This is a genomic window from Enterococcus sp. 12F9_DIV0723 (assembly GCF_002174375.1).
Classification (GTDB): Bacteria; Bacillota; Bacilli; order Lactobacillales; family Enterococcaceae; genus Enterococcus_A; species Enterococcus_A gilvus.
The window spans coordinates 746,374-803,592 of the sequence record NZ_NIBK01000002.1 but is presented as its reverse complement, the minus strand read 5'-3'; the positions used below and the strand labels follow the sequence as shown (position 1 = coordinate 803,592).

Here is a 57,219-nt window from a genome sequence, read left to right as displayed (position 1 = left end):
CATCACTGAAGTAGCCAACAAGATCAAACGAGTGGTTCGTGATGAAGTCGGCAAAATGACACATTTAGATGTTATTGAAGTGAATATTCACGTTGTTGATATCAAAACAAAAGAAGAGTTTGAACAAGATAGTGAAACCGTACAGGACAAAGTAACAAGTGCTGCTAAAACAACAGGCGAATTCGCCTCAGAACAAACAGAAAAAGCAAAAGACGCAGCAGGACGCGGAACAGATAAAGCAAAAGAAAAAATCGATGAAAACCGCGAACCGCGTGTCGAGTAATAAATAAAAAATAGTCACTAAAAATAGGAGGAATTAATCATGGGTTTATTATGGTCATTAATTATTGGAGCAGTTATCGGAGCGATCGCCGGAGCAATTACAGGTAGAGGAAACAGCATGGGCTGGATCGCCAACATTATCGCAGGTTTGGTAGGTTCTGCTTTAGGACAAGCATTATTAGGTTCTTGGGGCCCTTCATTAGCCGGCATGGCTCTAGTCCCATCGATCATTGGTGCGGTCATTTTAGTACTGATCGTGTCATTCTTCTTAGGCAGATCAAAATAACGAATCGTCATAATCAATAGAAAAACTTTTAAGTATTTCGACTCCAGTCTCGTAATGAGAGTGGAGTTTTTTCTTTGTTTAAAAAAAATACTCAAATCATTTATTTATTTTCATAAAATAGTTTTTTTTCGTTGGAATACCGCTAGTCAACGGACTAAGTATCTTTTATACTATGAATGAAAGCGGTTGAGTCGAGCGGCTTGCAAAACGTAGTGTTAGGGGGGAACTGATGACAATCAATTATGAAAAAATACAACAGAGCTATGGGAATTACCGAACAGCACGCGTGATTTGGATCACGACATTAAAGGAAGAACACCTTCTCAAATGTGATGTTCTCGATAAAGATGGAACGTTACTCTATCGCGTCATTGAACCGCCAGAAAGTGACAATTATGAACTTGCGGACGAAGGAAAATTAACAAAGGATCAAGTGTTGGAGATCGGAAGGCTCATGGAGACAAATAATCCTCTCTATGAATGGGATCAAGAGGATATGGAGGACACGATCCTGATGCTGGGGAGCTTTGGAAAAGAAATGTCGATACAACAATGGATGGCAAAGACCAGCTTTAAAAATCAAGAAACGATGCTGACCTATGTTGTTTATTCTGGTGAATCCCTTGAGGAAAGTCAGCCCTACATTGAGCATTTAGATAAGAAGTTAACCGAAGACGAGATTATCGAGCAACACCTGCTTCAAAAAATACAGCAGGATGAAGAAATCGGCAGCATGGAGGTGACCATTGCCAGATCAGGGATGGTCAGCAGTTACTTTCTTACATTTGAGACGGAACGTGGATAACAAAAGAGCCCGCTTATGCGCGCTCTTTTTTTGTCGAGTAGGGGGAGTTAGGCCGGTTCATTTACCTAGCTATTGCGAATCAGAAACAATTGCTAGCAACTCGCATGTCACGGCTTCAATAGATTCTGGGATCGATCGCGGTTGGACTAACTAAAAAATCTGATTTCGTGAGGGATAGCTCATCAATGATCAGCGCCTCCAACGCCTCGGCAGAAAGAGTAGTGTTCACTCTGTAGATTTTAGTGCCGTAATTCGTCCACTCTGCCTCGTAAACCAAGCCGCCGACACCGCGAATATCGGGCTTGCCGTTATAAAAAAGAACCATGAAATCAAAAATATAGTGCCCTTCACGTGTAATCCTAAAATTCTTCTCGCTTCGATCTATTTTTCGTCCGACCTGTTCATATAAGGCGAGGGGTTCTCGCCCCCACACATCAGATTCCTTTTCATCGATGTTATTACTGAGAGCTTTTTTCTTGAAAAACATAACGATTACTCCATTCTGAGCCGACCCCCAAAAGTTAGACCAAAATCTAACTCTTGGAGGTCGGTATTTTTATGGCTAAATATAGTTTTGAATTCAAATTGAAAGTAGTTCAAGAATACTTAGATGGGAAAGGTGGTTATAGCTATTTAGCAAAGATACATTCGGTTAAGGATAGGAGACAAATACTAGATTGGGTGAACTCCTACCGGGAATTTGGCGAAGAAGGTCTTCTCAGAAAACGTAAAAATGCGAATTATTCTGTTCAATTTAAGTTGGATGCGATAGAGTTATATCAAACTAGTGAGCTGTCTTATCGTGAAATTGCCAATGTACTTAAAATGAATAATCCGTCTCTCATTGCCAATTGGATGAGAAAATTTCGGGATGATGGTATCGATGGACTCACAAAAACGAAAGGATGTCCATCCGCCTTGGCTGAGAAAAAAGAACAGAAAAAGAAACGTTCAATTGAGTCAACACCGGAAGAACAAGACCGTATTAAAGAATTAGAAAAACAAGTGCGTTCCCTTCAGATTGAAAATGCCTTTTTAAAAGAGCTGAGGAAGCTGCGAAAACAGGAAGCCCAACAAAGACGAACGAATCAATCGCACGAATCATCAACAGCCTCCGAGGATCATTCAAATTAGTTGAGCTTCTTGAGACGTTGAACTTTCCTAAAGCGACGTTTATGTACTGGCAAAAACGATTTGACAGAGAAAATCCCAATCAAAGAATCGAAGCCGAAATGCTTCGTATTCGTAAAGAACACAAAGATTATGGCTGTTTACGAATGACCAACGAACTAAAAGATCGAGGCTTTCATGTCAATAAAAAGAAAGTTCAACGTTTGATTCGAAAACTAGGGATCGAAGTCCGTTCCTACACACGGAAATCACGTCGCTACAGCTCTTACCGAGGAAAGGTCGGCAAAGTGGCGAAACACCGAATTCGTCGTCATTTTTACACGAGCATTTGTCATCAAAAAATTACGACCGATACAACAGAATTCAAGTATTTTGAAATAGATACCAAAGGCGTGATCCGACAAAGAAAGTTATACTTAGACCCGTTCATGGACATATATAATAGCGAGATTCTTTCGTACCGCATTTCAGAAAAGCCGAATGCCTTGGCAATTATGGAAGGTTTAGAAGAAGCCATCGCGATCACGGCTGATTGCCCCTATCGCCGCACCTTCCATTCGGATCAAGGTTGGGCTTATCAAATGAAGGACTATCGTCAAGAACTAAAGAAACAGAAAATCTTTCAAAGTATGTCTCGCAAAGGAAATTGTTTAGATAATTCAATCATGGAGAACTTCTTCAGTCTTCTGAAACAAGAAATCTTTCATGGAGAAACCTATCACAGTTTTGATGAACTAAAAAAGGCGATCGATGACTATATCTATTACTACAACAATCACCGGATGAAACAGAAATTGAACTGGAAAAGCCCTGTTCAATTTCGAAAAGCTGCACAGAAAGCGGCATAATTGCCAGCTTAACAAACAAAAAACGGAGTAGAGAAATCTACTCCGAAATAAGTCTAACTTTTTGGGGTCACTTCATTCTTAGAATAACTAATTGATGATGCTTTTTTTTTAAATACTGTGTTTGGATATTATCAATTATACTGAAAAAAAGCCTTCAGATAGTGAAATTCGTCTTTTTGAAACAAGTGACGGTTAAAAGAACAAGTGTGCTTTCTGATAACTAAGGAGAATAATTAATCGTACAAAAAATAGATTTTCCTCTTGCCTTGAAGTGAACTCCAAGGTGTATGCTTGATTCATCAGGAGGGATTTAGAATGAGAGAAAGCAAAGTAATCGTAATTACAGGAGCTTCCAGCGGCATCGGAGAAGCGAGTGCTAAGCTGCTTGCAGCACATGGGAATCGCGTCGTTCTGGGTGCTCGCCGGGAATCTAAACTAAGGGAAATCGTTGAGGATATCCGAAATAATGCTGGAAAGGCTATTTATCAGGAAACAGATGTCACGGATAATCGGCAGGTCGAGGCCCTTGTTCAGTTGGCGGTGGATACCTTTGGAAGGGTCGATGTATTGATCAACAGCGCAGGGATCATGCCCCATTCCCCATTAAAGGATAAGCGGATCAAGGATTGGGATCAGATGATCGATAGTAATATTAAAGGAACACTTTATGGGATCGGAGCGGTGCTGCCTTTTATGAATGCACAAAAAAGCGGTCAGATTATCAACATTTCTTCGGTGGCTGGTCATTATGCTCATGCTGGCGGTGCTGTGTATTCTGCGACAAAATGGGCCGTTCGTGCCATCAGTGAGTCTTTGCGGGAGGAAGTGGCGCAGGACGGATCGAATATTCGGGTCACGATCGTTTCGCCAGGCGCGATCAATACCGATTTATTATCTTCGGTCACTGATCCGACTTTGAAGAAAAACTACGAAACATTTTATGATCATTTTGGCATCTCTGCGGATCGTGTAGCGGCAACGATCCAACAAGCCATCGACTTGCCTGACGACGCGGCGTGGAACGAAATTATTATTCGTCCGACAAAACAGGTACAATAGAGGAGGAGCAGCAATGGACAACGTTACATTAAACAACGGCGTGAAGATGCCGATTTTAGGATTTGGTGTTTATCAGATCTCGGACCTTGAAGAATGTGAAGAGATCGTCTATCAGGCGATCACTCAAGGGTATCGCTTGATCGATACCGCGGCAGCTTATGGAAACGAAGAAGCCGTCGGAAAAGCGATCAAACGCAGTGGGATTCCTCGTGAAGAATTGTTTCTAACGACGAAATTATGGATCAGTGATGCGACGTATGAGGGAACGAAAAAAGCGTTTCAACGATCGTTGGAACGATTAGACTTGGAGTATGTGGACCTTTATTTGATTCACCAACCATTGAATGATGTCTATGGTGCCTGGCGTGCGATGGAGGAGCTATATAAAGAAGGCAAAATCAAAGCGATTGGTGTAGCGAACTTTTATCCAGATCGTTTGATTGATTTAGCAGCCTTCAACGAGCTCACTCCGGCGGTCAATCAAATCGAAGTCAATCCTTTCTTCCAAAGAACAGCCGATCAAAAGGCAATGGTCGAAAAGGGTGTGCAGGTAGAGGGTTGGGCACCTTTTGTGGAAGGTAAAAATAACTTGTTTCAAAATGAGCTGCTGCAACAAATCGGGGATCAATATGGCAAATCTGTTGCACAAGTCATCTTGCGCTGGCATATTCAACGAGGCATCGTGTCAATTCCAAAATCTGCGAATGTCGCTCGGATGCAGCAAAACTTTGACGTGTTTGATTTTGAATTATCAGCAGAGGACATGGATAAAATAACGACATTGGATCAGCAGAAATCCAGTTTCTTTGATCATCGTGAGCCGGAAGCTGTGGAGAATTTGATAAGTTTAGTGAGAACCACTGAGTGAGAAAGGAGAGAAGACATGAATATCAAAGAAGTCAGTGAAAAGTATGAGCTTTCGGCAGATACCTTGCGTTATTACGAACGGATCGGGGTGATCCCGCCGATTACTCGCGATAAAAATGGGTATCGGGATTTTTCTGAGAAGGATTTGAACTGGGTGTATTTCGCCAAAGTTTTACGCAATGCGGGGGTGTCGATCGAAGGGTTGATCGATTATGCCAGTCTTTCTCGCGAAGGCGGCGAAACCTTGGGTGCAAGAAAGGCGATTTTGCAGGAGCATCTGGATGAGTCGGAAGCGAAAATCAGTGCATTAGAAGAAGCGCGGGATTATTTGAAATACAAACTAGATAATTTTGATACTCATATGGTCACTTATGAAAAGGAAAAACTCCAAATCAATAACGAGTTGAAGGAAGAGTGAGGATGCAGCCAACCTGGGAAGGTGGAAAATAAATGAAAAAACGATTCGGGATTTTAGCAGCGATAGTTGCGATTGCCGCGTTGTCAGCTTGCGGCAATACGGAGAATCAGTCTCAAGATTCAAGTTCTACTGGAAATCAGTCAGAAGATTCGGCTCCTGTTGCTCCAGCGCCAGAGAAATTTAGGAAGTCATTGGTGGTTTATTTTTCAGTGCCGGAAACAGATGATCCTAAAAATATGACCCAAGAAGAGGAAAACAGCGCGGTCGTGATCGATGGGGAAGTTCTAGGCAATACACAATATGTGGCGCAAACGATCCAAGAACGAGTTGGAGGGGACCTTTTCCGAATTGAACCTGACAAAGCGTATCCGACAGATCATGAGGAGCTGGTGGATCTGGCTAGTAAGGAACAAGAGGAGGGGGCACGACCAGCATTAAAAGAAAAAATCGAAACGATGGATCAGTACGAAACGATTTTTCTCGACTATCCAAACTGGTGGGGAGACATGCCCATGATCCTTTACAGTTTCTTGGACGAAACAGATCTCGCTGGGAAGACCATCATCCCTTTTAATACTCATGGCGGCAGTGGTTTTTCTGATACGATCGATTCGATCAAGAAAGAAGAGCCCGGCGCCAAAGTAATCGAAGACGGCTATTCCGTCAATCGTGATGAGGCCGCCGACAGTAAAGAAGCGGTGATTAAATGGTTGAATGACTTAAACATCTAAAGAGGCTAGAGCGCTGCGAATAACACTTGCAGCGGTCAGCTATTAAGGAAATGGAGTGAAAAAATGAAAACGATCTATTTGATGCGTCACGGGGAGACGTTATTTAATCAACAGAAAAAAATACAAGGGTGGTGTGACTCGCCCTTAACAGAGCTTGGCAAGAAGCAGGCGCTGATCGCGCGGGATTATTTTGTCAGAAACAAGATTGAGCTAGATAGTGCCTATGCCTCTACCTCGGAAAGAGCCTGTGATACGTTGGAGCTGGTAACAGATATGCCTTATAAACGAGTTAAAGGATTGAAGGAATGGCATTTCGGTGATATGGAAGCCGAACACGAATATTTGAATCCACCCTTGCCCTACGGTGATTTTTTCACTAAATTTGGCGGGGAAGGGGAAAAGGACTTTCGAGCACGAGTGGCACAGACGGTTCTTGAACTGGCTCGGAAAGATCAGGGGAAAACGATTTTGATGGTTTCCCACGGAGCATCTTGTCGGCAATTTATGCGGGAATGGGAACACAAAACCAAGATAGATCTACAAGGGAGAATCGCAAATTGCTGTATTCTGAAATTTGCCTTTGAAGAGGATCAGTTTGAGTTGCTGGAAATAATCAATCACGATTTTTCACTCATTGTGTAAAGAAAAAGACGAATTTACTTTACGTTTGTTAAGTAAATTCGTCTTTTTCTTTTGATTTGGAAAGTTCTGAGAGTGTTCCCGTTTCGATCCAGGCATTTTTCTTTTTGAATTCTGTCAGATTTTGTTGGAAGTTTTTGGCATATAAAAGGGAAAAAAGGGTATCTAAGAGATACTCAAACGCCACCTGTGACGAAAAGGTGCTGACTTTTATAAAATCCATCTCTTCTTGGGTAAATACCAGTGTCCGAGTCGCAAGTGGAATCAGATGTGAACGGTTGTTCCCCGTCAGCAGCAGTGAAGGAATGTTTTCATTCAAGAAATGTTTCATCATCCGTTCGTACTGCGGCACATTTGCCCGGTAGGTAATAAAAATGGCGCAATCCTTGCTCGTAAGACTGGCAGCGTGCCATTCTTCATCGGCATATTCATCTGCGAGAATCAAAAATTTATTGATTTTGATCAACTTGTTTTGAAAGCTGCGTGCGCGAATTTGAGAATCCCCCTGTGCAAATAGAAAAATTCGATCGGCGTTCGCTAATAGATTTGCTGCATCATCCAAAGCCCGTTCATCTAGCTGAGCGTAGGTCCGTTGCACAGTGTTGATCGTCAAATCTGCCAGCTTTTTAGCGATTTCTTTTGTAGAATCTTGTGCTGTAAAAGGGAAATTAGCATCTACTGGATCGGCCCGATAAAGGTCACTGTGGGCTACCTCAGAGATTGCCACGCGGAAATCCCGAAATCCTTCATACCCCATTTTTTTCGCCAGACGAATCACTGAAGAATGGGAGGTGTACGTGTCTTTGGCCAAATCAGCGACATTGATGGCCGGGATCGTTGGCAAATGCTGCAAAATATAATCCGCAATCCGTTTTTCCGTAGTGGTCAAGTCATTTTGCAGCCGCAACTTATCGATTAATAACATGGGTGTCACCTTCTCCTTTGTCACTCCGTTTATTTTGGAGGGTACTCTTAACAGGTATCATAACGTATTTTGTCGGTTTCCAGAAGAATTCTCTCTAGTTTGTAGAAATTTCTGGTAGAAATGTTCAGAAATCGAAGCAGTTTTCACGAATGCGTGAATAAAATGACCTGTTTTGCTGAAAAGGCTTCTCAATAAACGGGTTTCTTCTATAATAAAGGTAACAACAAAAAATTTGGAGGGATCTACACATGCTGACGATTGCCTATATTGGAAACGGAAAAAGTACAAATCGGTACCACTTGCCATTTTCTACGAAACTACCAGAAAAAATCACCGTCAAAACAATCTACTCGCCAAGTGGGCGAATCACTTGGGAGAAAAATCCCGGCACGACGTATACATCGGACATCAATGACATCTACAATGACCCAGAGATTCAATTGGTCGTGGTGACAACGCCCAGTCCGCTGCATTTTAAATTAGGCAAAGACGCGTTGGAGCACGGAAAAAATGTCCTGATTGAAAAACCTTTTACAGAAACCTCTGACGAAGCCAAGGAATTGTACAGATTGGCGGAGGAAAAAGGATTATTTGTCCAATGTTATCAAAATCGCCGGTACGATTCTGACTTTTTAACCGTTCAAAAAGTGATCGAAAGCGGTGTGCTAGGGGATCTTTTAGAAGTCGAGATGCACTATGATTACTTCCGTCCAGAAGTACCAGAGAGTGTTGAAACCTTCTCTATTGGAACGAGCTATCTCTATGGACATGCGTGCCACACGCTGGATCAAGTGATCTCGTATTTTGGTCGCCCGGATGACGTCCACTATGAGGTTCGCCAGCTTTTAGGTGACGATCGAATGAATGATTACTTTGATCTGGATTTGTTTTATGGTCGTATGAAGCTTTCAGTGAAGTCGAGCTATTTCAGGCTAAAAGAACGTCCTAGTTTTGTTGTCTATGGTAAGAAAGGTGTCTTTGTGAAGGAGACCAAAGACCGCCAAGAAGAGCACTTGAAAATGTTCTATATGCCAGAAAACAAAGATTTTGGGATTGATTTACCGGAGCATTACGGGACATTGACGTACATGGACGATGAAGGAACCTACCATGAAGAAAAGGTCGTTTCTGAAATTGGCGACTATAGCCGCGTCTACGAGGATATTTATGACACGCTGATCAACGGGAAACCTAAAGTTGTCAAGGATGAGGAGACACTGCTGCAAATCGAGATGCTGGAAAAGGGTATCCAACCACTCACACGATAAAGAAAGCGAGGAAAAAACATGAAATTAGCCATTTTTGGTTCTGGGAAAATCGTGCAAGAATTTTTATCGATCACGAAAGATTTATCGGAGATTCAGTTAAAGGCGATTTTAGGAACAAAAAGAAGCCAAGAAAAAACGGAAAAATTAGCTGAGGCATACGGAATCGATGCCGCCTACACGGACATTGAAGAATGCTTGAAAAGCGACGCCTTCGACACGGTGTATGTAGCGGTGCCAAACCACCTTCATTACAGTTTTGCAAAAAAGGCCTTGGAGGCAGGGAAGCACGTGATCTGCGAGAAGCCCTTTACTTTGAAGTATGGGGAATTAGTGGAGTTGGAAACCCTCGCATCAGAAAAAGAGGTAGTATTGGTAGAGGCGATCACCAACCAATATTTGAAAAACTACCAAGGAATCAAAGAAGCGAGCCAGAAAATCGGCGCATTGAAAATCATTGAATGCAACTACTCGCAATATTCCTCGCGCTATGATGCCTTCAAAGAAGGAACCATTTTGCCAGCCTTCGATCCGAAAAAGGGCGGCGGCGCCTTGATGGATATCAATATCTACAACATTCATTTAGTGGTGGGACTGCTTGGCAAACCAAAAGACGTTCGCTACTTAGCCAACATCGAACGAGACATTGATACGTCTGGCATGCTGCTGCTGGATTTTGGCGATGTGAAAGTTGTTTGTATTGGTGCGAAGGATTCGCAAGCGACCATTCGCTCAACCATTCAAGGGACAGAGGGATCGGTCGTGGTGAATGGACCGACGAACACGTTAGACAGCTATACGACAGAAAAACTTTCAGGAGAAAAAGAGACCTTTGATCACAAAGATCATCCACACCGCATGTTTGATGAGTTTAAACTCTTTAGCCAAGTGATCGATAAAAATGATCAAGCATTTGTAAAAAAACAATTAGAGCATAGCAAAATCGTAATGGCCATCGTTGAAGCCGCGATCAACGATGCTGGAATCGTCTTGGGAGAATAACAAATAAACCGCACAGGATTTTACTCTGTGCGGTTTTATTTATTATTGTCCCCAATAAAATAACCCATAATAGAATAAATAGCCCCATCCAAACATCCCGTGGAAGAAGGCCCAAAAAAGACTGTGCCATTTTCTATAAGAGACGATAAATGCAAGGATATTTCCTAATCCGATCGCTGAATTCATTGGTCACCTCAAATCTTTCTTATTTAAATAACATATAATAAATAGAAAATGGTACTATATGAAGAATAGTGTCGTATAGTACATGTGTCGTTTGGATAACAAAAAAAGAAGAATCTGGCGCTTAGATTTCACCGTGAAAAGAGCGTTTTAGGAAAAGCAATTTTTTCAAGAATGTTCTCTATACTAAAAAGGATAAAGACAAATTGAAAAAAAGGCAATCTTTTTAATAAAACGCTTGCCTTAAAGTGGACTTCAACGTGTATGGTATAGAAAAGAAAGGTGTGGAGACGAATGGATTATGTGAAGTTGGGAAATACAGGATTGGATATTTCAAGAATTTGTTTAGGTTCTATGAGTTTTGGCGATCCGAAGAATTGGATTCATGAGTGGGTATTGGAAGAAGAAGAGAGTCGTCCCTTGATCAAGAGAGCGCTGGAGTTAGGGATCAACTTTTTTGACACTGCCAATGTCTATTCATTAGGAAGAAGCGAAGAGATTCTCGGGAAAGCATTGAAGGATTTTGCGACGCGTGAGGAAATCGTTCTGGCGACAAAGGTTCATCAAAAAATGTTTGATGGGCCAAATGGGCAAGGGCTGTCACGAAAACACATCATGGCGCAAATTGATCAAAGTTTGCAACGACTTCAGACGGACTATGTTGATCTTTATATCATTCATCGTTGGGACGAAAATACGCCGATCGAAGAAACGATGGAGGCGCTGCATGATGTCGTGAAATCGGGCAAGGCTCGGTATATTGGCGCATCCGCGATGTTTGCGTATCAATTTCAACAGGCGAATCATGTGGCTGAAAAAAATGGCTGGACAAAGTTCGTATCGATGCAGAATCATCTGAATTTGATCTATCGGGAAGAAGAGCGGGAGATGATCCCTTATTGCCGTTCAGAAAAAATCGCTTTGACGCCCTATAGTCCGATGGCCTCTGGACGGTTGCTCCGTGACCGCTCTCAAGTGACGAAGCGCAGTACAACAGATACCGCACAAAAAGCAAAATATGACGAAACAGCGGAAAAGGATCAGGTGATCATTGATCGTGTCGCTGAATTAGCAGAAAAATATGAAACGAACCGGGTCAATATCGCACTTGGCTGGGTGCTGCAAAAAAATCCCGTCGCAGCACCAATAATCGGAGCGACTAAAATGAAGCATATCGAGACGGCTGTTGGTGCAGTGGATTTCAAGCTCTCAGAAGAAGATGTCCGTTATTTGGAAGAACCGTATGTTCCTCATCGAGTCGTAGGACATAGCTAAAATCGAAGAAAAGCACTAATCGTTTTACAAATAATCAATAAAAAAGGGCGTATATCAGAAATGCGGATGCTATTACGCAAAGCTCCCTTTATTCTGAGCCGTAAGACTGATAGAATTGAACGAATAGGATGGTTATTATAGAGTGAAACGGCAAAACTTAAAAAAGGAGCGGTGACTATGAATATTTCAGAAGTGGCTGCGAAGTTTCATATGACGCCAGCGACGATCCGTTACTATGAGAAGCAAGGGCTGCTTCCGCCGATCACCCGAAACGAGTTGGGTATTCGAGACTTTCAGGAAGAGGATATTAAGTGGGTCGAATTTATTAAGTACATGCGCGATTCTGGCCTATCCATCGAGTCATTGGCGAGGTATTCAACCCTCTATCAACAGGGCGATGCGACGTTATTGGAACGGAAGGAAATCTTGATTCAGGAGCACGAAAAATTGGTTGAGAAGCAGAAGCTGATCCATGCGACGATTGCTCGCTTAGAACAGAAATTGGATAATTACGATCACATGATTCAAGTCTGTGAACCGCAGTTTTCACGAAATCATAAGATTTTTGGGATAGACCGTGTAACCAGATAGAATCTGAAATTGTACAAAACGTTATTTTAAAATGATGGGGGATAAAATGGGAAAAGTAGTGTTTTTGGATATTGATGGTACCTTGTGCAATGAAAGCGGACGTGTTCCAGAAAGTGCAAAAGAGGCGATCCAGCAAGCCTATGAACAGGGGCATCAGTTTTATTTATGTACGGGAAGGTCAAAAGCTGAGATTCCTGACGATGTGCTTGCACTGCCGATCAGCGGCATTATCGGTGCTGGCGGAGGCTATTGCGAAGTGGAAGAAGAAGTTATTTTACACCGTGTATTTGATGCGGCTGAGCTGAACAAACTGATCCAGTTCTTAGAGGCGCATCAGGTAGAATATTACCTTGAATCGAATCAAGGATTATTTGCGAGTGCCAGCTTGAGAAAGCTGCTCATTCAGCTTACGTTGGGAGAAACGGCGGAGGATTCACCAGAAGGACAAGCAAAAATCCAATCGGTCAAATGGTTTTTAGATTTGCTGATTGAAGATCCCAGCAAAATCGACTATGAAGACGTGAACAAAGTGTCTTTTGTAAATCAATCGATTCCTTATGAAGTCATTCATGAGGAATACGACGGTGATTTCCAAATGCTGAGAAGTACCGTTTCGGCCTTTGGTCCTGACAGCGGGGAGATCGGGCTGAAGAACATCAACAAACGAACAGCTATCGAAACGCTCCTGCAGCATATTCAACGAGAAAAGGCTGAATGTATCGCCTTTGGAGATGGCGTGAATGACATCGACATGTTTGAAGCCGTGGCACTGGGAATCGCTATGGGCAATGCAAAAGAGGAACTAAAAGCTGTCGCGGATGAGGTCACGCTGTCTCATGATGAGGGCGGTATCGCCTATATGCTTGAGAAGCTGGACCTTATCAACGCGTAAGCTTTTTAATCCTCAGGGCTAATCTGCTATAGTGAAAGAAAAGTAAAAAGGCGGAAGTTATGGAAATCAGACTTTTACGATATTTTTGGGCTGTTGCACAGGAAGGAAACATCTCTCGTGCTGCTCGGATCTTAAATATCACCCAACCTACATTAAGTCGTCAAATCAAGGAGATGGAAGAAACGGTCGGTGCACCGCTTTTTCATCGTGAAAAGAATCGGTTGAGTTTGACAAAAGATGGGTATTTTTTGAAGGAACGAGCCGAGGAAATCTTGGCGTTGGATGAGAAGTTGGAACAAGCCTTTTCTGCTCAACGAAAGGAGCAACTAAGCGGAACGATCGCCATTGGTTGTGTAGAAGCGGACAATTCAGACACCGTGGCTATGCTTTTGGAGGAGCTGGTCAGCGACTATCCTCAGATTCAGTTCAATCTAGTGACTGGAACGAGTGATGATATTTCTGATCGCCTAGAAAAAGGAATTTTAGATCTGGCAGTTTTGCTGGAGCCGATTGATTTGAGGGAAGTGGAGACCCTTCTGCTCCCTCGGGAAGAGCGATGGGGAATCCTCGTTTCTAGAGAATTATTTATCGCGAAAAAGGACGTACTGACTCCTGAAGATATCAAAGGGCTGCCGCTGCTATGCTCAAGTCGTCCAGAGGTCCAAAGGCTACTTGCAAAATGGTCGGGAAGTCCGTTTGAGCAACTGAATGTTGTTGGAAATTTCAATTTGATATTCAATGTTTTGCCTTTGGTGGATCATAAAGTCGGGGCAGCGCTAACCGTTGAGGGGGCGATTTCTGATCGGAAATTAGAAGAATCCGTCTTTATCCCGTTGTATCCCACAGTCAAAACAAACTGTGTATTGGTTTGGAAAAAGCGTCTGCAAACGCCGGCTGTACAAGAATTGATCAACCGCTTCAAGTATGCTTTTCAGCTATAGTAGTATGCTGATATAAGCATTAGATAGTAGGAACAATGAGCTGTATTCTGAATGTATTCAGAATATCGCTCATTTTTTTTATGAAGGAGGCTGCCCGATGACTTCAATAATAATTTTTTTTTCTCGAGCAGGAGAAAACTATATTGATGGTAAGAAAAAAATGATTTCGGTCGGAAACACCGAACGATTGGCCAGAATAATCAGTGAGCAGACACAACTAGCCACGTATTCGATCCGTCCTATTGTTCCCTATCCAGTTAAATATGAGGAAGCCGTGGAGCAGGCAAGACTAGAAAAGTTACAAGCTCAACGAGTGGACTATCAGAAGGAACCAATCGCTTTAGAAAAAATTAAGACCGTTTTTCTTGGTTTTCCTAATTGGTGGGGAACCTATCCGCGGATCATTCAGACTTTTTTAGCAGATCATGAGTGGAGAGACAAGGTGATCTATCCCTTTTGTACGCATGAAGGCAGTGCTTTTGGTTCAAGTCTGGAGGAGCTGTCTCTTGTCTGCAGCGGCGCGGAGATCAAAACCGGGTTAGCGATTCGCGGATCAAAGAGTGAACGTGCAGATACTGCGATAAAAAATTGGTTGCTTTCTTATTCGAAACAACAATCATGAAACAGGAGGAAAAAAGAATGGTAAAACATAAAGAAGTTGAAAATGGCGTGATTTTTCCCGTTGGCGAAAAGAACGAAGCGTATGCGGAATTTTTCGTCGGTCAAAGCTATCTCCATCCACTGATCGCTGATCCGACGATTGACGTAGGTGTTGCAAACGTGACCTTTGAACCAGGTTGCCGCAATAACTGGCACATTCATCACGAGGGCTATCAATTATTGTTAGTTACTGGGGGAGAAGGGTGGTACCAAGAGGAAGGCAAAGAAGCACGTCGTCTAAGTGCAGGAGATGTGGTCATCACCCATGATGGGGTCAAGCATTGGCATGGCGCCGCAAAAGACAGTTGGTTTGAGCATATCGCTGTCACCGCGGGCACACCCGAATGGTTAGAGCCTGTATCGGATGACTGGTATGACCAACTAAAATAAGGACTTGAATAAATAAAGTAAACCTAAATTAAAAAAGTTTACCTTAAAGATAGGAGCATAGCAAATGGAAAAACAAACAGCAGGAAGAGAAAGATTAGGTGAATTTGCCCCGCAGTTTGCAGCGTTGAATGACGATGTATTATTTGGAGAAGTATGGGCTAAGGAAGACGAGCTTTCCGCCCATGACCGCAGTATGATCACCTGTGCAGCCTTGTTGGCGATGGGTGCGCCTCAATTAGAAGCACATCTAAAAATAGCAAAGAAAAATGGCGTGACAAAAAAAGAAATCGTCGCATTGATCACACATCTCGCATTTTATGCGGGGTGGCCAAAGGCGTGGAGTGCGTTCGTGTTAGCAGAAGATATTTTTGAACAGAATTGAGGGATAAAATGAATAAAACTATAGAAGGAAAAGTCGTGGTGATCACAGGGGCCTCCTCTGGAATTGGGGAAGCTACTGCAAGAATGCTGGTTAATGAAGGGGCGAAGGTGGTATTGGGCGCCCGGCGAGAAGAAAAGTTGCAGCAATTGGTAGAAGAATTCGGAGAAACGAGTGTTTACGCCACTACAGATGTGCGGAAATCTGAAGAAGTCGAAGCTCTAGTTGACTTAGCGGTAAAAACGTTTGGAAAAGTGGATGTATTATTTGCGAATGCTGGAATCATGCCGGCTAGCAATATGAGCGAGCTAAAAACAGAAGAATGGAATGACATGATCGATTGCAATATCAAAGGAGTTTTAAATGGTTTAGCCGCGGTGCTTCCTCATTTTACCAAGCAAAAATCTGGGCATGTATTAGCCACAAGCTCAATTGCAGGGTTAAAAGTCTTTCCAGGAAACACTGTTTATACCGGGACAAAATTTGCGGTACGAGCGATCATGGAAGGCTTCCGAATGGAGTCTGCGTTGGAAAAAACGAATATTCGTACTACAACGCTTTATCCAGGAGCCATCTCAACGGAATTATTGTCTACGATTTCTACACAAGAAGTCAAACAAGGGATGGAAGAGTTTTATCAAATCGCCATCACTCCTGAAGCGGTAGCGAAAACCGTTCTGTTTGCTATTCAGCAGCCAGACGAGGTGGCTATCACAGAAATGACCATTTTGCCAAGTGTGCAGGCGTAGAAAAAAGAAAATGCAGTACCTGAATGTTTAAGCCATTCGGGTACTGTATTTTTTTGTGGGCTCCTCATTTATTGACTTGATACAATCTGTTATTTTATGATTAACGTTCGATTATTTATTGTTGAGATAGCAGAAGAAAAGGCAACGGAAACGGCTCTTTTTTCATGAGCAATCAGGTATCTTAAAGTAGAAAAGAGTCGTTGAATAAAAAAATAAACGCTTCTGAATGACGCATAAAATAACGGATTTAAGTAAGACTCTTTATAAGAAGAAAAACATCTTTTTTAGGTTGCGCTTACATTGTTGCCAAAAAACATTGCAAAAATCTCTACTTATCAAGAAAAATAAAGGGTTATATACTCACCTTAGACGAGAGGAAGATATAAATGAAGGATCGAACAGTTAATATATTACGTATTTTTATAACTTCTGATTATCCTGTCACTTTGGCAAAGCTGGAGGAAGAATTTCATACAAGCACCCGAACCATCCGAAATGAGTTGCGAGAAATCAATCATTTTTTGGTGGAAAAACACTTTACAGAAATCAAAAATCTGCGAAAAAGAGGGTATCGACTGGTTTTATCTTCAGAGGAAAAGAAGTCCCTATTGTCTCACTTAGGTGCGACAGAGGAGACGCAATATTTGGATCGCGAAAATCGGATGTTTGATTTGATTCTTTCTTTTTCATTGAGCAGGAAGCCCGTCTTCTTGTATCAAAAAGAAGAGGATTATCAAATTTCGAAAAGTACGCTGGATGAAGACATGCGTCGGGTCAGGAACATGCTTGCGGAATATGGGATCGAGGTACTAAGTGTCGCGAAGCAAGGCATCGTATTGAAGGGGGCAGAGCGGTCGATTCGAACGATGATCTATGAGGTCATTAATCGTTCTGTAGGTGTTATTTCTCCGCAGTCTGAGCAAGAATTTTCGGTTAATCGAAGGATTTTGTCCAGTTATCTTTCGGAAGAATTGTTTGAAAAGCTGGATCACTTGTATGCGTCGTTTGTGAATTTGGAAGAAGACGCGATTTATCGGAATCAGATGCTGGTCTTTACCGCCGTTTGGCTGAATCGTTATTTACGAGAAGACCTTATCGCAAGTTCTGCGTGGGAGGCACCGGATACTCCTCAAAGTGAGATTCGGGATTTTGTAACAGCGATCTGCGAGACTTTTCAGCTCTCCCCTCCAGAAGTGGAGATCAAATACATTGTTTTTATGCTGAATACCTTCAATTCGCGGGACATGAACAATTCGATCGAATGGGTTCAAGCGCAATTGTTGTCGATCCAGTTGATGCAGTTTGTTGAGGAAAAAACCAAAATTCCTTTTTCCAGAAAAGAAGAATCCTTACAGGAAGGCCTCTACAAGCATTTAGTCGGCATGATCAATCGAGTGAAGAGCAATATCCAGATCGTCAATCCGCTGAAAGAAACGGTCAAAAAAAATTACGGCAATATATATGCAGCGATCCAACAATTTACTCCGGCTATCGAACAAGTAACGAAGAAAACGTTGAGTGAGGACGAGCTTGCCTTTCTCACCATTCATTTTTCGACTTCGGTCAGTTCGATCAACCAAGACCTCCACTACATCTATAAAGCAGTAGTGATCTGCAACCACGGGGTAGCGACTGGCAAGCTGTTGTCTGAAAATCTGAAAGAGTTATTTAATATCGAAGTGCTGGCCGTATTGAGCTCTAGAGAATTAGCGTTGATTGAAAAATTGGATGTGGATTTGATCTTTAGTACGGTGGCGATTCGTTATTCAGAAAAGCCGGTTTTAGAGTTAGAACCCATTATTAAAGAAGAAAGCAAACGCCGAATTACGGCATTTTTAACAGAAAATCAAAAACTTAAACGTTTGGTCAATCATCAAGATTCGACACATCTATTTTCAGCACTGATCGAGACCGTTGAGAAGAGCGGGGGAAAAGTGACTGAAGGTATTTACAAAGAATTGGAAACGCTTTTTGATCAAAACCATTTAACGATAAACAAGAAGGAGATTCAGCCGATGTTAGAAGATGTTTTAATAGACAGCAACATTTTATTGAATGAGCAGGTGAAGACTTGGGAGGAATCTATCCAGCGAGTGTCGGAACCGTTGATTAATGAGCGGGTGATCGAGCCAAGGTATGTCACGGCGATGATCGACTCAGTAAAGGAGTATGGTCCGTATATTGTAATCGGGAAATACATCGCTTTGGCCCACGCGCGACCGGAAGACGGGGTCAACCGCTTAGGCGTGAGCGTTGCTACGATCAATGAACCGATCGCATTCGGAAATGAAGAGAACGATCCCGTGAAAATCATCTTTTGTCTGGCTGCGGTGGACTCCTACTCTCACTTAAATATCATGAAGAGTCTGATCGCTCTGATCAATGATGAAGAGAAGATAGATCGTTTAAGCAAAGAAACGGATGTCGATCGTTTCAAGGAAATTTTATTTAGTTAACGGAATTATGCATAGTTCAATAGATAAAAAAAGAATGGAGAGAAAGAAAATGGGAAAACAAGTGTCAATTTTATTCGTATGCGGAGCAGGATTAGGAAGCAGCTTTGCGGCTCAAATGGCGGCTGAGGATGTGTTGAATGCACATGGGGTCGATGCAAAACTGGATCACGTGGATATTTCCACAGCAGCTTCTTCACGTTCGGACATCATCATCACTGCACAAAATTTCAAGTCACAATTTGAAAAATTCTCGATCAACGAAGAGCAAACAGCCATTGTCTATTTAAAAAATATTGTGTCCAAACCAGAAATCGAAGAGAAATTACTACCGATCTTAGAAGCAAAAGGCGCGTTATAAAGCCATTCGAAAAGACAATACAATAAAACGAATAAGGATGCCAGTTCCACTGATCAAAGGTTTAAACGGCCAATTATCATTTGAAGACTAGTGGAAGGATATACGGCATGAGAATCAAACTCATTTTTCGATTTTAAGAAAAATGAATACTATAAAACGAATAAGGAGCGAAACAAATGGGAGTTGTTAATTTTATTATTGAAAATATTTTGACACAAGCATCCATCACCATTGCACTGATTGCGATGCTAGGGCTGGTTTTGCAGAAAAAATCTGCGGGGCAAGTCCTATCGGGAACCTTAAAGACACTGCTTGGCTTCCAAGTACTAAGTGCGGGTTCGAGTATTATCGTTGGAAGCCTTACGTATTTTGGTGAAATCTTTACGGCTGGATTTCATATGCAAGGGATCATCCCTTCAATCGAGGCAATCAACGGGCAAGCGATGAACGAATTGGGATTAGGGCGCGACATAGCATTGACTTTTCTAGGTATTTTTATTGTGAATATTCTGATCGCGCGCTTTACCAAATGGAAATACATCTTCTTAACGGGTCAAGCGATTCTATGGATGGCAACGATGACGACTGTTTTTGGCTACTTTTCTGGGTTGAGAGGATTGGTTCTGATCGTTGTTGGAAGTATCGTCGGTGCGATTTTTGCAGTCGCGATGCCAGCGATTGCGCAACCGATCATTCGTAAGATCACAGGATCAAATGATATCGCATTAGGACACTTTTGTACGATTGGTTATATGTTTGAGGCTGGGGTCGCTTATATTTTCGGTGAACGAGGCGAGAACAAAAAATCCATCGAAGACATCAATCTACCAAAATCTTTCGAGTTCTTACAGGATACGTATTTGTCTGTCATGGTCGTGATGGTGCCACTATATATCGTCACTGCCGCTTTCGCCGGACCAGGAGTTGGCGACCACGGTGCGCAGCATTACTTGATGTTTGCCTTCTTGCAAGCGATCCAATTTGTAGTTGGTGTTTATGTCTTGCTATCAGGAGTCCGTTTATTATTGGGTGAGATCGTACCGGCTTTCCGAGGAATTGCGATGAAGCTAGTACCCAACGCGATTCCAGCATTGGACTGCCCAGTATTTTTTCCTTACTCACCAAATGCGGTGATCTTAGGATTTATTACGACGACGATTGGTACGATCATCGCCATGTTTATCTTGCCGACCTTTGGTTTAGCAATGATTCTACCGGGAATGCTGACGAACTTCTTCGCAGGAGGAACAGCGGGGATCTTCGGAAATGCAGTCGGGGGTCGTCGAGGCGCGATCATCGGGGGGATTGCTCACGGCTTTTTCATCACCCTTTTACCAGCACTTTTAGTAACGATCTTTAATCAAATGGGCTTCGTCAATGCCACTGCGACGGATGTAGATACCGTTGCGGCCGCACTGCTGTATGCATGGATTCTTAGCCCGATCTTAAAAATGTTTTAATTAGGAGGTTTCGCGATGTTTGGCTTTTTTAAGAAAAAAGAAAAACCAGCAAAAATAGAAGAAAAGAAGGAACTTTCAGTAGAAGAAAGAGCGCGGCTAGAAACAGAAGCGCAGCAATTCATCGAAAAAATTTCCATATTGGAGCAAGATGCAGCTGTAGAAAAAACGGAAATAGCTGGAGCCTATGAGAAACTCGGCTTGACTTATGCCGCGTTGGACCAAATCGATGCAGCGATCGAAACGTTAGAAAAAAGTTTGGATCATAAGCTGACGATCGGCGATGGGTACAAGAAATTAATGAGTCTTTACAACGGAAAACGGGCGGAAGCTGCACGTAACGGAGACGATGCAGGCATTGATAAATACATGGGAAAAATGGATGAGATGCGACAAATCGCCAAAAAAGTAACGATCAGTGGCTGATCGATCAAATGAAAAGAAGGTATCGGATAAATGTACAAAACACTAAAAGAAGTAACGCAAACAGCAGAAGAATTAAACATGACGATTGGGGCGTTCAACACGCATAATTTGGAGATGCTGCCGGAAATGATCCGCGCAGCAAAAGAGATGGGTTCGCCGATCATTATCCAAACCAGTATCGATACGGCAAAATATATTGGCTATGATGTGATGGTGGCCGTGGCGAAAGAGATCGCCAATACTGAATTGGTGGACGTTGCTTTGCACTTGGACCATGCAAGAGACTTCAATGAGATCAAAGCGGCGATCGATGCCGGCTATTCTAGCGTGATGTATGACGGGTCTCATTTGCCCTTTAAAGAAAATATCGCTAAAACGAAAGCAGTCGTTGAGTATGCACATGCAAAAGGGGTCTCGGTGGAAGGCGAGCTAGGTACGATCGGCGGAACAGAAGAAGGGATCTCTGTGGCGGAGAACGACAAGGTTTACACGAAGCCAGAAGATGCCGTTGCCTTCGTCGCGCAAACGAACATCGATGCGTTGGCAATCGCCATTGGCACGAACCATGGGCAATTTAAATCAAAAACAGAGGTCAATATTCCATTGTTGAAGGAGATTCATCAAGTCGTTGACGTGCCTTTAGTGATTCACGGAGGAACAGGTGTGAAGGAAGAGGATTATCCAGAACTGATCAATAACGGGATTCGCAAATTCAATGTTGGGACAGAGCTGTTAGTCAACTGGACGAAGGTGGCGAAGGAATCCTTTGGGGAAACGGAAGTGAACAAATCCCTTCGTCATAACGTGATCCCAGCGAACTTAGCGGTGAAAGAAATCGTCAAACATAAGATCGGTTTGTTCATGAATGTGAATAGTCCATTGGCGATGCAAAAATAAATGGAAAAGTATCTGATCTTGATCGCTGGCAGTCCAGCAACTGGGAAATCCTATTTGATCAACGAAATGCGCCGGGTACTAGGAGATTTTTTCCTAGTCACACCAGATGAAGGCAAGGAAATCTTCGCTGATACTATCGGTTTTGAAAATTTGGTTGAGAAAAAAGAACTGGAAAAAAAGGTGTGGGCATTCTATTATAGTGCCTTGGATCTGTATATGAAAGCAGGAAAACGCCTTGTAGTCTCTGAATATCCCTTCAGTGATAAGCAAAAAGGGAATTTAGAGGATTTAGCGCAGTGTTACGGCTATGAGGTGGTGACGATTCGCTTAGTCGCAGACTTTGATGAACTTTGGTCCCGAAGAAAAATTCGGGATATTGAGCCAAGCCGCCACTTGAGCCACATCATGACACACTATCATTTTGGCGATGTGTTAGCAGATCGGACACAAGCGGATGACTTGATTACGCGAGAAGCCTTTCAAGAAATCATTGAAGCACGAGGATACAACCATTTCCAATTGGGCACGCTGGTTGAATTTGATGTGACTGATTTTTCAACGGTTGATTATGAGCCGTTTTTACAACAATTCGCGGAGAAACTTGCCCAAAATCGTGAACAGGAAAATTAAAAACACCAAAAAAAGAGTGCACTCTGAAAGCAACAATTTTCAGAGTGCACTTCTTTTTATAGCGCTTATTTTTTTCTTTTCTTCGAGACAAAGACCCCCGATGCGCCAAAAGCAACACCTAGTCCTAGTCCCAAAGCTAAATTATCGAATAAAAGTCCATACAGCAACCCCAAAGATAAACCGATCGCCAACGAACTACCTTCTTCCTTTTTCAAAGTTACAACCCACTTTCTGCAGCTTTTTTTGGAACGCCATTTCAGTTGCTTCTATTATAAAGGAAAGTAAATGGTTTAGATACATTTTAGGAGTGAAGGAAAAAAAGATAGGGAGATTTTTTTCGAGTTTCTAGTTGACAAACGGTTTCAAACATCGTATGATAACTGTGAAATCGATACCACAAGGCGGTGAAACATTGGCAACCATCAAAGATGTAGCGAAGAAAGCAGGCTTATCTGTTTCAACTGTTTCAAGATATTTAAACAATCATCCGTATATTTCTGAAGACAAACGGAAACGCATTCAATCCGCGATGGCGGAGCTGGATTATACACCGAGTTCTGTAGCGACGCAATTGCGCTCAAAGAAGGGGACGATGATCGGGATTTTAGTTTCTCGTATCGTTAATCCTTTTTTTTCCCACTTGGTCGATTCGATTGAAAAGAGCGCCCGTTCCCATGGCTACAATGTGCTGGTGATGCAGACGTATGACGATAAAAAAGCGGAGACGAACATGCTTGAGATGCTGAAGCAGCAGGTGATCGCTGGCCTGATCATGTGTTCCATCGAAGGCGATCCCAAAATCATTGAAGCGTATCGTGAATATGGTCCCATCGTTCTCTGCAATGAACAAATCCCGGGATCGGATCTTCCGCAGGTTTACACCGATCAGGAGGCTGCGAGTTTTGAAGCAACGGATTATTTAATAAAAAAAGGGTATCAAAAAATCGCCTACTGTACAGGCGGGACGTTGACGCGAGGCGGACACGGAAATTCGCGGACCGAAGGATTTGAACGGGCGTTAAGTACCCATCAGCTTTCAATGAAAATCGACTGGATCTTTAAGCAAGTCCATACGATCGAGGACGGAAAGCAAGTGGCGGACAAGCTATTGTCCCTACCAGAAGACCACCGCCCCGACGCCGTATTTACCAGTAGTGATGAGGTGGCGAGCGGTATTTTGGAACGTTATCTCGAAAAGGGCAAACGAGTGCCGGAAGATTTAGCAATCATGGGCTTTGATAATCAACCCTTCACAGGAATGTTGGCCGTACCGTTGACAACGATCGCGCAGCCTGTAGAAGCATTGGGGAAAGAATCCACGAATTGGCTGATCGCCAAAGTGGAAGAAAAAGACTATCAGCTTGATGAAACAGAATTAGCATTAAAATTGATTATACGAAAATCTGCCTAAGCAGATTTTTTTGAAAGAAATGTGGTATCGATACCACAGAAGGAGAGAAATTCATGGAAATGATATTGAAGGACACACCGTTGAAGAAGGAAGCTCAGAATTTCTGGAAAGAAGAAGTCGTTTATCAAATTTATCCGAAAAGTTTTTATGATAGTGATGGAGATGGGATCGGTGACATCAAAGGGATCACACAAAAACTGGACTATTTAGACGCGCTTGGTGTGACCATGTTGTGGATTTGTCCGATTTTTACTTCGCCAATGGTTGATAATGGCTACGATATAGCTGATTATAAAGGTATCCAAAAAGAATTTGGCACGATGGCGGACTTAACGGAACTGATCGAAGCAGCAAAAGCGAGAGAGATCAAGTTGATTCTGGATCTTGTGGTGAACCATTCCTCGGATGAGCATGAATGGTTCCAGCAGGCGTTGGCAGATGCGGAGAGTCCATACCGTGACTACTATATTTTTAAAAAGGGGAAAGACGGCAACCCGCCGAATAATTGGCGGTCGATTTTCGGCGGCAGTGTTTGGGAGCCTGTTCCAAATGAAGAAAATACCTATTACTTCCATACCTTTGATAAAAGACAGCCGGATTTAAATTGGGAAAATCCTGTGTTGAGGCAGGAAATTTATGACATGATCAATTGGTGGCTGTCTAAAGGCATCGCAGGGTTTCGGATCGATTCCATTACTTTTGTAAAAAAAGATCAAGATTACGGCGATGTCCCGGTTGATGGCAGCGATGGGTTAGGCAGCGTGAAGAATAAAACGAGAAATCGTCCGGGAATCGAGAAATTTTTAGCGAAGCTCAATCGTGAAACCTTTCAAAATTATGAATGCGTGAGTGTTGGTGAGGCACCAGGTGTTCCCTATGAGCAGTACGATCAGTACATTGGCGAAGACGGCTATTTCAATATGATTTTTGACTTCCATTATGCCGATATCGATGTAGAAAACGGCAGTGAATGGTTCCGCCGAACGAATTGGCAGCCGCAAGATCTAAAAGAGCTGCTATTCAAAAGTCAGTCGGCGATCCAATCAAGCGGATGGGGCGCAAACTTTTTAGAAAATCATGATCAGCCGCGGTCCTTATCGAAATACATTACGGATGAAACGTATCAAAACGAGATCGGCGCTAAAGCTTTAGGGACACTGTTCTTCTTTTTACGAGGCACACCCTTTATCTATCAAGGACAGGAAATCGGCATGAAAAACTTTCAGCGAACAACGATCGATGATTTCAATGATGTCTCAAGCATCGATAATTACCATCGCTCGTTATTAGAAGGGTTCTCTGAAAAAGAGGCCTTGACCTTTGTCAATCAGCGTTCAAGAGACAACAACCGGACGCCGTTCCAATGGGATGCTTCGACAAATGCCGGCTTCAATAAATCAGGCAATGCTTGGTTGAAATTGACGGGGGATCAGACGACGGTCAATGCGGCGGATCAAATGAATCATTCAGACTCGATTTTTTCCTATTATCAACAGATGATTCAGCTGAGAAATCACTCAGCTTATCGTAAAACACTGATCTATGGAGCCTTCTCACCAGTGGAAACGGCGGATGCGGTCATAGGCTATGAACGCATCGGCGAAGAAACGATTCAAGTGTTTGTCAATCTCAGCAATCAGGAGCAGACAATCGTCGCTTCAGGTGATGTGTTGTTGAACAATTACCCCGAGCTAAGGAAGTCGGAGGGCGCATATATGCTGCAACCGTATCAGGCGGTTGTCATCAGAAAGGGTGGAAACCATGACTAATACAAACTATCAAGAGATCGCTAAAAAACTTGTCGCAGTCGTAGGAGAAGACAACATTGTCTCTGCTACGCACTGCGCGACCCGTCTGCGTTTGCAGGTGAAGGACCGCAAAGCTATTGATGACAGCCAAGTTGAGCAAGTCGAAGAAGTCAAAGGGGTCTTTTATAATGCTGGGCAATACCAGATCATTTTAGGAACAGGGATCGTCAATAAAGTGTATGATGCGTTGCAATCGATCTACGCATTTGATGAAGTATCCAAAGATCAAATGGCAAAAGACGATTCGTCTCCGTTGCAACGGGCCGTGAGAAATATTGCGGATATCTTTGTTCCAATCATCCCGATTCTTGGCGCGACGGGCCTTTTTCTTGGATTAAAGGGTGTTCTATTTAATGAAACCGTTCTTCATGCGATGGGGCTGACGCCAAACAGTATCCCAGAGTGGTTGAGTGCGTCAGTGACTGTTTTGACAGATACGGCTTTTGGGTTCTTGACGGCGTTTATTTGTTGGTCGGCATTTAAGAAGTTTGGCGGGTTGCCGATCATTGGTTTCTTGATTGGATTGATGCTGGTGTCTCCAGCTCTGCCGAATGCTTATGCGGTCGCAGGCGGAACAGCAGAACCGATCATGGCTTTCGGGGTGATCCCATTAGTCGGGTATCAAGGGTCGATCTTGACCGCCTTGATCACCGGGATGATCGGTGCAACGCTTGAGAAAAAACTACGTAAGGTCATGCCGAATGCGATGGATCTGATCTTTACGCCGTTTGTCGTGATTTTGGTTTCTGTATTTGTTGCGTTATTCGTCTTAGGTCTGATCGTTCACGCCTTTGAAGGGCAGGCGGTCAAGGTCATTGAACTCTTCTTGCATTTGCCATTTGGCATCGGCGGTTTGATCATCGGTTTCTTGTACCCGATCGCCGTAATGACAGGGATGCATCATATGTTCATCATGATCGAAACGTCTCTGATCGCGACGACAGGCTTCAATCCATTGATCACAGTTTGCGCGATGTATGGTTTTGCGAATGCGGCGGTGTGTTTGGCGATCGCTTTACGAACGAAAAATGCTTCTGTTAAAACAGCAGGGGTCTCAGCGACGATCACGCAAATGCTTGGGGTCAGTGAACCGGCCTTGTTTGGTGTCGTGATGCGCACGGGAATGAAAGCGATCTTAGTGATGTTGGGAAGTTCAGCGATCGGCGGAATGGTTCTTTCCTTATTAGGGATTCAAGCCAATAGTTATGGCTTAGCCGTATTATTGTCACCCTTGATGTATATCTACGATCCGTATCAGGTGATCACGTATGTCGTCGTCGGGATCGCGACCTTTGTATTAGCGTTTATCTTGACGAATGTGATTGTGATCAAAAAGAGTGAACCGACTGAAAAAGTTGCAAAAACACAAGGAAACATGAAAAATGTCAAAGTCTATTCTCCCATTGAGGGAGAGATCATCCCTATTACAGAGGTGAACGATCAAGTATTCGCCAGCAAAATGATGGGGGAAGGCTTCGCAGTTTTACCAAGCAAAGAAACAATCAAGGCGCCTATTTCTGGAACCGTAAAAATGATTGCGCCTACGAAGCACGCCATCGGCTTCGTGACAGAAGACGGCATGGAATTACTGCTTCATTTAGGAATCGATACCGTTGAATTGAACGGAGCTCCCTTTACACTTACGATCAAAGAAGGTGAACGGGTGAAACAAGGGCAAGCGATCGGGTCTATCAATTTGAAGATGATCGCTGAACATGGCAAAGATGCAACCGTCATGGTGATCATCACCGATTCAAAAGAAAAAATCTCCGGATTGGAATACAACCAAGATTATGTATTGCCAATTTTAGGATCGTAGGAGCAGCCAGATGGAATGGACACAAGAAATGCGTTACCGCCCGTACCGAGAGTGGGACGACGATTATATAAAAAAAGTAGAAACCTGCGTCAAGCAATCCACTTGGCGCCTGAATTACCATGTTCAACCGGAAACAGGTCTTTTAAATGATCCAAACGGATTCAGCTTTTTCAATGGGAAATGGCACTTGTTTTATCAGTCCTTTCCCTTTGGCCCTGTGCATGGCTTGAAGTCTTGGCATCATGTCGCTTCGAAGGATCTGATCCATTGGGAATCGGAAGAAGGCACCATTGAGCCGTCGAGCTCGTATGATTCTCATGGGGCCTATTCTGGCAGCGGGATACCCGTGGGGGAAGAATTATTTTTGGCCTATACAGGAAATGTTCGCGATGAGGCATGGGAGCGCCAGAGCTACCAATTAGGGGCCTGGATGGCTGCCGATGGGAATATCGAGAAAGAATCGAGCCCCTTGATCGATCAGCCGCCTGCAGGAATCACCGCTCATTTTCGAGATCCCCAGATCATCCGTTACAAAGAAGGCTATCTCATGATTATCGGTGGTCAGACGACCGCTGAAAAAGGGGAAGTGCTGGTATTCAGCAGTAAGGAGTTAACGGAGTGGCAGTATCAAGGACCAATGAAAATTGACGAAGATCTAGGCTTTATGGTGGAATGTCCTAATCTGCTATTCCTAGAGGGGAAAACGCTCTTGTTGCTGTGTCCGCAGGGACTGGATAAAAAGGCCTTGAATTATCAAAATATTTATCCAAACACGTATATTTTGGCGGAAGATTACTTAGAATCCACCAATGAACTAAAAAATCCGCAAACGCAGCGGGTGTTAGATGAGGGATTTGACCTCTACGCGACACAAGCGTTTACTGCTCCAGACGGCCGTTGTTTGAGTGTCGGCTGGATCGGGTTGCCGGAAATGCACTACCCGACCTTTGAAGAAGGCTGGGCACATAGCTTGAGTCTGGTAAAAGAGCTGACGATCCGAGAAGGAAAACTCTATCAATATCCGGTGATCGAAACCACCTATTTGCGGCAATCAGAAGAGGTACTTGATTTGGCGGCAATGGTAAAAAATGTCACAGAAACCACCAATACCTATGAGCTGCAAGTAGCTATTCAGGCAGACTGTCAAGGAAGCATTCGCATCTTTTCGGATTCGACTGGTGAGCAGGCGCTCGTTTTGAGCTACGATACGGCAAAAGGAACGCTCCAACTCGACCGCAGCAAAACACAGTATCCCCTCAATCCAGAATTTGGAGAGACACGAAAAAGCAGAATCCCTGTGAATGAATCGTTGAAATTGGCTCTTTTCGTTGACCGCTCCACCTGCGAAATCTTTGTGAATGACGGAAAAACGGTGCTCACCGCCAATTATTACCCAACAGAAAAACAAACAAATCTTGTTTTACAGAGTACAAAACAAAACAACGCAACGTATTATGTATTAGAAAAATAAACGAAACGAGGGCTGAGATCACTTTAAGTGACGATTCAACCCTCGCTTTTTTATTGGTTCAAATAGTTTTTTAAATGTTTGGCGGTATAGGAACGATCGCAATTCAACAGGTCAGAAGGGTATCCTTGAAAAAGAACCTGCCCGCCATTCGTCCCGCCGCGAGGACCGAGATCAACGATCCAATCGGCCTGACTGATGATGGAGAGCGTATGTTCTAAAACGATCACGGTATTTCCATTGTGTTTTAATTTGTTTAGAAGCGTTAGTAAATGAGTGATGTCCTCTTCATGAAGCCCTGTGCTGGGTTCATCAAAAATAAAAATCGAGGAATCCGCGGCTTTCTGCTTCAACAACATCACCGCGATCTTTAAACGTTGGCGTTCCCCGCCTGACAACGTATCCAAGCTTTGACCTAAAGTCATATACCCCAAATTTGCTTCACTCAGAACCCTCAAGCAAGAGGAAAGCTCGGGGATCGAGAGGCGTTGTTCTGCTTCTGAAACAGTCAATTGAAATAGCTCATCGATCGTGTACCCTTGCCAACGGTAGGACAGCGCTTCTTGGTTGTATCTTTTTCCATGGCATTTCTCACATTCTTGTCGAACATCTCCCATGTATGCCAGATCGTAAGTGATATAGCCTTTTCCCTTACATTCAGGGCACGCACCAGCGCCGTTGAAGGTAAAAAGGGAAGCAGACCGTCCAGAGATTTTTGCATAAGACTGTCGGATCGTGTCGAATACCCCAAGATAGGTCAATACATTCGACCGGTTGCTTCCTCTAATAGGCGTTTGATCGAAACTGACAGCTTCAGGATATCTCCTTTTGAAAAGCGTTCGGATTAATGTACTTTTCCCAGAACCTGCCAATCCCGTAACAGCGGTCAACGCTCCTTTCGGCAATTTAGCCGATTGGTGATTTATATTATGGGCACTCACATCCTCTAAAGTAAAAAAGTCAGAATACGTTTGTTTTTTTATATTCAAGGCATGAGTCTTTTTAAAAACTTTTGCTGTGACCGTGTCGGAATGTAAAAACGTTAAAAAGTCTCCTTGAAACGTGATATTTCCGCCATTTTTTCCGGCTCCAGGACCGAGCTCAACGATAAAATCCGCCAGTTTGATCGTGTCGGGATCGTGGTCTACTATAACGACCGTGTTGCCTTTTTTCTTCAAGGATAAAAAAATGTTGTTGATACCGAGAATATCTTCAGGGTGAAGACCGACACTGGGCTCGTCAAAAATATAAAGAACATCAGAAAGAGAACTATTCAAATGCTTCGTCATTTTCAAACGCTGCGATTCACCGCCAGATAACGTTCCAGTCGTTCTCCCTAACGTTAAATAATCCAATCCCACCGAAAGCATAGTCCCCAAACGATTTATTAAATCCTTCAAAATCGACGCCACTTGATCATTTTCAATCGTATTCAAAAAATTCAATAAATCCTGAATAGGCATCTTCACGCAATCCGCAATCGAAACCCCATTTATCTTGGCTGAGCGCACGCGTTCATTGACGCGAGAGCCCTGACATTCTGGACACTCGGTGGTTGTGGTTACCCGATCAATGTCTTTCTGGTATTGTTTGGCCCCTTTTTCAATAATGGTCTTTTGAATGCGGTCGATCACGCCAGTATAGAGCCCCGTCTTAGGAAATTTTTCTGACGCATGCTCAGGCTTACTGCCTGGATCGTAAAGTAATTTTTCCATCTCAGCAGGGGAAAATTCACTTAATTTTTTCTGATTATCAAAATAGCCTGACTCTGTATAGCGCGTCAACCGCCAGCCACCCGGTTGAAATGTCGGAAATTGAATCGCGCCTTCATTTAACGAGCGATCCAGATCAAGAAGCTGCGTGTGATCAAAGACAAGCTGCTCGCCGGTTCCCTGACAGACAGGGCACATCCCTGATGGATTGTTAAAAGAGTAGATCATGGAGTAGCCAACAAATGGGCGGGCGATTCGAGAATATAGCAGTCGCAGCGACGTGTAGATGTCCGTAGCCGTCCCCACCGTTGAACGAATAGTTCCGCCGATTTTCTTTTGATCAATCACGATGGACACGGGCAGATTCTCTAAGCGATCGACGATGGGCCGTTCATAGTGGGGGAGAAGCTGCTGGATGTAACTAGAGTAAGTTTCATTCAATAAACGCTGCGACTCCGCGGCCAAAGTATCAAAGACAAGAGAAGATTTCCCTGAACCGGAAAGTCCTGTAACGACGGTGATTTTTCCTTTTGGAATGGAGACAGAGACATTCTTTAAATTGTTGCTTCTGGCACCATGAATCGTGATTGCTTTTGTCATTCCTTTCGCGTCCTTTCCTGTTCGAGAGCAAAGCTTAGTTTATTCGCTAACTGAGTGAAACATTGCTGTTCTTCAGGAGAAAAATGTTCGACCGCTGTTTCATAGAGCGCGGAATGTCCTGCATCGACCGAGTCAAGAAAAGCCAAGCCAGTGTTGGAAATCTGTGTCCGTAATCCACGGCCATCCTCTTCGCTGATGGTTTGCGTGACATAGTGTTTTTCCTTTAACTCTTTGACCGCTTTGGAAAATTTGGAGGGACGTATCTGCAATTTTTCAGATAATTGGGAAGGAGAGGCTGGTCCTTTTTGCTGCAATAAATGCAAGATATCGTATTGCAGCCAAGAAAGGCCGTTAGGATTGACACGATTCCGCTCCGCGACAAATTCACATTGCAGTTGGATCAATGCTGTTTTTAGATTCGACATGTAAAACACTCCTTAAATAGTTTCTATATAGAAATTATATCCTTTTGATAATTATCTATCAAGGTAAAAAGAATCAAGAACTCCTTTCCTTCCATTAATTTAGGTGTTGACAGCGCTTTATTGGGATGCTACGATAAATATGTAAATATTGAGAGTTACTCTTTAGGAGGCTTCACCAGTATTACAATAGTTTCTGTCGTGGAATTTATTGTGGGTGATACACTAAGGAGTTTTTTTGTATCCTCATTTAGATTCTTTGATAAGAAGGATGAGGTGAAGAGTATGTTGAGCATGTTCAAGAAAAAGAAAGTAGCATTGCATTCTCCAGTCAATGGGCGAATGATCCCGATCGAAGAAGCGCCAGATGAAGTGTTTCGCTCAAAGATGATGGGTGATGGCGCGGCCTTTATTTTTGAGGACGGAAAGATATGTGCGCCGTGTGATGGAAAAATAGCCTTTATTCCATCTACATTGCACGCATTCGGGATGACAACAGCGAATCAGGCAGAGATACTGGTCCATATTGGTTTAGATACTGTTGATCTGAATGGCGAAGGCTTCGAGCAGCTCGTGAAGCAGGGAGCCACTGTTAAGCAGGGAATGCCGATCTTGAAAGTAGACATTCCTTTCATGAAGGAGCAAGGCATTGATTTGACGACGCCGATGGTCCTAACCAACAGCAACGATTTTTCGCTAGTTTTTCAAGAGAAATTTGGAACGGTCACAACGGGTCAAACAGTTATTGAATGTACAAAAAAATAGGAAAGAGGGGAGGAACATTCATGCAGGTGATCAAGAAAATCAATAACAACGCGGCGATCTGTTTAGATGGTGCGAACAATGAATTGATAGCGATCGGAACGGGCATTGGATTTCCTCAAGTTCCTTATGAGCTAACAGATTTGGCAGTTATCCAAAGCACGTACTATGGTGTCGATCCTATGTATCTCGAGTTATTGAATGACATTCCGACTGCTGTTTTCGCTGTTTCTGAAAAGATCGTGGAGGAATTTCGCAACAAGGTCAATTCATCAATCAGCGCCAATCTAGTCTTCACCTTGGCGGATCATATCAATTTTGCGATCGAACGGCAAAATCGTCATATCTATTTTGAAAATGCTCTTCAATATGAGATCCAACATATGTATGAAGAGATTTATGCGATTGGCCTCGCGGCACTGACGATGATTCAGCAGGAGTTAGACATTCGCTTTCCTAAAATTGAGGCCAGCAACATCGCGCTTCATTTGATCAATGCGGAATCTGTCGCACCGGAATCTAGCAAAAGAATCCGTTTAGAAGATTCGTTGGAAGAAGTTGTCGAGATCATCGCAAAGTATTTTCATATTTACGTTGACAAGAGCAGTGTGAATTATTCCCGTTTTGTTTCTCATTACCAGTATTTATTGAAGCGACAGCAAAAGGGAAAACTGATGGACAGTGCGAATCAAAAGCTCTATGACTCTGTTGTAAAGGAATACCAAGAAACCTATGAATGTGTCCAGCTAATCAAAGCATATTTAAAAAAGGAATTGAATTTTGAACTGAATGACGAAGAATCCTTGTATTTGATTCTTCATATCAATCGACTTTGTGTTCGTGAGGATTGTTACCGCAAGGGCATCACCCCATCACAAGAAGTTTAGCAGAGGACTGCTGGATTTTTGTGGTGGGGATTTTTATTGCCGCTAGTACGACTTCACGCAAAATCAAGTTAAGGAAAAAAGGAGGAATATACATGGCAACGAATAAAAAATACGACGAGCTGGCCGATGCAATTATCCCTTTAGTAGGAGGGAAGGGTAACATTAAGTTTTTAGCCCATTGCGTCACCCGTTTGAGATTTAATGTAAAAGACAAGAGCTTGATCCAAGTGGAAGCCATCGAAGGTCTAAAAGGGGTTGTAGGCAGCCGATGGTCGGGGGATCAGTTTCAAATTATCATCGGACAACACGTAGGGGATGTTTATAAGGTCGTTTGCGAAAAAATCGACTATACTCCTGCGAACACGATTTCATCTGAAATAAATGTGAAACAAGAAATGAAAAAAGGCTTTACGATTACTAAAGTGTTTGATGCCATCTCTGGCTGTATGACTCCTTTGATTCCTTTACTGATCGGCGGAGGAATGCTAAAAGCGATTCTGCTGATCCTTCAGCAAATGAGTCTGATCACTCCAGAAAATCCGACGTACATTGTCTTATCTTTTGTGGGGGATTCTGCCTTTTATTTTCTTCCTGTATTTGTCGGAGCGATGGGGGCAAGAAAATTTGGCGCTAATATGGTGTACGGCATGTTGATTGGGGCTTCCTTAGTCCATCCACAATTCATGGAGCTTGTTTCGAATGAAACGCCTTTGTCTGTGTTCAATCTGCCAATTCCACCGATTCCCTATAGTAATTCCATCATTCCGATGATTTTGTCCACTTTTATTTTGTCGTATGTAGAAAAGTACGTGACAAAATATACACCCAAGGTCTTGCAGTCAATGCTAGTACCTGTATTGACTTTATTGATCATGATTCCTTTGACCTTTTGTTTATTGGCACCGATTGGCGCGATTGCTGGGACGTATTTGGCTTCGGTCATCTCATGGTTGTACGAGACAACTGGTTTCTTGGCTGTTGGATTGACCTGTGCGATTTATGTTCTCTTGTGTTTGACAGGCATGCACACGGCGCTTCTTCCAGTTGGGATCACGATGTTGACGACTGTTGGGTATGAACCTTTACTGACGACTGCAGCCGTGATTTATACAATCAATCAAGGCATCGTTTCCTTAGTTGTGGCGGTGAAATCAAAAGATACAGAGGAGCGATCGACCGCTATCACTTGTACGATCACTGCCTTAGTAGCCGGGATTTCAGAGCCTGCGTTGTTTGGTTTCACCTTAAAAAACAAACGACTTTTGATTTGTTCGATGATTGGTTGCTTCTTCGGCGGCGTTTATGCAGGGCTGACCCATGTATATAGCTATGCAATCACGGGGACAGTAGGATTATTGGTATTCCCAGGATACGTAGGGCCAAATGCGATGAACTTAATCAATGGGGCCATCGCACTTGCGATCTCTTGTGCGGTGACATTCGTTCTAGGCATGATCTTTGGATTCAAAGAAACTGATTCAGAAGAAAACCGTACCAAGCTTCACAAAAAAGAAAAGAAGGTCGAGGTAGCATAAATGGTGAAAGAAAACTTTATGTGGGGCGGTTCAGTCTCCAGTATGCAAACAGAAGGCGCGTGGAATGAAGGCGGAAAGGGTCCTTCTATTTATGATGCAGGGTTGATGACGAGTATGGCGAAAACTTCTTCTGACTGGAAAGTTGCGATCGATTTTTATCATCGTTACAAAGAAGACATTGCCCTTTTTGCAGAAATGGGGTTCAAGGCGTACCGCTTTTCAATCAGCTGGTCGCGTGTGCTGCCCGATGGAGAAGGCGCGGTCAATGAAGAAGGCTTGGCGTTTTATGATGCAGTCGTTGACGAATTATTGAAGTATGAAATAGAGCCGGTGGTTTGTTTGTATCATTTTGACCTTCCTCTGGCATTGGTAAAAAAATATGGCGGATGGCACCATCGCAGTGTATTGGAGGCCTTTAAAAAATACACAGAAGTCGTCGTGAAGCGTTTTGGGAAACGCGTAAAGTACTACATTCCTATGAACGAACAAAATGCCGCCAGCACGATTGCCATCCAAATGGCTCACAAAGTTGTACCAGAGGCGGAAAAGGTTAAAGCCGGTGTGATTGCGGAGCACCATATGTTGTTGGCGGTCGCTGGAGTGAAAAATTGTACAAGGGAATTTGCACCTCATGCAGAAGTTGGCGGAATGGTCAATTTCACTCCCTTTTATCCGAAAACCAGCAAACCCGAGGATGTTTTGGCGGCACAGATCGCCAATCGCCGAGTCAACTATCAAATTCTAGATGTTTTCACTACAGGTGTTTACCCTGCGGATATGCTGAAGGATTGGGAAGAGCAACAGGCATTACCTGTTTTTCAAGATACAGATTTAGCCGCTTTAAAATCAGGTACGATTGATTTTATCGCTCACAGCTACTATCAAAGCGCCATTGCTGCGGAGGGGACCCCGATCACTTTAGAGAATTTCTTTGGTGATTTCGTTACTGGAAAGCTATTAAAAAACGATTACTTGCAAGAGAGCGAATGGGGCTGGATGATCGACCCTGTCGGATTGCGACTGGCGGTCAAAGAAATGTCTGATCGCTACAAGTTGCCAGTATTTACGATCGAATGCGGGATCGGTGTGCAAGAAGAACTAAATGATGAGAAGACAGTAGAAGATGATTATCGAATTGACTACTTCACGGCTCAGCTGGAGCAGCTTTCACTTGCCGTTGAAGAAGATGGCGTTGATTAGATGGGCTTCTTGACATGGGGTCCGATCGATCTTTTAAGTTCCCAAGGAGAAATGAAGAAACGCTACGGCTTTATTTATGTTGATCGCGACGAGAAGGATTTGAAAGAGTTGAAACGGTACAAAAAGAAAAGCTTTGAGTGGTTTAAACAGGTGATCGCAACGAATGGAGCAGTACTGTAACTAAAGGCACCAAGAAAAAAGAGCTAGAAAGAAGGAAGAGAGATGCTCAAGCTCAACCGACTGCTTGTCAATAATGTCGTGTTACAGGCAGAAAAGGAATGCGTGATCAGCGGCACGACCGAGCCAGATCAGACAGTCTCGATTGGATTGGGACAATTCTCCATCGAAGAAAAAAGTGATGAACAAGGGAAGTTCCTCTGCAAGCTGCCGCCGCAGGCTTATGGTACAGAAGAAACCCTATCTGTACGTACATCTACAGAGAATCAAACAATTGCTATTTATTATGGGGATGTCTTTTTGTTTGCTGGACAATCCAATATGGATTATCGGATGGCGAACGAGGCTCATTTTGAGGATGAACAACGGGCACAGGTGCCGCAGTCTATCTTCTTTACGAATGTCCCCAAAATTGAATACGAAGATTCAAACAAGCGAATTCCTGAAACCGATGAGTGGCGACCATGGCAGCAGTTGACGAAGGAAACAATGGGGAAAATGTCTGCTGTGGCGTATTACGCTGTCAAGACGCATCGAGAAAGACATCCTGGTCGAATCATCGGAGTGGTCTTATGTAGTATGGGTGGGACCAGTGCCAGTTGTTGGATCAGTGAGAACAAGTTGGAGCAGCATTCGGCTCTTAAGGAAGCAATCTTGATGCCCTATAAAGCAGCGGTCGCAGGAAAAGACGACCAAGAACTGCTATCAGAATTGCTTTGCTTTTGGAAAGCCGCAGAGGCGCATGCAGCTACCAAAGAAAAGTGGATGCAAAAAAATCCAGAGAAAAGTATACGGGAGATCAAAAAAGAAGTAGGTCATTCCCCGTGGCCGCCGCCAGCGAATCCGTATCTTTTCAACCGTCCTGGTGGATTGTATCAGAAGATGTTTAGAAAGATCGTTCCTTTTACTTTTTCATCCATCATTTGGTACCAAGGCGAAGAGGATGCGGCGCAAGGGGATCTTTATCATGAATTATTGCAGTTACTGATTCAACAATGGCGAGAAGATTTGGGTGAGTCTGTGCCGTTTTATATTGTCCAACTTCCAATTTATGAAGACCGACAAGAAAAAAACTGGCCTTCGATTCGTCAAGCTCAAGAGCAAGTAACAAAAACGATGAGGAACGGCTATTTGATTACCAGTCTAGATTGCGGAGAAGTAGATGACATACACCCTATAGAGAAATCTGTTTTGGGAGTCCGCATTGGACAGCTACTGAACAAAATCTATTACGAAGAATGCCCAAGTGCAAATGTCCGCTCGTGGTCAAAAAAAGAAATCGTTATTGAAATCAAGCAGGCCCGAGAGCTCCGATTGACGGATGTAAAGATGATTGAGTGCGATCAATCTATTGAGGCGATTACTCTGGAAAAAAATCAGTTGATCGTGCGGCCAAAACACCCTTTGACATCTATACGCTATGGGTGGAGCAATGCCTTTGAAGTGGCATTGTTCAATGAGGTAGGCTACCCCGTTTCACCATTCTATTTTGAAAAAGGAGAATTATAAAATGAAGGGAATAAAAAAAGTGATTGCGTTTGTCGCACTGACAGGTTTATTGGCGGGATGTTCTGGAGGAAGCGGCGCGGCATCAGAAGAGTCAAAAGCAAAGGAAGCTCCTAAAGAAATCACAGTTTACTTTACCCGACACGGAAAGACGATGTTGAATACCATGGAGCGGGCTCAAGGATGGAGTGATGCGCCATTGACTCCCGCTGGAATCGAAGTTGCCGAAGCTGTAGGAAAGGGGATTGGTGACAGTATCAAGTTCGACAAAGTTTACAGTAGTGACAGTGGGCGGGCTATCGAAACGGCAGAAGTGATCTTAGAAAATGCGGATCAGAAGGTTCCCGTTGAAAAAGACAAACGACTAAAAGAGTTCAATTTTGGCTCCTATGAAGGGTTGCCAAGTGAAGAGATGATCGTCGCGATTGCTAAAGAGAAAAATGCTGATCCTGAAAATTATTTTAAAGGAATCGCACAAAACGGGTTTATCCAATTGAATCAGCAACTGTCAAATGACCTTGCTGCAGTCGATGAGAAAAACGTAAAAGAAGGGGAGAACTGGCCTGCGGAAGACTACGATACGGTGGTGAAAAGAGGAACTGAAGCGGTCGAGGATATTGTAGCTAAAGCAGAAAAAGAGGGTGATGAGGACATTTTAATCGTTTCTCACGGGATGACATTGGCAGCGATCTTGAATGAGCTAGATGATCGTGTAGCAGAGGAAATCCCTGTTTCTGGACTTGAAAATGCGAGTATTTCAAAGGCTGTCTATAAGAATGGAAAATGGACAGTTGAATCTGTTAATGATTTGAGTTATGTCGAAAAATAAGTGAACTATTCTACAAAAATCGCTCTAAAAAGAACGTGTGACTTTTTTGACACACGTTCTTTTTATTTATGAATACAATTGGTCGGTTATTATTATACACGACAATTAATTCGATTTTCCTCCAAAATCTCTTTAAAATAAGTCAAGTCCTCGGTATGAAGCTGTGGAATATCCTGCATTTCATATTCACGATTTAGCGACGCGTATTTTTTCTCACCGAATTGATGGAAAGGCAGGAGCTCAACTTCAGTGATATTCATTTGATTGAATAGCTTGGAAAATGCTTTCGCGTTGGCTGGTCCATCGTTATAATGAGGAATTACCGGAATCCGCACGACGAGCTTTTGCTTTTGCTCGATCGCGATTGCTAGATTTTTCAAGATGGGTTTCAGTGAGACGCCGGTACCCGCTTTATGCTGCGCTTCGTCGTGATGTTTTACATCAAAATACAACAGATCGACCTGTTCGATAAACTTGTTGAAGGTTTCATCCTTTGAAAAACCGGTCGTTTCGCTGGCCGTATGGATGCCTTTTGCTTTCAGTTGACGCAAAAGTTCGGTCGCAAATTCTGCCTGATAGAGGACTTCACCGCCGGACAAGGTGACGCCGCCATCGGATTCTTCATAGAAGGCTTCATCCTTCATCACTTCATGGATGATCTCATCCATTGATTTGTATTCGCCTACCATCGTGTGTTGATTCTTTTGAGTATCCCACATCTGCTCGGGGTTTCCATTTTGCGACTCAGGATTTGAGCACCAATAGCAACGTAACGGGCATCCTTTGAAAAAAACTACCGTACGAATGCCGGGTCCATCATGGATACTAAATTTTTGAATATTAAAAATGCACGCTTGATCTTTCATCAGAAAGCCTCCTTTGTTCAGATTAAGTGTAGCACATCTTATTATCAACGTAAATAATAGTTGTTACGTTCGTAACTAAAAACTCATGAAAAGTTGTTCCTATCTGGAAAATATGATAGTCTGAAACAAACGACTGAACAGAGATGGAGAACGTGTATGTCAAGAGAAGAAGAGATTCTTGCGATCGTCAGCAAGAAAAAGAAAATTGAAGTCAACGAGCTTTCCGAACGATTGAATGTTTCGAAAGTAACGATAAGGAAAGATTTAGATAAGCTGGAGAGCCGAGGATTGCTGCATCGCCAACACGGATACGCCTTGCTGAATAACATGGACGATATCAATTACCGATTGGCACAAAATTACGATCTAAAACGCAAGATCGCGTTGGAAGCCAGCAAAATCGTAGCCGATGGGGAAGTGATCATGATCGAATCCGGTTCGACCTGCGCGTTGTTAGCGGAGGAATTGGCATTCAACCGCAATGACATCACGATCATAACGAATTCCTGTTTTATTGCTTCTTATGTTCGTAAGGCCGAAACAGTCAAGGTTATTTTGATCGGCGGCGAATATCAAAAAGAATCCCAAGTCAATGTTGGTCCCTTAGTCAAACAGGTCATCAACGAATTTTATGTTGACAAGCTTTTCGTAGGGATCGATGGCTTCGACAAACGGCGAGGGTTCACCGGCAGTGATATCACCCGCTGTGACACGACACGAATGCTGGCGACGGCGGCGGAACAGACGATCGTTCTGACGGACTCCAGCAAGTTTTCACAAAATGGTGTGGTTTCAGAATTTGCCTTTAGCGAGATCAGTCAAGTGTTTACGGATGGAAAGATAGAAAAAGAAGCATTGAATTTTCTCCAAAAAGAGAACATTGACGTTTTTACGGTATAACGAATCAGCCAGGATAATCTGGCTGATTTTTTTGTGCGTTCAAATGCTATAGTAGAGGAAACGGAGAGGAACGGATATGGATGGAAATTCGCCATGTTCAAGAAAGTGATCACGCATTTTGGGTCTCACTGGATCAGTATTTATCAAAAGACCAATTCATGCAAAAGGTTCGGGATAAAATGGGCTATATTTTGTTGATAAATGACGAGCCAGTCGGATTGCTGAGGTACAATCTTTTTTGGGACGAGCATCCTTTTTGTACGATGCTCTATGTAAAAAAAGGGAAGCAACGAGCAGGCTATGGCAAGGCAATGATGGGATTCTGGGAAAAGGAGATGCAGCAGCGTGGACACAAAATGCTGCTGACATCGACTCAAGTAGACGAAGAGGCACAGCATTTTTATCGTAAGTTAGGGTATCAGGATGCGGGCAGCTTACTAATCACTGTTCCAGAGTATCAGCAGCCAATGGAGTTGTTTCTGCTTAAAAGGATTGCAGTCAAGTAGTGATTTTTCTGAACAGGTGAGCTTCTCTCTTCTTCAACATTATAGAGGAGACGATGATCATCTGCTGTAATCTGTTTCACACAATGTAAAGCAGTTGGAATTATAAGTATCCGAATTTATTTGAAATCGCTATAATGGATGAAAAGTGTATACGGAGGGAAGAATGAATGACTTATAAGGGGAGCTTAGTTGCAGTCCAGGATATTGAAAAAGCGAAGGATTTTTATCAGACTGTTTTAGGTTTAGAAGTGATGGTGGATGCGGGTGTTCATGTTCAATTGACTGGCGGGCTATTTCTGCAGACAGTCGATACATGGGCTGAATTTATTCATAAGAAGGAAGACGAGGTCATTCTTGAGAATAATGCCAGCGAGCTGTATTTTGAAGTTGATGACATGGATGACTTCATTAAATTGTTAGAGAATCGGTCCGATATTGAATACCTCCATCCAGTCGTGGAGCATAGCTGGGGGCAACGGGCAGTGCGCTTCTATGATTTGGACAGACATATTATCGAGGTGGCGGAAGCTATTGCGATGGTGGTCAAACGCTTCATTGATTCTGGGCTGACAATTGACGAAACGGCGGACCGAACAGGAGTGGAGCCGCGATACATCAAAAGCACACTGGATCAGCTGTAAAAACTTGAGATAGTGCACATCCGTGCAGTATCTTTTTTTACTTTGAAATCGTTTGAATTTCTATTGACTGTATTTCTCTTCACATGCTATGATGGTTGCGAAAGAAGATAAAAATAGTTACGTATGAAAATGGAGGATGTAATTATGAGTATCCAAACAAAAGAAGCAAATGCACCGTATTTTGGCAAATTAACCAATCGGATGAATCATTTCCGCGAATCTGTTTTGACGAAAAAGCCTTATATTGATGCGGAACGTGCATTATTGGTAACAGAAGCCTATAAGGCGCATTTGAATCAGCCAAGTACCGTGAAGCGGGCATTGATGCTGCAAAATATTTTGGAAAAGATGTCGATTTATATTGAAGAGGATACGTTGATCGTCGGAAATCAGGCGTCTTCAAATCGGGATGCACCGATCTTCCCGGAATACACGATGGAATTTGTGCTAAACGAACTGGATCTTTTTGAGAAACGAGATGGCGATGTTTTCTACATTACGGAAAAAACCAAAGAGGATCTGCGTTCAATTGCGCCATTCTGGGAAAACAACAATTTACGTGCGAAGGGCTGGGCGTTACTGCCAGATGAAGTGAGTGTCTTTATGGAGACTGGCTTTTTCGGGATGGAAGGCAAGCTGAATTCGGGTGATGCCCATTTAGCGGTGGATTATGGTCAGATGCTGCGAGTGGGGTTGAAGGGCTATAAAGAACGGACGCTGAAGGAGAAAGCAGCACTTGATTTGACGATTCCTGAAAGCTTGGATAAGTATCAGTTTTACAAAGCCGTTTTGATCATGATCGATGCGGTGAAAACGTTTGCGGAACGTTTCTCGGCTCTCGCGAAGGAAAAAGCGGAAACCGCAACTCCGCAGCGACGTGCTGAATTGTTGGAAATCAGTCGAATCTGCAGCAAAGTTCCATATGAGCCGGCGGAGACTTTCCAAGAAGCGATCCAAGCAACATGGTTCATCCAGTTGTTATTACAAATTGAATCGAATGGTCATTCCTTGTCCTATGGCCGCTTCGATCAATACATGTATCCTTATTTAAAGGCGGATTTAGAAAAGGGCGCCATCACAGAGGACAAAGCGGTGGAGCTTTTGACCAACCTTTGGATCAAGACGTTGACGGTCAATAAGGTTCGCAGTCAGGCGCATACCTTCAGCAGTGCTGGGAGTCCGTTATATCAAAACGTGACGATCGGCGGTCAAACCCGCGATAAGAAGGATGCAGTGAATGAGTTGTCCTATTTAGTGCTACGGAGTGTCGCGCAGACGAAATTGCCGCAGCCGAATTTGACGGTGCGTTACCATGCTGGGTTGGACAATCGTTTCATGAATGAATGCATCGAAGTGATGAAGCTTGGTTTCGGGATGCCGGCCTTCAATAATGATGAGATCATTATTCCATCCTTCATGAAAGTGGGCGTGACGGAAGAGGATGCCTATGATTACAGCGCGATCGGGTGTGTGGAAACCGCGGTACCAGGAAAATGGGGCTATCGTTGCACGGGGATGAGCTACATGAACTTCCCTAAAATTCTGATGATCGCTATGAATGACGGCATTGATCCAGTATCTGGCAAGCGTTTCGTCAAAGGGTATGGGCATTTCAAAGATATGAAATCCTATGGCGAATTACAGCAAGCATGGGATAAAACCGTGCGGGAATTGACTCGCATGAGCGTAATCGTGGAAAATGCCATTGACCTTGGTTTGGAGCGCGATGTTCCCGATATTTTGTGTTCGGCATTGACCGAAGATTGCATTGGTCGCGGGAAAACCTTGAAAGAGGGCGGCGCGGTCTATGATTTTATTTCTGGGTTGCAGGTAGGCATCGCCAACACCGCAGACTCCTTAGCAGCGATCAAACAATTGGTTTTTGAACAGGAAAAGGTTTCTACAGACGAATTGTGGGAAGCGTTGATGACGGATTATGCCAGCGAGCGCAGCCAAGAGATCCAGCAAATGATTTTAAATGATGTGCCGAAATACGGGAATGACGATGATTCTGTTGACCAGCTCATCACAGAAGCTTATGACAGTTACATCGACGAGATCGCCAAATATCCGAATACTCGATATGGTCGCGGACCGATCGGCGGGATTCGTTATTCAGGGACGTCTTCGATCTCGGCAAATGTGGGTCAAGGCCGGGCAACGATGGCGACACCAGATGGACGAAATGCGTGGGTGCCATTAGCAGAAGGCTGCTCACCGTCGCATAATATGGATAAAAATGGACCGACAGCAGTATTGAAATCCGTATCAAAATTAAGCACCGAAGATATTTTGGGCGGCGTGTTATTGAATCAAAAGGTCAATCCGCAAACATTAGCCAAAGAAGAGGACAAACAGAAGCTGATCATGTTGCTGCGGGCATTCTTCAATAAACTGCACGGCTACCATATTCAATACAATGTCGTTTCAAGAGAAACCTTGATCGATGCACAGAAACATCCAGAGAAGCATCGCGATTTGATCGTTCGAGTCGCCGGCTATTCTGCCTTCTTCAATGTGTTATCCAAAGCGACACAAGATGACATTATTGAACGAACCGAACATGTACTATAAATCAACAAAAAAGGAGAATCCTCGCGATTCTCCTTTTTTTATTGGTTTATTTAATTGATGCTGCGGGCAAGTACGAGCCATTCTTCTTCTGATTTTTCCTCCTCAGAGTATAGGAAGTAGTAGATCTCCTTTTCTCGGAAAAGAATGCCTTTGTAGTGTTCTTTATGTTTGAACAGGGTGAAGCGGCCATTTTTTTCTGAAGTAAGTCCTTGCTCTACACCGCCTAGGACATCGTCTTTTGTTTTTCCGGCACGGTAAGTCAATTGATCCGAATAATGAATTTCCGCGATTTCTCCGCTGATCAGCATGTATTCCTCCGCTTCGCCTGCGTTTGTTGGTGCATTTAGAGGAAAGGGCGTCTCTTTTTTCAGCTCGGCGAAGCTTTGATAATCTTGGACCGGATTCGGCAACGTGACAGGGGGCTGCGGCGTATGAAGCTGAGAGACACCAAAAACAATCAAAATCAGGGCAGCGAAGCAAAGAGCCAGGATTTTTGGTCGTTGGAAAAAGGCGCGCCACGTAGGCTTTGGTTGTTCCTGCTTCCGCCGTTCCTTTTCCATCGCGCGTGCAATTTCCTGTCGCTTCTCTGTTGAAAGAGAGAAATGATCCATTAATTCATGATAGGTTTGTTTCATCAGGTGCCTCTCCTTTCAAGAGTTGTTCCAGTTGGTTTCTTCCGCGATGAAGATGAGAACGAAGGGTGCTTTCCTTCATCTCTAGCAGCTGCGCGATCTCTTTGGTGGAAAAGCCTTCGTAATAAAAGAAGTGCAAAGCTGAGCGTTGGATTTCCGGTAGTTGTGCAACGGCTTCCCATAAGTACCCAAAATCTTCGGGTGTCTCTTGCGTAAGGGTTTCTGGCAAAGGTTCGAAGCGTCGTCGCCCATTGGCTTTTAACCGATTCTTCGAAAGATTGATCGTCACACGATAGAGCCAAGCTTTCTCGTGTTCCTCGTTCTCGAATTCGGGTGCTTTTCGAATCAGTTGGATCATTGTTTCTTGAACGATGTCCTCTGCATCGCTTTGATTATGGACATAAGACATTGCCAAACGAAGCAGGTGATCTCCGTAGCGATCCAAATAATAAAAATCAGTTTCTTTTTCACTTTCTTGTTTTTCTTTCGCTGGATTCAAAAAAGCGAAGAGTTCTTTAAAAAATACAACAATCGGATGTTCTCTTGATAAAACCTCAGATGCCATCATTGAGCCTCCTTTACATCCCCGAATTAAATAAGCTGAGTATTTCCTTTGCTGCAGACGCAGTTATTTTTGACTCAAAATTCAAACAGTAATTCACATTCTTCTCACTCCAGCAGAGCAGGCTGTCTGTATCCAACTGGATGAGGGAAGCGGTCAAACGATCAACATGAAGACTTTTTCTACTTTCCGTCGCTTCGTAGTTGCCGCTAAGTGCTTTTCCCTTCAGCGATTTTGAATAACGAAGGATTATCTTTTCGCCGTTCTCATTCTCGTAGGTGCGCTCTGCTAAAAGGGGCTTCTTGTCATTATAATAATAATACATTTTTTTTGGCAAGAAGTGTGGCGGGAGTTGCGCAGGCATTTTCCCTGAGTACCCCATGCGCGCGTCCAATTCTTTTTTTGTTTTCATTTCGATCAGCGGGGCGGGCAGCCCGACTGATTTTTTCTTCGGAAAGTTCGAGCGGGGGATTCTTCCTGTTTTTGCAAATTCGTTGAAATAGCGTATGTCATAGTCAAAATAACGAGTGAAGCGGCCTGTATCGCTCTCTTGTACTTGCGGGGAAGCGAAGATTTCCTTTCCGCTGGAAATGCTTAGTCCTGTTAGACAGATAAATAGAACCATCCATGATTTCATTGTTGTTTTCCTCCTCCATTTACGGGTTCACTCTATATACAATCGAAAGGGAAGAGATGTTGCAGCGAGAAGAAATATTTTTCGTCTAAGTGTTACAAAAACGTTTCATTTTACGAAACACGCTCCAATAAACGTTCCATTGATACATTCACACGTGAGTGTATAGACGAAGGAAAGGAGGGAATGCTAAGGTAAAATCATAAAATAGAAGCGCTTACATGAATCTTGATCCAAAGATTGAGTGCTCACCTGACGATGAAACAACAAAAAAGCATCCATTCGCGATGCTAAAAATAAAAGGAGTGTGTTAAAAATGGCAAAAAGACTTGCATCGACCCCAAAGAAAGACGGCTTCCGAATGCCGGGGGAATTTGAGCCGCACAAACAAATATGGATGATTTGGCCGGAGCGACCGGATAATTGGCAGCACGGGGGCACCGATGCGCAAAAAGCCTTTACGGATGTGGCGAAAGCCGTCAGTGCGTTTACCCCAGTGACGATGTGTGTATCAGCAAGACAATACGAAAACTGTCGTAATACCTTACCAGAGAATATTCGGGTGGTAGAGGTCGCAAATGACGATGCTTGGATGCGGGATTGCGGACCGACATTTGTGGTCAATGATAAGGTCGATGTTCGCGCAGTGGATTGGGATTTCAATGCGTGGGGCGGCTTGGTGGACGGGCTGTATTTCCCTTGGGCGGAGGATCAGAAACTGGCACAAAAAGTCTGCGAGATCGAAGGCATCGATACGTATCATACACCTGATTTTGTTTTGGAAGGCGGCTCGATCCATGTGGATGGTGAGGGGACGGTGATGGTCACGGAAATGTGCCTGTTATCTGAGGGCCGGAATCCTCATATGAGTAAAGAGGAAATCGAAGAGATGCTGAAGGATTACTTAAATGTTGAAAAAGTACTTTGGGTCAAAGACGGTATCGATCCCGAAGAAACCAACGGACACATCGATGACGTGGCCTGTTTTGTACGACCCGGTGAGGCAGCGTGCATTTATACAGAGGATGAAACCCATCCATTTTACACAGTCGCGAAGGAAACTTATGACTATTTGAGCAGTCAAACGGACGCGAAGGGACGTAAGTTAAAGGTCCACAAGATTTGTACCACGATCGATCCTGTAACGTATGGGGCAGAATACGAAGTCGACACGGTGGCAGGCAGTATTCCGAGACACGCCGATGACATTTGCATTACTTCGTACATGAATTTTTTGATCACGAATGGAGCAATCATCGCACCGCAATACGGGGACAAAAATGATGCGTTGGCACTCGAGCAGCTGCAAGAAATGTTTCCAGATCATGAAATCGTCGGCGTGCAAACAAGACAGGTCGTTTATGGCGGCGGCAATATTCACTGTATCACTCAGCAACAGCCGAAGGGATAAAAAACTGCTGCCAATGCCTTATAACTTGGCACTAACAACAGTGAGCAGACGGGTCATTCAGTTGTAAGAGATTTTTTCAATCTTTTATAGAGGATCAGTTCGACGATCGCGATCATAGAGATGCGTGAGGTCATATCAAGGCTGTCATAAATGATCTCATCTGTAAAAATGTAAAAATCGAGATCGCATAGATTTTGCACGACATTGGTGACTGCACGGGTAAAAGAAACCACCGTGGCTTGTGACGCCTGTTTGACTAATTCGATCGTCTCGATGACTGCCGGACTGTCGCCATTGTAGGCAAAAACAAACAGGATATCTTGATCCCGGATGTGATGAAGGGCATGTCGGATCGAGGCCTGATCTGATAAAAGGACGGAGTGAAAGCCCTGAGCGGTAAAAAGCCAATCGATATAGCGCAAGGCTTGCAAGTCTAATTCTTCTCCCATCAGATAAATGACCGGGTCGTTATCGAGTAATTGATTGAAGGTCTCCATTCGCTCCTGGTCTACGACGCGGATGGATTCCATGATATTTTTTAAATATTCTTCTTTGTAATCCTTTTGTTTTACAGAATGGGGGATCGTTTGCGGTGCTTGAGGCGCATGCAGCAAGCTGTCGATGAAATCACTGTACCCCTCAAAGCCCAGCTTTTTAGTAAAGCGGAAGATGGTTGCTGAAGAGACGTAACATTTTTTTGCCAACTGACGGATGCTGTAGTGCTTGGCTTCGTCAAAATTTTTCAACACGTAGTTAAAAATCCGCTTCTCTGATTCATTCAACTGTGTGAGGTGCTGATTGGCTGCGCTATAAAAGTTTTTCGTTTCTGTCACTAAAACCACCTGCTTTCCTATTTCTTTATTATAACCTAATTTCCGATGAGACATCGATGGAATTCGACGAACTGGAGGTCTAGAAAAAATGAAAGTATCACATGTAAAAAATTATCCGACGAAGCATTTTATTGACAATTATGAGTTATCAAAAGAGGAGATCCAAGACATATTAAGTACGATCGTTCAATTAAAAGAAGCGGCCCACCAAAATGCCATTCCACAATTGCTGAAGGGGGCGACGTTGGCAATGATTTTTGAAGAGCCTTCGACACGGACGCGGGTATCCTTTGAAACGGCCATGGCAGAATTAGGGGGACACGGCCTGTATTTGAAAACCGGAGAGATCCATTTTGGCTCTCATGAAGCCATCAAAGACACGGCAAAAGTTTTGTCCAGTATGTGTGATGGGATCATGCTGCGGACGGAAGAACACGAGCTGGTACTGAATTTAGCGGAACACGCAACGGTCCCCGTCTTCAATGCCATGACCTATTACATTCATCCTACGCAGGGATTGGCGGATGTGTTGACGATGATGGAGCACCTTCCAGAGGGAAAGACTTTAGAGGACAGCCAGATCGTCTTTGTCGGAGATTCTGGGGAAAACGGGATCATGGCAATGGAGCACGCCCATTTGGCTGCATCATTAGGTCTTAAGTATACGATCGCTTCGCCGAAGAAATACACCATCAGTCAAGCAGAGATCGACAAGGTCAATAAGAAAATGGCGCTGACTGGCGGGACGCTGACGGTGACTGAAGAGGTTGAAGAAGCTGTAAAACAGGCGGACTTTATTATCCCTGATGTTTGGTATTATTATGGGTATGAGGATGAAAAAGAAGAACGCACAGCAGCTTTTTATCCGCGCTATCAATTGAATATGGAGATGCTGAACATCGCACCGGAGCACTGCAAAGCGCTGCACTGCTTGCCGGCAAATCGCGAGGTGGAGATCACCAGCGAGGTCTTGGATCATCCCACTCGTTCACTGGTTTTCCAAGAAGCCGAAAATCGTCTCCACGTTCAAAGAGGCTTGCTGGCATGGTACTTGTATCCGCGGTTAAAGCGGGCAAATGATCAGACGAAAAGCTATTATGAAGGAAAGATGCGGGCATTTCTGGACCAAAGATTAAGCTAGAAAGGGGACCGACCTATTATGGAAAATGTAAAAAAGCTTGGCTTTATCGACATTGTGTCACTCTCGTTTGCCGCGGTTTTTTCTCTTGAATTGATCGCTTCGCAAGCGTCGATGGGACCGTCATTGATTTTCTGTTTTATTGTTCTCGGCGTTACGTTCTTTCTTTCCCATGGTCTGATCTGCGCAGAGCTTGGCTCCACGTATCCGGATCAAGGCGGGATCTATGTTTGGATCAAGCGTGCCTACGGGGATCGATGGGCGGCGCGGACGACGTGGTGGTACTGGATCAATGTGGCGGGTTTTATCCCGTCGACCTTAGTAGTCATGGGTTCGATTCTGCAAATGCTGTTCTTCCCGAATTTGTCTGTGTGGGGCATGGTCGTTTTCTGTATCGTGTGTACGTGGTTTATCGTAGCCTTCAACTGTATTGATTTGCAAGATGCCAAGTGGCTAACGATGCTTAGCACGATCTGCAAATTGATCGCTTGTCTTGCGTTGATCGTTGGTGCCGTGATGACGCTCACTTCGAAAGGATCGCAAACAGAGTTTTCACTGAAAGCCATCATTCCCAGCTTTGACTTGAGCTTCTTTTCGTTGGTTCCGGTGTACGTATATGCGCTAACGGGGTACGACTTGATTAGCTGCTCTGCCGGCGAAATGGAAAATCCCAGCAAGAATGTACCCAAAGCGGTATTTTCTAGCGGTATCTGTACGATCATCCTGTATATCATCGCAGCTGTCGCGATGCTGATCATTTTGCCCGTCGATCAAATTGATCCAGACTCTGGGCTGTTCACGGCCTTTGGGGAAGTATTTGGCACCCAAGTAATGATTGGAGTAGCGATCATTTCTTTCATCGCATTCCTAGGCTATATTTTCAGTTGGGCATTAGGTGGAAATAAAGCAGCGTTGGAGGCAGGACTCGAAGGAGAGCTGCCAAAAATCTTTGCGAAAACCAATAAGGTACACGCGCCGATTGGTTCAGCGATCCTGCTGGGGCTATCTTCGACTGGGCTGCTTGCCTTTTACGGCCTGATCGCATCCAGCAATGCCAACTTATTCTGGACCTTGCTTTCCTTTACTTCGATCATTTTCTTCCTGCCCTATATCATCTTGTCTTTTGCGTTTATTACGCTGCGGAAAAAAGATCCGACAATCGAACGTCCCTTCCGAATTCCTGGCGGCGATGGGGTAGGGAAATTAGTCGCAGGCGTGCAATTTGTCTTCTTTGCCTTTAGCACGATCTTCTTCTTTTTACCGCCAGAAGGAGAAAATCCTGTTTCCTATGTCTTGTTCTTAGTAGTGGGGGTAGGCTTAGCGGTTGCAGTCGGAGAATGGCTGATCGATAAATCTATCAAAGAACGCTCCTTGAGAGAAGCAGAACTAAGTGAATAAATAACCCTATAGAAATAGGTCAGCCATTCCGAGTCTTTTCTGCGCGTGTCAAATGGGAGATAACCGTTGTATTTATAGAGATAGTCTATTTTCCAGCCGCCTGTCTGGGTCCTTTTCTCGTTGATCAGTTCCAATAAATCCGTTGCACGGGGATCCTTCAGCCGATGACTCTTTTGAAGGATGTAATGCAGATCGGTTAATGACAGTGCATAGTTTTGCGGAAACATACTTTCTGTGATATGAGGACTGATCGGTTGTCCATTTGATAATCTGCGGAATAGCTTGTGTTGAAAATGTTCCATTTTGGCGGTGCAATTTACCCCTGAAACCTGTATGCTTAAAGTAGAAAAGCAAACAAAGAAAGCAGGTGGGTACATGAAAAAACATAAATTAGAAGACAGGATCGCAACAATACATTTCGATTCTGGATTGCAATTTCGAATCGACTTTTTACCAGAAAATCAGTTGCGTTGGACCTCGATTCGCGAAGAAGATGCAGGGGCGACGGCTATCGAAACGATTCACGTTGAAGAATATCCGGGTGGGATTTTTTCAATTGATTGGGTGGAAGAGGACGGGTTATGTGTTTCTTATACTGTGGATACGTCGAATCATTACGTGAAAAGCTTCATGACCTTCACGGATGAGACGTATCGTGGCGGACGAAGACCGTTTGTTCATGAAGGGCCTTTTCAGTTGATTTTAGAAAATGGCGAACCCGATCTTTCACCGCTGCAAAACTAAAACTATAATATCAAATCCGATCATTCATCCAGATGATCGGATTTTTTAGTGGCGAAGTGGCTCGTGGTAAAAAAATACACCGATCCCTGATAGCAAGATAGGTGTATTTAGTCTGGATTTAGCTATTTTTTAGGAGTAATTCTTCGATTTCTACTAGTTTAATTTCTTTGAAGAACTGATTTACTTGCTCAGTGCTAATGGTTCCATTCGTTTCAAATAGTGAATTAGAAATTCCGCATGCCATCGCATACCTGATGGCATCCTCAATCGAATAGCCGTTGCTGATGGCAAAAGCCATGCCGCCAACTGTAGAATCGCCACAACCAGTGGTATTGACAATATCGACTTTTGGAATTCTTACATCATAAACTGTTGATTCATGCTTAACGATCGCACCATCACCACCTTGAGAGATCATAATCGTTTCGATGTTATCGAAAAGAGGCTCATGCAAAAGAACCACAATCTCTTCAGGTGTCTGTATTTTTCTGCCTACTAATTCTTCTAATTCATGTGTATTTGGTTTGATAAAAGTCGGACGAACGGATTGTTGTACTAAAACATTTTCCAACTGTTCACCAGAAATATCCATCAAGATTGGGAAGCTTTTTCCAACAATCGAACGAATAAAGTCTAATAAATGGAGATGGAATTTCGCATCGTCTGAATTAACTGAGCCGGAAATGCATATCGTATCTATCTTGTATTTTTTTAAAAGATGAGCAACGTGCTGAAAAAAGAGCGCCTCATTTTCTTTGGAAAGGTAAAGTCCTTTTTCCACCAATTCGGTGTGCGTATTCCCATCGTGCATGATAGTGATCGCATTTCGAGAATTGCCTTCTACAGAAAGAAATTCTAAGTGGTAGCGATTTTCAGCATTCAAGGTATCTAAAATCATTTTTCCAACAGGACCTCCCAGAATACCTGTCAATACCACGCCTTCACCGGACTGAGCAATGACTCTGCCAGCATTGATGCCTTTTCCTCCAATAGAAGTATGAGGATTTTCTACACGGTTCACTTGGTCCAAGATCAATGAAGAAACAAGATAATTGTAATCCATGGACGGATTTAGAGTAATTGTCAAAATCATTCCTGTTCCTCCTTGATGATTTCTGTAAATGAACGGTAGTAGTCAAACGTCGTATCTGACAGCTTATCATCGGTAACTAAATAATCTACGTCAGATAACGAATAGAAGGTATAAACATCAGATCGATTAAATTTTGAACTGTCTGCTACGACACATTTTTTTCGAGAGTGCTTAAAGGCAACCCGCTGAATGGAACCTTCGATGGGATTTGCTGTAGTTACATTGTTATCAAAGACTCCATTTGTCGCAGCAAAGGCAATATCAATGTTTAAATTGTCGAAGCTTTTTTCCGCAATTTCACCATAAAATTCCTCCGTCGTACGAGAAAATTCGCCCCCCGACAATAGCACGCGATAATCCGTTTTATAAATCAAATAATTAAACGCCAGCAAACTATTTGTAATCACAAATAAGTTTGCTTTTTTTATTTCGGGCAATGCATGCAGCATCGTTGTCCCCGCACCGATATAAATCGTGTCATTGTCTGAAATGATACTATTCATGACTTTTCCAATAAATTTTTTCTCTGATACATTTGTGTCTATTTTTTCCTGAGTAGAAAGTTCTTGCTCAATTTTTTCTAATTTTTGTGCACCGCCATAAATTTTTACTAATAAAGATTGTTCTGCGAGTTCGTTGATATCTCTCCGAATAGTCATGTCGGAGACGTTTAAATTTGAAGATATTTCCGGAATGGACAGGTAATCATTCATCTGCAACAAATCCAATATTTTTTCTTGCCGTTCCTTTTTTAACATAAAATCACCCCGTATAAGTAAGCTCTTACAATAGACCGTAAGTCTAACGGCCATGTCTATACATTAATTAATAGCATTTAAACAGAGAAAAAGCAAGGATAAGATGTTCACATGTGTTAAACTTTGTTAATAAAAATAATTGTATTTAATGAAGGGCTCCGTTTAACAAAAATAAAAAGAAAAGAAAGCGTTGACAAACGTTTTTTAGCGTTGTATATTTACATTGTAAAACACATCTTAACAAATGATAACAAAATATTTCAACGCATGTTGAGAAGGAGTGAAGCGTTCGTGTGCTACAAAGAGATGTTTGATCAACGGCTGATTTCTCTTGAAATAGAGGGAGAGAATGAGGAAAAAGTTTTCGAGAATGTTGCGGCACATTTAGAGAAATTGGGATTTGTGAATGAAGGGTACTTGAATGGAATTACTGCAAGAGAAAGACAATTTCCTACAGGGCTGATTACTCAGCATCTGAACATTGCGTTGCCGCATTCTGATCCGGAGTATGTAGACAAACCGTTTGTTTACATAGCCAGGTTAAAAGATGAGGTAACTGTTAAACAAATGGGAGACAGCCAGAAAATGGGGGTAAAAAACTTATTTTTCCTTGGTATCAAAGATCCTAAAGGGCAAGTGGGATTGCTTCAAGCGTTTATGGAATTATTTATGAAAGAAGAATTTGTTGCAGCATTCATGCAGGAACAAGAAGAAGAGAAAATTTACCAAATGTTTGTACAAAATATTTAACTAAAAATGAATGGATAGAAGACGGAGGGAATTAGAATGAAAAGAAGATTAATTGTTGCATGTGGAAGCGGCGTGGCCACCAGCCAAACGATCGCTAGTAAGATTGCCGGATTATTGGAGGATGATGGGATTGATTTCCCGGTAGAAGCAGTGGACTACAAATCGATTCAAAATGAGCTGCCCTCTACAGGAATCTATGTTTATGTGGCTCAACCTGATGAGGAAGTGCTGGAGAAGGCAGAAGAACTGGGTGTGAAGGTCTTCCCAGGAATTCCATTTTTAACAGGAATGGGTTCCGATCAGATTTATGAAGATATTAAATTATTAGTTGAATAGGAAATAAAAATACGAATTAAGAAAGAAGTGGAAAACGTGCAAATATTTCAGGACATTATTAATTATATTTTAGGTTTAGGTTCAGCTATCTTTGTTCCATTGATTATTTTGCTTTTAGGGTTAATTGCTGGAATGAAAGTCAAAAAAGCATTTATGTCCGCGATTACTTTAGGTATCGCTTTTACGGGTATGTCAATGGTCATTGGGTTCATGTCCAATGCGGTAAGTCCCGCATCTGAAGCATTAGCGAAAAATACTGGACTCAATTTACCCGCGTTGGATCTAGGCTGGACGGGCGCAGCCAGCATCACGTGGTCTTGGTCCTATGCGTTTGTTTTCTTCGCAGTTGTACTTGGCGTGAATTTTGTCATGTTGATTTTGAATTGGACCAAGACATTGAATGTTGATATGTGGAATGTTTGGGGAAAAGCCTTGACGGCATACCTGGTTTTCTTTATCAGCGGTAGTTTGTTGGCGGGGTTCGCAACAGCGATCGTTCAAGTTATTTTAGAATTAAAAATGGGCGATATGTTCCAACGTCATATCGAAGATTTAACGGGCATTCCTTTGGTAACGGTTACGCACTTGATGAATATTTCCGCAGTATTACTGTTGCCGATCAATGTGGTTATGGACAAGATACCATTCTTCAATAAACGTTCAGATACAAAGGCATTGAAGAAAAAAATCGGTGTTTTCTCAGAGAATTCAGTCATGGGCTTTATCATTGGCTTGGGTCTTGGATTGGCCGCAGCGTATGGGGTATCGGGCTCGTTGAATTTGGCGATTCAAATCGCGACTGCTATGGCATTGTTCCCAATGATCTCGAAAATGTTTATGCAATCTCTTTCTCCATTAGCAGATGCTATGTCTGAAATGATGAAAAAACGTTTCAAAGATCGTGAAGTATACATCGGATTAGACTGGCCGGTGCTCGCTGGTCGTTCTGAAATTTGGGTGACTGCCATTCTTTTAGTTCCTGTCTTCATTGGCTATGCGATTATTTTACCTGGAAACGCTGTGTTGCCTTTAGCAGGCATTATCAACTACTCGATCGCCGTTGGAGGATTGCTGTTAACGGGTGGTAATCTTGTCAGAATGCTGATCATGGGTGTTATCTCTATGCCGATCTATCTTTATGCTGCCACTTATTTGACACCGATCCTAACTGGTTTGGCAGATAAAACTGGGGCAGTCGAAGGGATCAAGAAAGGTCAGCAAATTACATGGTCTTCCATTGAAGGGCCAGAGTTTAGAATTCTATTTGCAGAAGCGTTTAAAGGAAACATTTTGGGAATCGTTGGTGCAGTCATTTTTATTGCGATGTTCGTATGGTTGTACAAATACATGAATAAAACAAAGGTTCCTAGTCAAAGGTATGAGGAATTAGCAGATAAAAAGGTTAAAGGGATGAAAGTCGCCGGATAGCAGGAAGAATGAAAGGGTAGGTAAAGTGAATGACTAACAAAGAAGAAAATAAAGAAAAAACAAAATGGCTACTCATTTTATTTCTTGCGATCATCAGCTTTATCGTAGCCTTCATGACCCAGCAACTGGTGTTCAATATTGTCGCTATCGGGCTATCAATCTGTGTTTATAAATATGGCAATCCAATACTTTTCAAGGAATATGATGCACGCAGAAAGAAAAAATATGAAGAAGCGATGCAAGTAAGGAATGCTGCACAAGAAGCAATTACTAGTAAAAAACTATTTAAAAAATAAAAAAGGTGGTCTCGACTATGTCAGATGGACGAATGATTTTTGAGAGAGAGCGTGAAGATTTGGCGCGTATCGTCAAATTAATTTTTGCGCGAAAGAATACTAACGTTGCTGGGGGAAACTTTTCATTTAAAACAACAGATCGAAATGGAAAAGAATATATAATTATGACTCCAACAATGATGTCAGAAGCTTACTTAGGAGAAGTTTCATCAGCGCAAATTCTAGTCGTAGAACCGCACACGCGAAAAGTTATTGATGGCGTTGGGAATCTAACGAGGGAAATCAATTTGCATGAAGCGGTTTATGACACGAATCCTGAAATCAAAGCGGTACTACACGCTCACGCACCGAACGCAATGTTTTGGGCAACGTCTGGTTTAGATATGCCGAATTTAACAGAAGCTACACAAAAAATCGGATACGTGCCAGTGCTTGACTTCGAACCGAATTGCTCACCGGAGCTTGCCGAATTAGTCTCTAATTATATGAAAAAAGAAGAATTAGCGCTTCCTAACATGTTGTTGCTGAACAGTCATGGGGTATTGATCAGCGCACCAGGAGAAACAGGAATAGAAGCAATTCATAAAGCGCTGCAAATTCTTGATACAGCAGAATGGAACGCTGAGATTGCCTATAAACAAACGATTTTCCAATCCTTAGGCCTACTAGATGGATACTATTCAAAAGGCAAACAAGTTGGCACATTAGAAGACTTGAAGGCTCATGCACCTATCTACAATCGTCAAGAGATATTTGCGGGTGGGGATTAACATTAAAATAGAGACTAGAGCTTATCAGCTCTGGTCTTTTTTTAATGATAAATTCCTTGCTAGTTGGCCTTGATAAATTAATATATAAGGTTGAGAGCCATTCTTTTTGCCATGCTTGATATTCTAAAGATTTCTGAAATTGATTCACGAAAAAAGAATCTAAAATTAGTAAGGATATATCAGGTTTTATTCGTTATAATAGTGCATAATAACGTATAAAAGAATCGGTATGATTAAATTCCAACCACTCACCAAAGAACAAACGCGGATT

60 protein-coding genes and 1 pseudogene (1 of these 61 only partly in view) are annotated in these 57,219 nt (G+C 43.1%); 48 read left to right on the top strand and 13 right to left on the bottom strand.

Going from position 1 to position 57,219, the window contains the following annotated elements; genetic code table 11:
• The 3 genes from A5868_RS16905 to A5868_RS16895 form a co-directional block, all read left to right on the top strand.
• A protein-coding gene (locus A5868_RS16905) for an Asp23/Gls24 family envelope stress response protein (RefSeq protein ID WP_086305065.1) crosses the window boundary here: on the top strand, positions 1–283 show its 3' end. The gene continues 317 nt to the left of window position 1, outside the view; 283 of the gene's 600 nt are visible here — the last part of the coding sequence; the start codon falls outside the window, past its left edge; it ends in the stop codon at positions 281–283.
• Positions 284–322: 39 nt separating this feature from the next.
• Complete coding sequence (locus A5868_RS16900; protein ID WP_010779121.1) at positions 323–568, top strand: GlsB/YeaQ/YmgE family stress response membrane protein; 246 nt, start codon at positions 323–325, stop codon at positions 566–568.
• Between the two features lie 229 nt (positions 569–797).
• A complete protein-coding gene (locus tag A5868_RS16895) occupies positions 798–1,373 on the top strand; it encodes a hypothetical protein (RefSeq protein WP_086305064.1) in 576 nt (191 codons plus the stop codon).
• Positions 1,374–1,488: 115 nt separating this feature from the next.
• On the opposite strand, the gene A5868_RS16890 is transcribed toward A5868_RS16895, so the two are convergent.
• Entirely contained in the window at positions 1,489–1,860 is a 372-nt protein-coding gene (locus A5868_RS16890) for a hypothetical protein (RefSeq protein WP_086305063.1), read from the bottom strand.
• 71 nt (positions 1,861–1,931) lie between these two features.
• Between A5868_RS16890 and A5868_RS16885 the strand changes: the two genes are divergently transcribed.
• The 6 genes from A5868_RS16885 (at position 1,932) to A5868_RS16860 (ending at position 7,069) form a co-directional block, all read left to right on the top strand.
• Positions 1,932–3,352 (top strand): IS3 family transposase gene (locus A5868_RS16885; protein ID WP_441316144.1). Its coding sequence is split into 2 segments (ribosomal slippage): positions 1,932–2,409 and positions 2,409–3,352, totalling 1,422 coding nucleotides; the frame shifts between segments, so codons are not numbered across the junction.
• A gap of 315 nt (positions 3,353–3,667) precedes the next feature.
• On the top strand, positions 3,668–4,411 hold the full coding sequence (locus tag A5868_RS16880; RefSeq protein ID WP_086305062.1) for an SDR family oxidoreductase: 744 nt from the start codon (positions 3,668–3,670) through the stop codon (positions 4,409–4,411).
• 13 nt (positions 4,412–4,424) lie between these two features.
• Positions 4,425–5,279 (top strand): aldo/keto reductase, encoded by an 855-nt coding sequence (locus A5868_RS16875; protein ID WP_086305061.1) that lies wholly within the window; start codon positions 4,425–4,427, stop codon positions 5,277–5,279.
• Positions 5,280–5,294: 15 nt separating this feature from the next.
• Positions 5,295–5,696 (top strand): MerR family transcriptional regulator, encoded by a 402-nt coding sequence (locus tag A5868_RS16870; protein ID WP_086305060.1) that lies wholly within the window; start codon positions 5,295–5,297, stop codon positions 5,694–5,696.
• 32 nt (positions 5,697–5,728) lie between these two features.
• Positions 5,729–6,427, top strand: coding sequence for a flavodoxin (locus tag A5868_RS16865; protein ID WP_086305059.1), 699 nt, complete (start codon positions 5,729–5,731; stop codon positions 6,425–6,427).
• A 63-nt stretch (positions 6,428–6,490) separates the two neighbouring features.
• A complete protein-coding gene (locus A5868_RS16860) occupies positions 6,491–7,069 on the top strand; it encodes a histidine phosphatase family protein (protein WP_086305058.1) in 579 nt (192 codons plus the stop codon).
• Between the two features lie 28 nt (positions 7,070–7,097).
• On the opposite strand, the gene A5868_RS16855 is transcribed toward A5868_RS16860, so the two are convergent.
• The gene (locus A5868_RS16855) at positions 7,098–7,991 is read right to left on the bottom strand and encodes a MurR/RpiR family transcriptional regulator (protein ID WP_086305057.1); all 894 of its coding nucleotides are present in this window, start codon (positions 7,989–7,991) and stop codon (positions 7,098–7,100) included.
• A gap of 248 nt (positions 7,992–8,239) precedes the next feature.
• On the opposite strand from A5868_RS16855, the gene A5868_RS16850 reads away from it, so the two are divergent.
• Complete coding sequence (locus A5868_RS16850; protein ID WP_086305056.1) at positions 8,240–9,259, top strand: Gfo/Idh/MocA family oxidoreductase; 1,020 nt, start codon at positions 8,240–8,242, stop codon at positions 9,257–9,259.
• Between the two features lie 18 nt (positions 9,260–9,277).
• Positions 9,278–10,258: a Gfo/Idh/MocA family protein gene (locus A5868_RS16845; protein ID WP_086305055.1), complete on the top strand. Its 981-nt coding sequence runs from the start codon at positions 9,278–9,280 to the stop codon at positions 10,256–10,258.
• A 42-nt stretch (positions 10,259–10,300) separates the two neighbouring features.
• On the opposite strand, the gene A5868_RS19160 is transcribed toward A5868_RS16845, so the two are convergent.
• On the bottom strand, positions 10,301–10,444 hold the full coding sequence (locus A5868_RS19160; protein ID WP_010779132.1) for a hypothetical protein: 144 nt from the start codon (positions 10,442–10,444) through the stop codon (positions 10,301–10,303).
• A 291-nt stretch (positions 10,445–10,735) separates the two neighbouring features.
• On the opposite strand from A5868_RS19160, the gene A5868_RS16840 reads away from it, so the two are divergent.
• From A5868_RS16840 to A5868_RS16775, 14 genes are all read left to right on the top strand, one after another.
• The gene (locus A5868_RS16840) at positions 10,736–11,716 is read left to right on the top strand and encodes an aldo/keto reductase (protein ID WP_086305054.1); all 981 of its coding nucleotides are present in this window, start codon (positions 10,736–10,738) and stop codon (positions 11,714–11,716) included.
• 177 nt (positions 11,717–11,893) lie between these two features.
• On the top strand, positions 11,894–12,307 hold the full coding sequence (locus A5868_RS16835; RefSeq protein ID WP_010779134.1) for a MerR family transcriptional regulator: 414 nt from the start codon (positions 11,894–11,896) through the stop codon (positions 12,305–12,307).
• Between the two features lie 46 nt (positions 12,308–12,353).
• Complete coding sequence (locus tag A5868_RS16830; protein ID WP_086305053.1) at positions 12,354–13,199, top strand: Cof-type HAD-IIB family hydrolase; 846 nt, start codon at positions 12,354–12,356, stop codon at positions 13,197–13,199.
• 59 nt (positions 13,200–13,258) lie between these two features.
• Positions 13,259–14,140, top strand: a complete 882-nt coding sequence (locus A5868_RS16825) for a LysR family transcriptional regulator (protein WP_086305052.1) — start codon at positions 13,259–13,261, stop codon at positions 14,138–14,140.
• A gap of 97 nt (positions 14,141–14,237) precedes the next feature.
• A complete protein-coding gene (locus tag A5868_RS16820) occupies positions 14,238–14,762 on the top strand; it encodes a flavodoxin (RefSeq protein WP_086305051.1) in 525 nt (174 codons plus the stop codon).
• 17 nt (positions 14,763–14,779) lie between these two features.
• Positions 14,780–15,190 carry a cupin domain-containing protein gene (locus A5868_RS16815; RefSeq protein ID WP_086305050.1) on the top strand — a complete coding sequence of 137 codons (411 nt, stop codon included), beginning with the start codon at positions 14,780–14,782 and terminating at the stop codon, positions 15,188–15,190.
• A 64-nt stretch (positions 15,191–15,254) separates the two neighbouring features.
• Positions 15,255–15,572 (top strand): carboxymuconolactone decarboxylase family protein, encoded by a 318-nt coding sequence (locus tag A5868_RS16810; RefSeq protein WP_086305049.1) that lies wholly within the window; start codon positions 15,255–15,257, stop codon positions 15,570–15,572.
• A gap of 8 nt (positions 15,573–15,580) precedes the next feature.
• Positions 15,581–16,318: an SDR family oxidoreductase gene (locus A5868_RS16805; protein ID WP_086305048.1), complete on the top strand. Its 738-nt coding sequence runs from the start codon at positions 15,581–15,583 to the stop codon at positions 16,316–16,318.
• A gap of 386 nt (positions 16,319–16,704) precedes the next feature.
• A complete protein-coding gene (locus tag A5868_RS16800) occupies positions 16,705–18,774 on the top strand; it encodes a BglG family transcription antiterminator (protein ID WP_086305047.1) in 2,070 nt (689 codons plus the stop codon).
• 49 nt (positions 18,775–18,823) lie between these two features.
• Positions 18,824–19,132, top strand: a complete 309-nt coding sequence (locus A5868_RS16795; RefSeq protein ID WP_010779142.1) for a PTS sugar transporter subunit IIB — start codon at positions 18,824–18,826, stop codon at positions 19,130–19,132.
• 176 nt (positions 19,133–19,308) lie between these two features.
• Positions 19,309–20,592 carry a PTS sugar transporter subunit IIC gene (locus A5868_RS16790; RefSeq protein ID WP_010779143.1) on the top strand — a complete coding sequence of 428 codons (1,284 nt, stop codon included), beginning with the start codon at positions 19,309–19,311 and terminating at the stop codon, positions 20,590–20,592.
• A 15-nt stretch (positions 20,593–20,607) separates the two neighbouring features.
• Positions 20,608–21,015, top strand: coding sequence for a hypothetical protein (locus tag A5868_RS16785; RefSeq protein WP_086305046.1), 408 nt, complete (start codon positions 20,608–20,610; stop codon positions 21,013–21,015).
• Between the two features lie 30 nt (positions 21,016–21,045).
• On the top strand, positions 21,046–21,912 hold the full coding sequence (locus A5868_RS16780; RefSeq protein ID WP_086305045.1) for a class II fructose-bisphosphate aldolase: 867 nt from the start codon (positions 21,046–21,048) through the stop codon (positions 21,910–21,912).
• A complete protein-coding gene (locus A5868_RS16775; RefSeq protein WP_086305044.1) occupies positions 21,913–22,542 on the top strand; it encodes an AAA family ATPase in 630 nt (209 codons plus the stop codon).
• Between the two features lie 65 nt (positions 22,543–22,607).
• On the opposite strand, the gene A5868_RS19155 is transcribed toward A5868_RS16775, so the two are convergent.
• Complete coding sequence (locus A5868_RS19155; RefSeq protein WP_167540792.1) at positions 22,608–22,757, bottom strand: hypothetical protein; 150 nt, start codon at positions 22,755–22,757, stop codon at positions 22,608–22,610.
• Between the two features lie 197 nt (positions 22,758–22,954).
• Between A5868_RS19155 and A5868_RS16770 the strand changes: the two genes are divergently transcribed.
• The 4 genes from A5868_RS16770 to A5868_RS16755 are packed head-to-tail and all read left to right on the top strand — an operon-like array spanning position 22,955 to position 29,051.
• On the top strand, positions 22,955–23,953 hold the full coding sequence (locus A5868_RS16770) for a LacI family DNA-binding transcriptional regulator (RefSeq protein ID WP_086305043.1): 999 nt from the start codon (positions 22,955–22,957) through the stop codon (positions 23,951–23,953).
• Between the two features lie 53 nt (positions 23,954–24,006).
• Positions 24,007–25,722, top strand: a complete 1,716-nt coding sequence (locus tag A5868_RS16765) for an alpha-glucosidase (RefSeq protein WP_086305042.1) — start codon at positions 24,007–24,009, stop codon at positions 25,720–25,722.
• Complete coding sequence (locus A5868_RS16760) at positions 25,715–27,580, top strand: PTS beta-glucoside transporter subunit IIBCA (protein WP_086305041.1); 1,866 nt, start codon at positions 25,715–25,717, stop codon at positions 27,578–27,580. Before A5868_RS16765 ends, A5868_RS16760 begins: the two co-directional genes overlap by 8 nt.
• Before the next feature lie 10 nt (positions 27,581–27,590).
• Complete coding sequence (locus A5868_RS16755) at positions 27,591–29,051, top strand: sucrose-6-phosphate hydrolase (RefSeq protein WP_086305040.1); 1,461 nt, start codon at positions 27,591–27,593, stop codon at positions 29,049–29,051.
• A 50-nt stretch (positions 29,052–29,101) separates the two neighbouring features.
• Here A5868_RS16755 and A5868_RS16750 read toward each other — a convergent pair whose 3' ends face one another.
• Together A5868_RS16750 and A5868_RS16745 are read right to left on the bottom strand one after the other, a co-directional pair.
• A complete protein-coding gene (locus A5868_RS16750) occupies positions 29,102–31,360 on the bottom strand; it encodes an ATP-binding cassette domain-containing protein (protein WP_086305039.1) in 2,259 nt (752 codons plus the stop codon).
• Positions 31,357–31,785 carry a MarR family winged helix-turn-helix transcriptional regulator gene (locus tag A5868_RS16745; RefSeq protein ID WP_086305038.1) on the bottom strand — a complete coding sequence of 143 codons (429 nt, stop codon included), beginning with the start codon at positions 31,783–31,785 and terminating at the stop codon, positions 31,357–31,359. Before A5868_RS16745 ends, A5868_RS16750 begins: the two co-directional genes overlap by 4 nt.
• Positions 31,786–32,067: 282 nt before the next feature.
• Between A5868_RS16745 and A5868_RS16740 the strand changes: the two genes are divergently transcribed.
• The 6 genes and pseudogenes from A5868_RS16740 to A5868_RS16715 all read left to right on the top strand — a co-directional run bounded on the left by A5868_RS16740 (position 32,068) and on the right by A5868_RS16715 (position 38,678).
• Positions 32,068–32,547 carry a PTS sugar transporter subunit IIA gene (locus A5868_RS16740; protein WP_086305036.1) on the top strand — a complete coding sequence of 160 codons (480 nt, stop codon included), beginning with the start codon at positions 32,068–32,070 and terminating at the stop codon, positions 32,545–32,547.
• Between the two features lie 20 nt (positions 32,548–32,567).
• A complete protein-coding gene (locus A5868_RS16735; protein WP_086305034.1) occupies positions 32,568–33,431 on the top strand; it encodes a PRD domain-containing protein in 864 nt (287 codons plus the stop codon).
• Between the two features lie 92 nt (positions 33,432–33,523).
• The gene (locus A5868_RS16730; protein ID WP_086305032.1) at positions 33,524–34,966 is read left to right on the top strand and encodes a PTS transporter subunit EIIC; all 1,443 of its coding nucleotides are present in this window, start codon (positions 33,524–33,526) and stop codon (positions 34,964–34,966) included.
• Positions 34,967–36,346, top strand: a pseudogene (locus tag A5868_RS16725) (glycoside hydrolase family 1 protein).
• A 42-nt stretch (positions 36,347–36,388) separates the two neighbouring features.
• On the top strand, positions 36,389–37,852 hold the full coding sequence (locus A5868_RS16720) for a sialate O-acetylesterase (RefSeq protein ID WP_086305030.1): 1,464 nt from the start codon (positions 36,389–36,391) through the stop codon (positions 37,850–37,852).
• Between the two features lies 1 nt (position 37,853).
• On the top strand, positions 37,854–38,678 hold the full coding sequence (locus tag A5868_RS16715) for a histidine phosphatase family protein (protein WP_086305028.1): 825 nt from the start codon (positions 37,854–37,856) through the stop codon (positions 38,676–38,678).
• A gap of 92 nt (positions 38,679–38,770) precedes the next feature.
• Here the strand turns inward: A5868_RS16715 and A5868_RS16710 are convergent, their stop codons facing one another.
• Positions 38,771–39,544, bottom strand: coding sequence for a glycyl-radical enzyme activating protein (locus A5868_RS16710; RefSeq protein ID WP_086305026.1), 774 nt, complete (start codon positions 39,542–39,544; stop codon positions 38,771–38,773).
• A gap of 156 nt (positions 39,545–39,700) precedes the next feature.
• On the opposite strand from A5868_RS16710, the gene A5868_RS16705 reads away from it, so the two are divergent.
• From A5868_RS16705 to A5868_RS16690, 4 genes are all read left to right on the top strand, one after another.
• Entirely contained in the window at positions 39,701–40,444 is a 744-nt protein-coding gene (locus A5868_RS16705) for a DeoR/GlpR family DNA-binding transcription regulator (RefSeq protein WP_086305024.1), read from the top strand.
• An 80-nt stretch (positions 40,445–40,524) separates the two neighbouring features.
• On the top strand, positions 40,525–40,950 hold the full coding sequence (locus A5868_RS16700) for a GNAT family N-acetyltransferase (RefSeq protein ID WP_086305022.1): 426 nt from the start codon (positions 40,525–40,527) through the stop codon (positions 40,948–40,950).
• A gap of 167 nt (positions 40,951–41,117) precedes the next feature.
• A complete protein-coding gene (locus A5868_RS16695; RefSeq protein WP_086305020.1) occupies positions 41,118–41,591 on the top strand; it encodes a VOC family protein in 474 nt (157 codons plus the stop codon).
• Positions 41,592–41,735: 144 nt separating this feature from the next.
• The gene (locus A5868_RS16690) at positions 41,736–44,165 is read left to right on the top strand and encodes a glycyl radical protein (protein ID WP_086305018.1); all 2,430 of its coding nucleotides are present in this window, start codon (positions 41,736–41,738) and stop codon (positions 44,163–44,165) included.
• Positions 44,166–44,215: 50 nt separating this feature from the next.
• On the opposite strand, the gene A5868_RS16685 is transcribed toward A5868_RS16690, so the two are convergent.
• Genes A5868_RS16685 through A5868_RS16675 form a run of 3 tightly spaced genes read right to left on the bottom strand, consistent with a single transcriptional unit; the run spans position 44,216 to position 45,996 of the window.
• Positions 44,216–44,800: a hypothetical protein gene (locus A5868_RS16685; protein ID WP_086305016.1), complete on the bottom strand. Its 585-nt coding sequence runs from the start codon at positions 44,798–44,800 to the stop codon at positions 44,216–44,218.
• A complete protein-coding gene (locus A5868_RS16680; protein ID WP_086305014.1) occupies positions 44,781–45,362 on the bottom strand; it encodes an RNA polymerase sigma factor in 582 nt (193 codons plus the stop codon). The genes A5868_RS16685 and A5868_RS16680 overlap by 20 nt, the downstream gene beginning before the upstream one ends.
• Before the next feature lie 13 nt (positions 45,363–45,375).
• Positions 45,376–45,996, bottom strand: coding sequence for a DUF4367 domain-containing protein (locus A5868_RS16675; protein WP_086305012.1), 621 nt, complete (start codon positions 45,994–45,996; stop codon positions 45,376–45,378).
• A 313-nt stretch (positions 45,997–46,309) separates the two neighbouring features.
• On the opposite strand from A5868_RS16675, the gene aguA reads away from it, so the two are divergent.
• Entirely contained in the window at positions 46,310–47,404 is a 1,095-nt protein-coding gene (aguA, locus tag A5868_RS16670; RefSeq protein WP_086305010.1) for an agmatine deiminase, read from the top strand.
• A gap of 53 nt (positions 47,405–47,457) precedes the next feature.
• On the opposite strand, the gene A5868_RS16665 is transcribed toward aguA, so the two are convergent.
• The gene (locus A5868_RS16665; RefSeq protein WP_086305008.1) at positions 47,458–48,237 is read right to left on the bottom strand and encodes a MurR/RpiR family transcriptional regulator; all 780 of its coding nucleotides are present in this window, start codon (positions 48,235–48,237) and stop codon (positions 47,458–47,460) included.
• An 88-nt stretch (positions 48,238–48,325) separates the two neighbouring features.
• On the opposite strand from A5868_RS16665, the gene argF reads away from it, so the two are divergent.
• From argF to A5868_RS16645, 3 genes are all read left to right on the top strand, one after another.
• Positions 48,326–49,378 carry an ornithine carbamoyltransferase gene (gene argF / locus A5868_RS16660; protein ID WP_086305006.1) on the top strand — a complete coding sequence of 351 codons (1,053 nt, stop codon included), beginning with the start codon at positions 48,326–48,328 and terminating at the stop codon, positions 49,376–49,378.
• A gap of 18 nt (positions 49,379–49,396) precedes the next feature.
• Positions 49,397–50,773, top strand: a complete 1,377-nt coding sequence (locus A5868_RS16655) for an APC family permease (RefSeq protein ID WP_086305004.1) — start codon at positions 49,397–49,399, stop codon at positions 50,771–50,773.
• Between the two features lie 375 nt (positions 50,774–51,148).
• Positions 51,149–51,517 (top strand): MoaF-related domain-containing protein, encoded by a 369-nt coding sequence (locus tag A5868_RS16645; protein ID WP_086305409.1) that lies wholly within the window; start codon positions 51,149–51,151, stop codon positions 51,515–51,517.
• Between the two features lie 118 nt (positions 51,518–51,635).
• Here A5868_RS16645 and A5868_RS16640 read toward each other — a convergent pair whose 3' ends face one another.
• Together A5868_RS16640 and A5868_RS16635 are read right to left on the bottom strand one after the other, a co-directional pair.
• Positions 51,636–52,610 (bottom strand): 1-phosphofructokinase family hexose kinase, encoded by a 975-nt coding sequence (locus A5868_RS16640; protein ID WP_086305003.1) that lies wholly within the window; start codon positions 52,608–52,610, stop codon positions 51,636–51,638.
• A complete protein-coding gene (locus A5868_RS16635) occupies positions 52,607–53,368 on the bottom strand; it encodes a DeoR/GlpR family DNA-binding transcription regulator (RefSeq protein WP_086305002.1) in 762 nt (253 codons plus the stop codon). The genes A5868_RS16640 and A5868_RS16635 overlap by 4 nt, the downstream gene beginning before the upstream one ends.
• A gap of 291 nt (positions 53,369–53,659) precedes the next feature.
• Between A5868_RS16635 and A5868_RS16630 the strand changes: the two genes are divergently transcribed.
• From A5868_RS16630 to A5868_RS16610, 5 genes are read left to right on the top strand one after another with little or no spacing between them, the layout of a single operon-like run.
• Complete coding sequence (locus A5868_RS16630) at positions 53,660–54,118, top strand: PTS sugar transporter subunit IIA (RefSeq protein WP_010779176.1); 459 nt, start codon at positions 53,660–53,662, stop codon at positions 54,116–54,118.
• A gap of 36 nt (positions 54,119–54,154) precedes the next feature.
• On the top strand, positions 54,155–54,454 hold the full coding sequence (locus tag A5868_RS16625) for a PTS sugar transporter subunit IIB (protein WP_086305000.1): 300 nt from the start codon (positions 54,155–54,157) through the stop codon (positions 54,452–54,454).
• A gap of 36 nt (positions 54,455–54,490) precedes the next feature.
• The gene (locus A5868_RS16620) at positions 54,491–55,882 is read left to right on the top strand and encodes a PTS galactitol transporter subunit IIC (protein ID WP_176281342.1); all 1,392 of its coding nucleotides are present in this window, start codon (positions 54,491–54,493) and stop codon (positions 55,880–55,882) included.
• Positions 55,883–55,911: 29 nt separating this feature from the next.
• Positions 55,912–56,178, top strand: coding sequence for a hypothetical protein (locus A5868_RS16615; protein WP_010779179.1), 267 nt, complete (start codon positions 55,912–55,914; stop codon positions 56,176–56,178).
• Positions 56,179–56,195: 17 nt separating this feature from the next.
• The gene (locus A5868_RS16610; RefSeq protein ID WP_086304996.1) at positions 56,196–56,948 is read left to right on the top strand and encodes a class II aldolase/adducin family protein; all 753 of its coding nucleotides are present in this window, start codon (positions 56,196–56,198) and stop codon (positions 56,946–56,948) included.
• Positions 56,949–57,219: the final 271 nt, after the last annotated feature.

Bases quoted from the DNA above. Each gene is read 5' to 3' on its own strand.
- A5868_RS16900 (WP_010779121.1), top strand. From the start codon at position 323: ATGGGTTTATTATGGTCATTAATTATTGGAGCAGTTATCGGAGCGATC.
- A5868_RS16895 (WP_086305064.1), top strand. From the start codon at position 798: ATGACAATCAATTATGAAAAAATACAACAGAGCTATGGGAATTACCGA.
- A5868_RS16890 (WP_086305063.1), bottom strand. From the start codon at position 1,860: ATGTTTTTCAAGAAAAAAGCTCTCAGTAATAACATCGATGAAAAGGAA.
- A5868_RS16880 (WP_086305062.1), top strand. From the start codon at position 3,668: ATGAGAGAAAGCAAAGTAATCGTAATTACAGGAGCTTCCAGCGGCATC.
- A5868_RS16875 (WP_086305061.1), top strand. From the start codon at position 4,425: ATGGACAACGTTACATTAAACAACGGCGTGAAGATGCCGATTTTAGGA.
- A5868_RS16870 (WP_086305060.1), top strand. From the start codon at position 5,295: ATGAATATCAAAGAAGTCAGTGAAAAGTATGAGCTTTCGGCAGATACC.
- A5868_RS16865 (WP_086305059.1), top strand. From the start codon at position 5,729: ATGAAAAAACGATTCGGGATTTTAGCAGCGATAGTTGCGATTGCCGCG.
- A5868_RS16860 (WP_086305058.1), top strand. From the start codon at position 6,491: ATGAAAACGATCTATTTGATGCGTCACGGGGAGACGTTATTTAATCAA.
- A5868_RS16855 (WP_086305057.1), bottom strand. From the start codon at position 7,991: ATGTTATTAATCGATAAGTTGCGGCTGCAAAATGACTTGACCACTACG.
- A5868_RS16850 (WP_086305056.1), top strand. From the start codon at position 8,240: ATGCTGACGATTGCCTATATTGGAAACGGAAAAAGTACAAATCGGTAC.
- A5868_RS16845 (WP_086305055.1), top strand. From the start codon at position 9,278: ATGAAATTAGCCATTTTTGGTTCTGGGAAAATCGTGCAAGAATTTTTA.
- A5868_RS19160 (WP_010779132.1), bottom strand. From the start codon at position 10,444: ATGAATTCAGCGATCGGATTAGGAAATATCCTTGCATTTATCGTCTCT.
- A5868_RS16840 (WP_086305054.1), top strand. From the start codon at position 10,736: ATGGATTATGTGAAGTTGGGAAATACAGGATTGGATATTTCAAGAATT.
- A5868_RS16835 (WP_010779134.1), top strand. From the start codon at position 11,894: ATGAATATTTCAGAAGTGGCTGCGAAGTTTCATATGACGCCAGCGACG.
- A5868_RS16830 (WP_086305053.1), top strand. From the start codon at position 12,354: ATGGGAAAAGTAGTGTTTTTGGATATTGATGGTACCTTGTGCAATGAA.
- A5868_RS16825 (WP_086305052.1), top strand. From the start codon at position 13,259: ATGGAAATCAGACTTTTACGATATTTTTGGGCTGTTGCACAGGAAGGA.
- A5868_RS16820 (WP_086305051.1), top strand. From the start codon at position 14,238: ATGACTTCAATAATAATTTTTTTTTCTCGAGCAGGAGAAAACTATATT.
- A5868_RS16815 (WP_086305050.1), top strand. From the start codon at position 14,780: ATGGTAAAACATAAAGAAGTTGAAAATGGCGTGATTTTTCCCGTTGGC.
- A5868_RS16810 (WP_086305049.1), top strand. From the start codon at position 15,255: ATGGAAAAACAAACAGCAGGAAGAGAAAGATTAGGTGAATTTGCCCCG.
- A5868_RS16805 (WP_086305048.1), top strand. From the start codon at position 15,581: ATGAATAAAACTATAGAAGGAAAAGTCGTGGTGATCACAGGGGCCTCC.
- A5868_RS16800 (WP_086305047.1), top strand. From the start codon at position 16,705: ATGAAGGATCGAACAGTTAATATATTACGTATTTTTATAACTTCTGAT.
- A5868_RS16795 (WP_010779142.1), top strand. From the start codon at position 18,824: ATGGGAAAACAAGTGTCAATTTTATTCGTATGCGGAGCAGGATTAGGA.
- A5868_RS16790 (WP_010779143.1), top strand. From the start codon at position 19,309: ATGGGAGTTGTTAATTTTATTATTGAAAATATTTTGACACAAGCATCC.
- A5868_RS16785 (WP_086305046.1), top strand. From the start codon at position 20,608: ATGTTTGGCTTTTTTAAGAAAAAAGAAAAACCAGCAAAAATAGAAGAA.
- A5868_RS16780 (WP_086305045.1), top strand. From the start codon at position 21,046: ATGTACAAAACACTAAAAGAAGTAACGCAAACAGCAGAAGAATTAAAC.
- A5868_RS16775 (WP_086305044.1), top strand. From the start codon at position 21,913: ATGGAAAAGTATCTGATCTTGATCGCTGGCAGTCCAGCAACTGGGAAA.
- A5868_RS16765 (WP_086305042.1), top strand. From the start codon at position 24,007: ATGGAAATGATATTGAAGGACACACCGTTGAAGAAGGAAGCTCAGAAT.
- A5868_RS16760 (WP_086305041.1), top strand. From the start codon at position 25,715: ATGACTAATACAAACTATCAAGAGATCGCTAAAAAACTTGTCGCAGTC.
- A5868_RS16755 (WP_086305040.1), top strand. From the start codon at position 27,591: ATGGAATGGACACAAGAAATGCGTTACCGCCCGTACCGAGAGTGGGAC.
- A5868_RS16750 (WP_086305039.1), bottom strand. From the start codon at position 31,360: ATGACAAAAGCAATCACGATTCATGGTGCCAGAAGCAACAATTTAAAG.
- A5868_RS16745 (WP_086305038.1), bottom strand. From the start codon at position 31,785: ATGTCGAATCTAAAAACAGCATTGATCCAACTGCAATGTGAATTTGTC.
- A5868_RS16740 (WP_086305036.1), top strand. From the start codon at position 32,068: ATGTTGAGCATGTTCAAGAAAAAGAAAGTAGCATTGCATTCTCCAGTC.
- A5868_RS16735 (WP_086305034.1), top strand. From the start codon at position 32,568: ATGCAGGTGATCAAGAAAATCAATAACAACGCGGCGATCTGTTTAGAT.
- A5868_RS16730 (WP_086305032.1), top strand. From the start codon at position 33,524: ATGGCAACGAATAAAAAATACGACGAGCTGGCCGATGCAATTATCCCT.
- A5868_RS16720 (WP_086305030.1), top strand. From the start codon at position 36,389: ATGCTCAAGCTCAACCGACTGCTTGTCAATAATGTCGTGTTACAGGCA.
- A5868_RS16715 (WP_086305028.1), top strand. From the start codon at position 37,854: ATGAAGGGAATAAAAAAAGTGATTGCGTTTGTCGCACTGACAGGTTTA.
- A5868_RS16710 (WP_086305026.1), bottom strand. From the start codon at position 39,544: ATGAAAGATCAAGCGTGCATTTTTAATATTCAAAAATTTAGTATCCAT.
- A5868_RS16705 (WP_086305024.1), top strand. From the start codon at position 39,701: ATGTCAAGAGAAGAAGAGATTCTTGCGATCGTCAGCAAGAAAAAGAAA.
- A5868_RS16700 (WP_086305022.1), top strand. From the start codon at position 40,525: ATGGAAATTCGCCATGTTCAAGAAAGTGATCACGCATTTTGGGTCTCA.
- A5868_RS16695 (WP_086305020.1), top strand. From the start codon at position 41,118: ATGACTTATAAGGGGAGCTTAGTTGCAGTCCAGGATATTGAAAAAGCG.
- A5868_RS16690 (WP_086305018.1), top strand. From the start codon at position 41,736: ATGAGTATCCAAACAAAAGAAGCAAATGCACCGTATTTTGGCAAATTA.
- A5868_RS16685 (WP_086305016.1), bottom strand. From the start codon at position 44,800: ATGAAACAAACCTATCATGAATTAATGGATCATTTCTCTCTTTCAACA.
- A5868_RS16680 (WP_086305014.1), bottom strand. From the start codon at position 45,362: ATGGCATCTGAGGTTTTATCAAGAGAACATCCGATTGTTGTATTTTTT.
- A5868_RS16675 (WP_086305012.1), bottom strand. From the start codon at position 45,996: ATGAAATCATGGATGGTTCTATTTATCTGTCTAACAGGACTAAGCATT.
- aguA (WP_086305010.1), top strand. From the start codon at position 46,310: ATGGCAAAAAGACTTGCATCGACCCCAAAGAAAGACGGCTTCCGAATG.
- argF (WP_086305006.1), top strand. From the start codon at position 48,326: ATGAAAGTATCACATGTAAAAAATTATCCGACGAAGCATTTTATTGAC.
- A5868_RS16655 (WP_086305004.1), top strand. From the start codon at position 49,397: ATGGAAAATGTAAAAAAGCTTGGCTTTATCGACATTGTGTCACTCTCG.
- A5868_RS16645 (WP_086305409.1), top strand. From the start codon at position 51,149: ATGAAAAAACATAAATTAGAAGACAGGATCGCAACAATACATTTCGAT.
- A5868_RS16640 (WP_086305003.1), bottom strand. From the start codon at position 52,610: ATGATTTTGACAATTACTCTAAATCCGTCCATGGATTACAATTATCTT.
- A5868_RS16635 (WP_086305002.1), bottom strand. From the start codon at position 53,368: ATGTTAAAAAAGGAACGGCAAGAAAAAATATTGGATTTGTTGCAGATG.
- A5868_RS16625 (WP_086305000.1), top strand. From the start codon at position 54,155: ATGAAAAGAAGATTAATTGTTGCATGTGGAAGCGGCGTGGCCACCAGC.
- A5868_RS16615 (WP_010779179.1), top strand. From the start codon at position 55,912: ATGACTAACAAAGAAGAAAATAAAGAAAAAACAAAATGGCTACTCATT.
- A5868_RS16610 (WP_086304996.1), top strand. From the start codon at position 56,196: ATGTCAGATGGACGAATGATTTTTGAGAGAGAGCGTGAAGATTTGGCG.